This window comes from Halorussus marinus, assembly GCF_004521895.1.
GTDB classification, from domain to species: Archaea; Halobacteriota; Halobacteria; order Halobacteriales; family Haladaptataceae; genus Halorussus; species Halorussus marinus.
In genome coordinates this window covers 167,642-221,879 of sequence record NZ_SBIR01000004.1, presented here as the reverse complement: position 1 = coordinate 221,879, position 54,238 = coordinate 167,642, and the positions used below count along the sequence as shown (strand labels likewise).

Here is a 54,238-nt window from a genome sequence, read left to right as displayed (position 1 = left end):
TGGCGAACGAAGTCCATGCTGGAAGGGTCGTTGGGGTGTCGACGCTCATCAAGTCGCCGGAGATGCCGGAATCGAATACGCTAGAGATATATTCTGGCTCGATATCGAACCGCTCGAGCATATTCATCGAGAGACCGTCGAGCCCGATAACGAGTAGTTCCATGCTACGAACTGAGTCACTGACACAGGTATCAAGGTGTCGGTCTCGCACCTACTATCGATTCATTCCAGATACCCGAGCTCTCGGAGTCGGTCTTTGACCTCGCCTTCTTTCTCCTCGTCGCCGGCGACGCCGTCGCCCGTCACGGCCGCGTCGCCGACGAAGTCGTAGCTTTCGGGGTCGCGGGTCGCGGGGTCGCTCCCCGACGCGAACACGTCGAGTACGTCGCCGGCCATCGATTCGGGGAGACGGTAGCCGAGCGCGTGGAGCACTGTCGGCGCGATGTCGGTGATGCGCGCGCCCTCGATCGTCCCGTCGCGGAACGACGGCCCCCGGGCGAGGAAGATCCCCTCGCGGGCGTGTCCGGAGGTGTCGACCTCGAAGCGGAGGTCGTCGACGTCGAACCGCGAAGACGCGTGGACTTCGGGCGTCTCGATGACCATCGCGAGATCCGGGGTGTGGGGGCCGCCGCGGTCGAGGCGGTCGAACCGGACCGAGAGGCCCTCGCTTTCGGCCCCGTCCCGGAGCGCGGACTCGGCGCGCTCGCAGATTGCGTCGATCTCGTCCGGATCGTCCGCGAGCGCGTAGATTAGCGTCGTCTTCTGTCCGACGTCGGCTAACGCGGTCGTCTCCGCCCAGTCGATTCGACCCGTGCTCAGCGCGTTGTCGAGGCCGAGCGCGTCGCCGGTCGGGACGCCGGTCAGTGCGCTCTCGGGGACCAGCTTACGGGCGAGCGTGAGCAGGCCGGCCTTCCCGAGCAGGTCGCTGGCGGCGTCTCGGGCGGTCCCCATCGCCGCCTTGGTCGCGTCGCCGGACTCGGTCAGCGAGACGAGCCCCGCTCGTTCGAGCACCACGTTGGGCGCGAACTTCGAGCGGACCTTCTCGAAGCCGTGGTCGCTCATCACGATGAGGTCCTCGTCGGCGTGGGCGTCGAGAAACTCCCCGAGGCGCTCGTCGACCCGCCGATAGACCTCGAAGAGTTCGTTGTCCGAGGCGGCCGGCGGCGTGCTTTCGGCGCCCCAGTAGTGGTGGGCCACCCGATCGGTCGCTCGGATCAGCCCGACCGCGAGCTCCGGGTCCTCGCGGTCGATGAAGTGTTCGAACGCCTCGAACCGCTTGTCGACCAGGTCGAGGCTCTCGTCGACGTACTCGCGAGACCCCGGCGGCTGGTCGTTCCGGAGCTTGTAGCCGTCGACGAGGTCAACGAGTTCGTCCCACCGCGCTGGCGGGTGGGCGTACTCGTCTTTGTACTCGGGGGCGGCCGCAATGATGGTGCCGTCGATCGCCTGCCAGGGGTACGACCCCGGGATGTTGAACACGACGACCGACCCGTCCTGATCGTCGACGGCGTCCCACATCTTACCGGGGACGAACTCGTCGTGGCTCAGGTCGTTTTCGCGGGTCTCCCGGTTGAAGTGGGTGAACCCGTACATGTCGAGGTCGGTCGGCTCCCGACCGGTCGCGAACGCCGGCCACGCCGGGACGGTGATCTCGGGGACCGTGCTCTCTAACTCCCCGCTGACGCTCTCGTCGAGCAGACGCTCGAAGTTCGGGAGGCGGCCGGACTCCACCCACGGCTCGATGACCGAGAGGGTCGCGCCGTCGAGTCCGAGGACTATCATGTGGGGGCGAACGCGGGGCCCGGCCAAAAGGAGTTTGGTCCTACTCCAGATACCCCAGATCGGAGAGGCGCTCGGCGACGTCGGCGTCCTCGGTGGCCGCCTGCGCGGCCGCTTCGTAGTCGGGGTAGGATCGCTCGTCGGGGGCGTCGACGGCGGCGAGCGGGTCCCCGTCCATCACCGCGGCCGGCGCGACGTCGAGAGTCGCCAGCACCGTCGACGCGACGTCGAACAGGTGTGCGCCCGAGAGGTCCGCTCCGGAGTCGACGCCCTCGCCCGCCAGCGCGATCACGCCGTGTCGCTTGTGGTTCCACGGCTCGGGCTCGCCGAACTGCTCGCCGACGAGCGCCGAGAGGCCGTGCTGGAAGTCGGTCGGCACCGCCAGCACGTCGACCGCTTCTTGGGCGTACGGGCCGTCGATGTACTTCTCCCGGGGCACGACTTCCTCGAACACCGGCGTCCCCGTCGGCGTGGTCGCGCTCGACAGGAGCGAGATCACCTCCTCGCGGACCCGATCGTACTCGTCTCGCGCCACGACGCCGTCGGGGTCTCGCCCCTCGACGTTCAGCCTGACGCCCAGTTCCGACGGCGACCGGAGGTACGCTCGCGACGCCGAGAAGTCGACCGCGTCGCTCGCGGCGAACACCGCTCCGACCGGGACGTGGCGACCGACGAACTCCGCGAGCCCGAGCCGTTCGAGCACCGCTTTCCCGCGCTGGTAGGTCAGCCCGACGGTCGCCGCCGTCGCCGCGAGCCGTTCGAGCACGGGATGGCCCGACGCCCCCTGCTCGGCGCCCCCCGTCAAGCGCTCGTCTTTGATCTGGAACCACGAGGGGACGCCCTGACCGCCGGTGGTGGTCTCGACCACGCCCGCTTCCCGGAGGAACTCGTTGACGCGGAACTCGTAGCCGTCGTACTCGCCCATGCCGTGGTCGCTGGCGACCACGACGGTGTCGGGGTCGCACTCGTCGAGGATCGCGCCGATCTGCTCGTCGACGGCCCGGTAGATGCGCCGGACCTTCCCGTGGTCGCCGGGGTAATCGTGGAACACCGCGTCGGTCTTCTGGAACTGGACGAAGCCGAACTCGGGACCGAACCGGTCGGCGAGATACCGGAACGCGGCCCCGCGCATCCGAGCGAGTTCGAGGTAGTCCTCGAACCGGTCGTCGCCAGCCGTCTCGTCGGTCTCGCGGCGGGCGTACACGCGGTAGTCGCCGACCGCCTCGCGCACGTCGTCCAGAATCCCGTCGGGGTGACAGTCCGGATCCTCGGCGGCGAGGTAGCCCGGGACGACCGCGCCGTCGATGTCAGGCGGCGGGCTCGTGACGGGGGCGTTGACGACCACGCTCGTCAGGCCCGCCGCGTCGGCGTACTCCCAGAGCGTTCGCTGTCGAACGTCGGTCGCGTTCACGATGTCCCAGTCGTAGCCGTCGAACCGCAGGAAGTCGAACACGCCGTGCTTGCCGGGGTTCGTTCCGGTGTACAGCGACGGCCACGCGCTCGCGGTCCACGGCGGAATCTGAGACTCCAGTCGCCCGGTCGCCCCGTCGTCGAACAGCGATTCGAGGTGCGGGAGGGCACCGTCCTCGAACAGCGGTCGGAGTACGGGGAAGCAGGCGGCGTCGAGTCCGACCAGCAACGTCTGCATACTACGAACACGAATCGGCCGCGTTAAAATCCCTTCCTCATCGTGTTGGGGAGCGTTTAAGTCCGACGGAGACCCCGTCCCGAACATGGACCCCGACGCCGCCCGCGTGGCGATGCTCCACCAGGACCCCCATCCCGCCCACCGCGGCTTCGCGGAGGCGATCGGCGCGGACCTCGTCGACTACCACCGGCGGTCGGCCGGCCCCCTCGACGGTACCCTCGCCGAGGACGCGCTGAACGGACTCACGTACCCCGATTACGACGTCTACCTCGTGGAGGGATCGCGACCCCTGTACGCCGGACTCCTCTGCCGGTTCGCCCGCGGCGGCAAACTGGTCTATCTCTGTGCGGACCACGGGCTCTATCGGCTCGGTAGCGCCGACTTCGAGGGCGACTCGGCGCTCAAGTCGCTGATCGGGACGTTCGGTACGCCGGCGGTCCGGGCGGCCGGACGGCGCGGGATCGACGGCGTGATCGCGGTCTCGGCGTTCGCCGCGGAGTTCACCCGGCCCGTGGTCGGCCCGAAGACCCCGATCGAGGTCGCCCATCCGTTCGTCCAGCCGTCGACCTACGACGCGCTCGGTGACGTCGAACCGAGCCTCGGCTCGGAGGTCGCCGTGACCGTCGCGCGGCCCTGGGAGTACAAGGGCGTCGACCTGCTCGTCGACGCGTGGCCCCGGGTCCGCGAGTCGTTCCCCGACGCGGAACTCCACGTCGTCGGCGGGGGACACCCGGAGTCGTACGCCGAGACTCCGGGCGTCCGGGTTCGGGGGTACGTCGAGGACCTCGCCGACGCGTTCGCGCCCGGTTCGCTGTTCGTCCAGCCGTCGCGGATGGACACCTTCCCGGTGAGCACGCTCGAAGCGATGCGTGCCGGCCTCCCGCCGCTGGTGACACGGACGACCGGCACGCGATCGGAGGCCCGACGGATCGACGAGTCGCTCGTGGTCGAACCGAACGAGGACGCGCTCGCTCGCGGCGTCCGCAGGTACTTCGAACGCGACCTCGCCGACCGACGCTCGCTCTCGGAGACCGCCCGCGACCGGGGCGGCCGGTTCGATCGGGACTCGCGAACCGCCGCGTTCCGGGCGGCCTACCGCGACGTTCTCGAAGAACTTTAACGCCGGACCGGCGATTGTTCGCCCATGACCGTCTACGTCGTCGGACTCGACGGGGCCGACTGGTCGCTGCTCCGACCGTGGGCCGAGGCGGGCCACCTCCCGACGGTCGCCCGGATTCTCGACGAGGGCGTCGCGGGCGACCTCCAGAGCACGCTCCCGCCGGTCACGTTCCCGGCGTGGAAGTGTTACTCGACGGGCAAGACTCCCGGGAAGCTCGGCGTCTACGAGTGGTTCGCGTACGACAGAACGACCCACGACATCTCGGCGAACGACGCCAGCGACTTCCGGTCGCGCGAGTACTGGGACGTGTTGGCCGACCGCGACCGGCGCGCGGGCGTGATCAACATGCCGACGACCCACCCTGCCGGCGCGGACGAGGGCGTGAACGCGACGGACGACGGGCCCTTCGTCGTCGCGGGGAGCCCCGCAAGCGAGCGCAAGGCGTTCACCAGCCCCGCGTCGCTGAGGACGGAACTGCTCGAGGAGATCCCCGACTACCGGGTCAAGCCCGACCTCGTCCTCGACGAGGCGTCGCCCGACGAGTTGGTCGCCGAGGCCCGCGATCTGTTCGAACAGCGCTTCGACGCCGCGACGTGGCTCGCCGACGAGAAAGACTGCGAGCTGGTCCACACCACGCTCTTTGCGACCGACACGCTCCAACACCGGCTCTGGGATCGCCCCGAGAAGCTCCGGGCGGCCTACGAGCGCGTCGACGACCTGCTCGCGGACCTGCTCGCACGCGAGGACGCCGAGGCCGTCGTGCTCATGAGCGACCACGGCTTCGCCGAGATCGACGAGATCTTCCTCGTGAATCAGTGGTTGGCCGAGCGGGGCGACCTCGTCGTCGAGGACTCGGAGGCCCGCGACCTGCTGGCGTCGGTCGGGCTCACCGAAGAACGGCTCAAGCGGTTGGTCGATCGGCTCGGACTCGTCAATCTCGCCCAGTCGCTCGTGCCCGAGTCCCTCCAGCGGTTCTTCCCGAGCGAGAGCGGTCGCGTGGCGATTCAGGACGCCGGAATCGACTGGACCGAGACGAAGGCCGTCTCGCTCGGCCGCGGACCGATCTACGTCAACCGCGACGCGTTCCCGGACGAGGAGGCGGCCGACGCCTACGCCGAGGCGCTGGCGGCCGACCTCGAAGCGCTCGAAACGCCGTCGGGCGATCCGGTCGCGGCCGCGGTCCGCGATCCGGCGGACGTTTACACCGGCGAGCGACCGCGCGCTCCGGATCTGGTGGTGGAGTACGCGACCGGCGTCGACGCCCCCGAAGCGATCGGCGGCGGTGTCTTCGGCGAGACCACCGAGTGGCTGGCGACCCACCGCCGCACGGGGGTGTTTGCGGCGTGGGGCGAGGACGTCGCGACCGGGAGCGCCGACCTCGAACTGTACGACCTCGCGCCGACTCTGCTCCACTATCTCGGCGCGCCCGTCCCCGAAGACGTCGACGGCGACGTTCGATTCGACGTGTTAGCCGGCGAGCCAGCCGATCGATCGATCGAGACGGGGGCGCCGACAGCGGCCGACGCGGCCGGCGAGCGCGCGGGCGAGGAGGTCGAAGACACACTGCGAGAGCTTGGGTATCTGGAATGAGCCGACGAACACGTTCTCAGGTGGTAAGACGATGACGCTGGCGGACTGGCTTTCCGAGACGCGCGAACGGATCGCAGAGGACGGAACGCGAGGGATAAAAGAGAGCATTCACGAACTGTACATCGGCGGGCTCCGTCGGACGAACCCCCTGTACTCTCGCGGCGAGCACGTTTTCGAACGCGACTGGGACGTGCTCGTTGTTCTCGATGCCTGTCGGGTGGATCTCATGTCTGAAGTCGCCGGCGAGTATCCTTTTCTCGACGAACCGGATACGCTCGTTTCGGTCGGCAGTTCTTCGATCCAATGGATGGAGCGAACGTTTACCGAACACCACGATGCTGAGCTTCGCGATACGGTTTACGTCACTGGTAATCCGTTCAGCAAGCGCGTACTGTCCGATGAAGACCTACTGGCGCTCGACGAAGTTTGGCGCTACGGGTGGGACGACGAGACGGGGACGATCCCGGGTCGTCATGTCACCGATCGGGCTATCGCTGCCGGTCGAGAACAGGACTACGAACGGCTCATCGTTCATTACATGCAGCCTCATTTCCCGTCGATACCGGAGCCTCTGACTGATGGTATGAACGCGCAGACTCTCGGTGACGGGGAGGGCTGGGACTCGCCGTGGCACCGACTCCGACGCGGCGAACTAGACGAAGAGACGGTCTGGTCGTCGTATCGCTCGAATCTCGACTACGTTCTCGAAGAGGTAGGAATTCTTCTGGAGAACCTCGAAGCCGAACGCGTCGCCATCAGCGCCGATCACGCCAACGCGGCTGGAGAGGCGGGCGTCTACGGTCATCCGAAGGTACCGATTCGTGCGATACGCGAGGTGCCGTGGTACGAGACGAACGCGACCGACACCGAGACCTACGATCCGAAGCTAGAACCCGATGCGGAACGAGGCGATATCGAGGAGAAACTCGGCGCGCTCGGATACCTCTGATCACTCCATGTAGCCGAGGTCTTTGAGGTGCTGTTCGACCATCTCGTCGTCCTCGGCGACGGCGTCGGAGCCGCCCTCGCGCAACCGCTTCATCCGCGCCTGATGATCGTCGAGCGCGCGCGCGAGGTCGCCGTACTCGGGGGCGTCGTCTCCACGGTCGTCCTCCGGGCGCTCCTCGGGGGTCGCGCTCACGTCGAAGCAGAGTTCGCCGTCGTCGGCGTGGCGAAGGAGCTTCCAGCCGTCGGCTCGCCGGGCGCAACACCGCGCGTACTCGATCTGGCGACCGACGTCGGCGAACCCGTACTCGCGGGGGTCGGCCTCGCCGTCGGCGACCGCGAGCGCGGACTCGCCCTCCCAGCCGGCGTGGGGATCGAGACCGAGCGCGTCCGCGATCGTCGGCGCGACGTCGAGGAGTCTGACCTGCCCCTCGACCGGCTCGGCGCGCTCGGCGTCGTTTCGCGCCGGGTGAGAGACGATCAGCGGGACCCGGAGGACGCCTTCCCAGAACTCCGGCGGGTGGCCCGCGTGACCGTGCTCGCCGACGAGTTCGCCGTGGTCGGCGGTGAAGACGACGAGCGTCTCGTCGAGCTCGTTACGTTCGCGCAGGGCGTCCAGTAAGGCGTCGAACTGGTCGTCGACGTAGGCGCACTCGGCGTCGTAGAGTTTCCGGATCAGCTCCCACTCGCGGTCGGTGACTGCCTCGGGATGGTGGGTCCCCTTCCGCGAGAGCCCGCGACAGGTCGCGAGGTCGAGCGGTTCGTCCAGAAACTGACGCTGGTACTCCTCGGGCGCCTCGTAGGGGTGGTGGGCGTCCATGTAGTGGAGCCAGGTGAACCACTCGCCCGTCTGGTCGCCGATCCACTCGATGGCGCGGTCGTTGAGCGATTCGGCGCGCTCGTACTCGCTGTCGTTGCCCGTCGCGGTCGCGAACAGCGCGTCGGCGCGGTTGTACACCGTCTCTATCGTCTTGAACACCGCGCCGTCCTTGTCGAGGTTCGACTGGACGAACTGCTTGAGCCGCCCCGCCTCGGTCGTGCCGCTGGCGTCGTACATCGACTCGAACCCCCGGTCGTAGCGGTACGAACCGCTCGCGAAGTGATTGTCGGTGTAGCCCGCGGTGGCGTACCCGGCGTCCCGGAGCGACTCGGCCAGCGTCCTGATGCCGTCGTCCGAGCCCGGTTCCGGGAGGCCCAGTCCCTCGATGCTGGCGAAGTATCGGCTCGCGAGGATGGCCGGGAACGACGCCGGCGTCGAGGGGCCGTTCGCGACGCACTCGGCGAACTCCAGCGCCTCGTCCGCGAACGACCGCGTCGCGGGCATCACATCCGGACTCACCCGGTCGGCGCGCAGGGAGTCGACCGTGACGAGGAGGACGTTCATACCTGCCCGAAGTCGGGCGACCGTTAAAACGCTACTCGTACGGGCCGGCGGGCCGCGAGGGGCCGATCGCCGCCCGCCCTACGATTGGTAGACCGCGGCCACGCGCTCGCTCACGTCGTCCCACGACGGCAGTACGGCGGTGGGGGCGTCGCGCTCGGCGGCCTCACGAACGGCTTCGGAGACGGCCGTAGAGTCGACGTCCGCGACGCCGACGCAGTCATCGCGGTCGGTCCAGTCGACCAGCGCTCCGGCCTCCCGGACGACGCACGGCGTCCCGGCCGCCAGCGCTTCCGCGACGGTCATGCCGTACGACTCGAACGACGAGAGCGCGAGGTAGGTCTCGGCGCCGGCGTACAGGCTGGGCAGGCGCTCGTCGGCGACGTAACCCAGAAACGTCACGCGGTCGGCGACGCCGGCCTCTCGGGCGATCGCTTCGAGTTCCGGGCGGTAGTCGCCCGACCCGGCGACCAGCAGGTCGTACTCCGGGAGGTCGGCGAGCGCCCGAATCGCGTGCTGGACGCCCTTGTACGCCTCCAGCCGGCCGACACAGAGCAAGTATGGGCGGTCGCGGCGTTCGGGCGATGCGTCGGCGAACCGCGCGACGTCGAGGCCGTTCGGGATCACGGTCGCCTCGGCTCCGAAGTCCGCGCGGAGCCGGCCGCGTTCCCAGTCGCTGACGGCGATCACGGCGTCGGCTCGGCCGAGCGCCCACCCGCCGACCGGTCGGTACAGCGAGAGCAGTCGGTCCCGAAGGTCGTCGGCGCTCGCGCCGTGATAGTGGGTCGTCACGACGAACCGCGCGTCGCCGGCGCCGAGCGCCGCGAACAGCACCGGTAGCGAGTGATAGTTGTGCGCGTGGATCACGTCGGGATCGACCCGCCGGACCGCGCGGGCGATCCCCGGCGCGACGTGGAAGGCGCCGCCGGGCGCGAACCCCCGGAAGCGCCGGACCGACACGCCGTTTCGCGTCTCCCGATCCGGAACGTCGGCGCCGGCGTCGGCGGCGAACACGGTCACGTCGTGGCCCCGAGCCGCGAGCCGCTCGCTGATCTCGGCGACGTGAGTCTCGACGCCGCCGGTGTGGGGCGGGTATCGCGGCGCGACCTGCAGGATCTCCATCTCAGTCGAACGCCTCGCGCAGTTCCTCGTCGACCTCCCACGTCCCGTCGCCCTTGCCCCGAAGCAACTCGACCGCGGCGTGGAGTAACGACACCTGCGAGTCGAAGACGGCGTAGATCGCCTGCAGTGGCCCGAGCAGGTCCTTCTGTCCGAGCCAGACGAACCCCGCGAGAGCGACCGGGACTGCGAGCCCCGCGGGGCCGACGACCGACACCGCGGCCGCGGTCACCGCGAGCGCGCCGAGCGCGACCAGCCACGGCGAGACGACCATGAACCACCAGTTGAACGGGAGGACGAGTCGGCCGTAGTTGCCGTACTTGCCCAGCGCGTCCCGGTGCTGGACGAGCAGTCGGATCAGGCCCATCCCGCGGCGGTCCTTCTGGAGGCGGCGCTTGCCGAAGTCCGAGTGGGAGGCCTCCTCGTAGCGGACCGCGGGGTCGAAGACGACCCGGTCGCCGCCCCGTCGGATCTTCAGCGCGAGTTCGGTGTCGTCGGCCAGCGAGTTCGGGTCGATCGGGACGACCGCGTCGTTCTCGAACGCCGAGAAGGGGCCGTGGAAGATGAGCGTCGAGTCGAGGTGGGATTCGAGCGTCTGGACGTGGGCCTGTACGCCCCGGTAGCCCGCTTCGACCTCGCTCCCGCCGAGCACCTCGGCGTTGCGCCCGGTGACCGCCGCCACCTCGGGGTCGGCGAGGTTCGCCGCGGCCACCCTGAGCGCGTCGTCGGCGACGTAGGAGTCGCAGTCGGTCTTGACGACCATCTCGTTTTCCGCGGCGGCGTACGCGTCGTTGAGCGCGGGCGCGAGTCCGCGGCGCTCGTCCTCGCGGATGAGGGTGAGTTCCGGGTACTCGCGGTCGGCGAGATACGACTCGATGCGCTCTGGGGTGTCGTCGTCGCTGGAGTCGACGACCACCAGTTCGACCTTCTCCATCGGGTAGTCGAGTTCGAGCAGGTCGTCGAGTTTCGTCTCGACGATGCCCGACTCGTTGTACGTCGGCAGGACGACGCTGACGGCGGGTTCGGCCTCGCGCTTGTCGGCGGGCGAGCCCTCGGGGCGGACCCACGCGTACAGCGCGAGGAAGGCGAGATACGGGAGGGCCGTCACCGCGACCAGCGCGCCGGCGACGGCGACGAGAGCGTTCATGCGCCCGACTACGAAATCGGATTATAACAGGCTGACGGTCGTCGCTCGGGCGGGTCGGCGGGTTCCGCCGTCGGCTGGGGTTCGAGGGTCGACCGCCGCGAGCGCGCGAGAAGTAAGCCTTTTGCGGGAGTGGTGACCACTCCCTGTCAATGGCCGAACGCGAGGACGTGTGCGTGCTCATCCCCACGCTGAACGAGGCCGAGACGATCGGCGAGGTCGTCGACGGCTTCACCGACCGCGGGTTCGAGAACGTCCTCGTCGTGGACGGCGACTCGACCGACCGGACACAAGAGATCGCTCGCGAGCACGGTGCGCGCGTGCTCCAACAGTCCGGGTCGGGGAAGGGTCAGGCGATCCAGGAGGCGATCCGCCACATCGAGGCCGAGTACGTCCTGATGCTCGACGGCGACGGCACCTACCGGCCCGAGGACGCCGACGCGATGCTCGAACCCCTGCTGGAGGGCCGCTACGAGCACGTCATCGGCGACCGGTTCGCCGACATGGAGGAGGGTGCGATGACTCGGCTGAACAAGGCCGGCAACGGGATGTTCAACTGGGTGTTCCGGACGATCCACGGGGAGGACTTCGAGGACATCCTGAGCGGCTACCGGGCGTTCACCCGCGAGTCGGTCGAACGCTTCCACCTCGACGCCGACGGCTTCGGCGTCGAGACCGAGATGGCCGTCGAGTGCGTGAAACACGACGTGCCGACGACGGTCGTCCCCATCCGGTACGAGGCCCGCCCCGACGAGTCCGAGACCAACCTCCATCCCGTGCAGGACGGCGGGGTGATCTTGCTGACCCTCTACCAGCTCGCGAAGACCAACAACCCCCTGTTCTACTTCGGGAGCGTGGGCGTGCTGAGCGGGCTGTTCGGCGTCGCGGTCGCCGGCTACGTCGGCTACGAGTGGTTCGTCGGCCCGCGGGTCTCCCACGAGGTGCTGGCGGTGGTCGCGGCGTTCGCCATCCTGTTCGGGGTCCAACTGCTGATGTTCGGGGTGCTGTCGGACCTCATCGTGACGCTCCACCGCGAGCAGATGCGCCGGCTCAAGTGAGGTCGCGGGCCTGTCGCTCGCCGTCCCGGACTCGCCGGTACAGTTATTTCACTGACGTGAGTAGCTTCCGAGCGCATGGTGGACGGTCACAACCTACCCGATTACGACGACGCACGCGAGTCGTTCTCGTGGGACCAACTGTACGCCGAGGCCGACTGGGACGCTCCCGGCGAGCTCAACATCGGCCACGAGGTCTGCGACCAACACGCCGACGGCGGGGAGTCGGTCGCGCTCTATCAGGTGAGCGAGGACGGCGAGATGACCGAGACGACGTTCGCCGAACTCGCCGACCGGTCGGGGCGGTTCGCGACCGTCCTCGAAGAACTGGGCGTCGAGCGCGGCGATCGGGTGTTCTCCTACATGCCCCGTATCCCCGAGCATTACGTCGCGCTGGTGGGCACGCTCAAGCGCGGCGCGGTGTTCGGCGGCGTCAACGAGCGGTTCGGCCCCGACGGCATCGCCTACCGGCTCGACGACTGTGACGCCTCGGTCGTCGTGACGACCTCTGACAACCGCGACACGGTCGCGGACGCCCTCGACGACGCGCCGTCGGTCGAGCACGTCCTGACGGTCGACCGCGGTGGGGTCGTCCCCGACGGCGACGTCCGGTTCGGCGACGCGCTCGAGGAGGCGAGTCCCGAGTACGAACCCGCCCGGACGGGCGGCGAGGACGACGCGCTCCTGTACTACACCAGCGGGACGACCGGGCCGGCGAAGGGCGTCCTCCACAAACACCGGTGGGTCGCGGGCGTCGGGGCCACCCAGCGGTACGCGGTCGACCTCCAGCCCGACGACGTCTACTGGTCGACCGCCGACCTCGGGTGGCTCACCGGCCCGATCAACACCCTCGGGGCGTGGTTCTGGGGCACGTCGCTTTTCACCTACGAGGGCGAGTTCGACGCGGCGACGTGGGCCGACCTGCTCGACGAGTACGCCATCGACGTGCTGTTCAGCGTCCCGACCGCCTACCGGATGCTCCGGGAGAACGAGGAACTCCTCGACGGCGCGGACCTCGATCTGCGCCACGCCCTCTCGATCGGCGAGCCCCTCTCTGCGGGCGTGGTCGACTGGGCCGAGGAGACGCTGGGCGTGACGGTCCACGACACCTACGGCCAGACCGAGACTGGGAACATGATCATCAACAACTACCCGACGATGGCGCTCAAGCCCGGGAGCATGGGCAAGCCCTTGCCCGGCGTCGAGGCCGCGGTCGTCGACCCCGACACCGGCGAGGTGCTCCCGCCCGGCGAGACGGGCGAGATCGCCCAGCGGGGCGAGTACCCGTGTTTCTTCGCGGGCTACTGGGAGAAGCCCGAGAAGACCGCCGACTGCTTCGTCGACGGGCCGGACGGCGAATGGTACCTCTCGGGTGACCTCGCCAGACTGGACGAAGACGGCTACTTCTGGTTCGAGGGGCGGGCCGACGACGTCATCATCTCGTCGGGCTACCGGATCGGTCCATTCGAGGTCGAGAGCTCGCTGGGCGAGCATCCGGCGGTCGCGGAGGCCGCGGTCGTGCCCAAACCCGACCGCGAGCGCGGCAACATCGTGAAAGCCTACGTCGTGGCGAGCGACGACGCCGACCCCGACGACGAGCTGAAAGACGACGTACGGACCCACGTCCGCGAGGAGCTGTCGGCCCACGAGTACCCCCGCGAGATCGAGTTCGTCGACGAGCTTCCCAAGACCGTGACCGGGAAGATCAGACGGACCGAGCTCCAGGACGACGCCCAGCGGGAGGCCGACGTCCAGCGAGAGTGAGCCGCCCGCGGCGCCGGCTCAGAGCGGGAGCGCGGCCCGAAATCGCTCGAAGACGCCCGGCGTCCGGGAGTTTCGGTAGCGTTCGAACACCGGGTGGAGCGCGTTCAGAAACTCCTGTTTGTTCTCGAAGCGGTCGCGGTCGACGTCGCCGACAGCCTCCGAGAGGGGCACCTCGTGGCCCTTCGCGTTGTAGTCGATCTCCGGATCCGACAGCGCCCTGACGACCTCCTCGCCGGTGGCCGGAAACGTCACGTCTCCGTCGTCGAGCGCGGCCGCCACTTCGGCGATGCCGAACTCGATGACGTCCGGGCCGTCGTCGGAGTTCGACGGTGGTGGCCTCATTCCCATGGTCGAAGGTACTCACTCGCGGTACGAAAAGCTACCTCCTCGGTCTCGCGGTCGGCGCCGACCGGCCGTCCGGGCGAACCGACCCGACCGCGCGCCGAGACCAACGGTTTTCTTAACCGTCGGCGTCGTACGTGACGGTATGACAGGCGTACGAGTCGCTGGGGTCGGCCTCACCCACTTCGGGAAACACCCCGAGCGGACGGGTCGGGACCTCTTCGGGGAGGCGGCCGATCGCGCGTTCGCCGACGCGGGCGTCGACCGGTCGGCGGTCGAGGGACTGAACTACGGCAACTTCATGGGCGAACTTGCCGAACACCAGGGCCATCAGGGCCCGCTGATGGCCGAGGCCGCGGGCGTGACCGCGCCCGCGACCCGCTACGAGAGCGCCTGCGCCTCCAGCGGCACCGCGCTCCGGGAGGCGGTCAAGGACGTGCGCAACGGCGAGGCCGACGTGGTGCTCGTCGGCGGGGCCGAGCGGATGAACAACCTCGGAACCGCGGGCACGACCGAGGCGCTCGCGATCGCGGCCGACGACCTCTACGAGGTCCGAGCCGGGATGACGTTCCCCGCGGCGTACGCGCTGATGGCCCGCGCGTACTTCGAGGCGTACGGCGGCTCCCGGGAGGACCTCGCGGAGATCGCGGTCAAGAACCACGACAACGCCCTCGAAAACGAGTATGCGCAGTTCCAGCGCGCCATCTCGGTCGAGGAGGCCCTCGACGCCCCGATGGTCGCCGACCCCCTCGGGCTGTACGACGCCTGCCCGATCACCGACGGCGCGAGCGCGGTCGTGCTCGTCAGCGACGAGTACGCCGGCGACCACGGGCTAGAGGCGCCGGTCGCGGTCACCGGGACGGGACAGGGCGGCGACAAGATGGCGCTCCAGGACCGCCAGTACCTCGCTCGGACGCCCGCGGCCGAACGCGCGGCCGCGGAGGCCTACGACGACGCCGACGTCGGGCCGGCGGACGTGGCGGCCGCGGAGGTCCACGACTGTTTCACCATCGCGGAGGTGCTCGCGCTCGAAGCCCTCGACTTCTACGCGCCCGGCGAGGCGATCGGCGCGGCGGCCCGCGGCGAGACCACCCGGGACGGCGACCGACCGGTGAACCTCTCGGGCGGCCTGAAGGCCAAGGGCCACCCGGTCGGGGCCACCGGCACGAGTCAGGTGGTCGAGATGACCCGACTGCTACGGGGCGACCACCCCAACAGCGACGCCGTGGACGGCGACGTCGGGGTCACGCACAACGCCGGCGGGACGGTCGCGAGCACCACCGTCCACGTTCTGGAGGTGACAGAATGACCGACGATACGCGCGTCCGCGACGAGGGGTTCGACGACTTCCTCGACGCGGTCGAGGCCGGCGAGGGCTTCTACCTCGAGTGTCCGGAGGGCCACGGTTCGTTGCCGCCCCGGCGGGTCTGTCCCCACTGCGGGGCGGGCGACCTCGGAGAGACGCCGCTCGCCGAGACCGGCGAGATCGAGACCTACACGACGGTCCACGTCGCCGCCCCGGAGTTCGACGACGACACCCCGTACGTGACCGCGGTGGTCGACTTCGGCGGCGTCCGGCTGACCGGTCAGCTCCGGGACGCCGCGCCCGAGGACGTGGCGGTCGGCGCCGAGGTGACTCCGGACGTCGCCCGGACGGAGACGACCGGCGAGCGAATCCTCGTCTTCCGGTAGCTACGTCTCGACGCCCTCCTCGACGGGCTCGTCGCGTTCTTCGATCGACTCCTCGGTGAGCTCGTCCAACAGCACGTCGAGGAACGGACCCGGGTGCTCGGCGTGGGGGAGGAGTCGGGCGTCGTCGAAGACGACGAGCTTTGCGTCCGCGCGCTCGGCCAGCGCCTCGCCCTCTTCGAGGGGCGTCACGGTCGCGTTCCGGCCCCAGACGAGCGTGACCGGCACGTCGACCGCCGCCAGCTCGGCCCCGAGGTCGGCGTCGGGGTCGAGAAAGCCCGAGACGAACGAGGCGGGCGCGAAGCGGGCGCCGGGCTGGTGGGCGGTCTCCCACTGGTACTCGACGTCCTGTTCGGTGTAGCTCGCCTCGGTCGAGTAGGCGTCGCGGTTGTCGAACCAGTCGAGCGAGCCCTTGCTCACCAGCGCGTTGAAAAGCGCCTGTCCGACGAGCGGCGACCGGAACAGCGACCGGACCCACGTCCGGCGCGGGCCGGTCTCACCGGTCGGACACACCAGCAACAGCCGGTTGAACGGCGCGGCCTGTCGCTGTGCGAGCGTGGCGTAGGCCCCGGTCAGCGACGACGCCACGCAGGCGGCATCGTCGGTCACGTCCTCGGCGAAGTCGGCGACGAACGCGGTGTAGAGCGCCGCCGAGTAGGTCAGGGGCGGTCGGTCCGAGCGGCCGAACCCGGGGAGGTCGGGCGCGATGACGTGGTGGGTCTGTGCGAGCTGGCTCCAGATCTGGTCGAACTCCTTGTTCGACGCGGCGGCGTGGACACCGTGCAACAACAGCACGTCCGGGTCGTCGGGGTCGCCGGCCTCGGTGTACGCGACGTCGAACCCCCGCCAGCGGTAGGTCTCCTGACGGCCCTCCAGCGCGGGGTCGAGGTCGCCGGCCTTCCAGGCGAGCAGTCTGTTTGCGAGCGCGGCGGAGCCGAGTCCGCCCGCGAGGGCGGCGGCGGTTCTCGTGAGCTTCATATCGGATACGTCACTGCGAGGAAAGTTAGCCGTTGCGCCGCGACGGCGGTCGCGGCTCGCGTCCGGGCGACTACCGCTGGACGCCCAACTGGTCGTAGAGGAACGTCCAGCGGTCGAGGTTCTCGCGGACGACCATCGAGGTTGGCTTGCCGGCGCCGTGGCCGGTCTCGGTCTCGGTCCGGAGCAGGATCGGGTCGTCGCCGGTGGTCGCGTGTTGCATCCGGGCGGTCATCTTCCGGGCGTGGCCCGGGTGGACCCGGCTGTCGCCCTCGGCGGTCTTGAACAGCACCGACGGGTAGGCTCGCTCCTCGACGTTGTGGTACGGCGAGTACTCCCGGAGGTACGCGAACGCCTCCGGATCGTCGGGATCGCCGTACTCGGTGGTCCACGACGCGCCGAGCAGGAACTCGTGGAACCGGAGCATGTCGAGCAACGGGACCGCACACACCGCCGCGCCGAACAGGTCGGGACGCTGGGTGATCGCCGCGCCGACGAGGAGTCCGCCGTTCGAACCGCCCATCGCGGCGAGCCGGTCCGGGCTGGTGTAGTCGGCCTCGATCAGCCCCTCCGCGACGGCGTGGAAGTCGTCGAAGACGTTCTGCTTGTTCTCGTACATCCCCGCGCGGTGCCAGTCCTCGCCGTACTCGGCGCCGCCGCGGAGGTTCGCCTGAACGTAGACGCCGCCGTCCTCGAAGAACGGGGTCCGGAACCGGTCGTAGCTCGGCGTGAGCGAGACCCGGAAGCCGCCGTAGCCGTAGAGGACGGTCGGGTTGTCGCCGTCGCGGTCGAGCCCCTCGCGGTGGACTACGAACGCCGGGATCTCGGTCCCGTCGGCCGACTCGAAGAACCGCTGGTCGACCGCGAGGTCGATTTCCTCGTCGGTCGTCTCGCGCTCGCTGACCACCTCGGTCTCGCCGGTCTCGGCGTCGAGTCGCGAGACTCGCGGCGCGCGGTCGAACCACTGGGCGCGGAAGAACGCTTCGGGGGCGTCGGGATGGCCCCGGAGAGCCCCCCGGCCGATTGCGGCGTACCCCGGCAGGTCGACCTCCCGGCGACCGCCGCCGTCGAGGTCGTACACCGACAGCGACGAGTGGGCGTCGCGCTGGTCGTGGACGACGAGCGAGTCGCCGGCCAGCACCGCGTCGGTCAGGATGGCCTCCCGTTCGGGCACCACTTCCCGGAGGTCGTCGGGGTCGACCTCGACGGCGTCGACGTCACACGCGAGGATCCGGGCGTTCGGCGCCTCGTAGTCGGTCCGGAGATAGACCACGCCGTCCCGGACCAGCGGTCGGAACGAGGCGTCGGCGTCCGCGACGACGTCGACGAGTTCGCCGTCGGTCGGCGACCCCTCCCAGCGGTGGACGGTCGAGGTCGTCCACCCCTGGTGGAAGGCGACGACGAGCCGCCCGTCCTCGGTCTCCAGTTGGGGCCAGACGTGCTCGCCGACCTCGTCGGTCAACACCGGGTCGTCGGCGTCGGTGCCGAGTTCGTGGTATCGTAGCTCCTTGTCGAGTTGCTCGCCGTCGGCGGCCGACCCGGTCGCGACGTAGTAAAAGCCCTCGTCGGTCCACGCCAGCCCGTCGGGGCCGGTCCGACCCCGGTCGGGGAGCACGTCGCGGACCTCGCCCGACGAGACGTCGAGGACCGTCACGTCGTACTGCTCGTCGCCGCCCTCCGCGACGCCGTACGCGACCAGCGACCCGTCCGGCGAGGGGGCGAACCAGTCGAGCGACTCCTCGCCGGCCCACTCGTTGGGGTCGGCGAGCACGTCGGGCTCGGCGTCGAGACGCGGCCGAAAGAGGAGCCGGGCGCGGTCCTCGTCAGGGGCTTCGACCCGCTGGAAGTACCCCCGCTCGCGGGCGACCACCACGCCGTAGTCGGCGACCTCGGCGCGGGCCTCCATCCGGGGCGCGAGGTCCTCGCGGGCGTCGCCGTCGAGGTGGCGGTCGGTGTGGTCGTTCTGCCGATCGACCCACTCGTGTACCGCCTCGTCGTCGCCCTCCAGCCATCGGTACGGATCGCGGACCTCCTCGCCGTGGACGGTCTCGACGACGTCCCGGCGCTCGGTTTCGGGTGGGGTTGTCACACGCGGACCGTACCGCGTGGCGACCATAAATCGGTCGAATCGGCCGACGCGGTCCGCAAACGTGTTAATCCCCGGCCCGAAACCCACGCGCATGGTCGTTTCGAGTGCTCCGGGCAAAGTGTATCTGTTCGGAGAACACGCGGTCGTCTACGGCGAGCCCGCGGTGCCCTGCGCCATCGAGCGCCGCGCGCAGGTCACCGCCGAGGAGCGCGACGACGATCGCATCCGGGTCCGGGCGGAGGATCTGAGCCTCGACGGGTTCACCGTGGAGTACGGCTCGGCGAGCGACGCCGCCCCGGACGTAGACGTCGCGGAATCGCTGGTCGAGGCCGGGATGGGCTACGTCGACGCCGCGGTCGAGCAGGCACGCGACGCGGCCGACGCGCCGGAGGCCGGCTTCGACATCACCGTCGAGAGCGAGATCCCGCTCGGCGGGGGGCTGGGCTCGTCGGCCGCGGTCGCGGTCGCGGGCATCGACGCCGGCGCGCGCGAACTGGGCGTCGAGCTCTCGACCGAGGAGATCGCCGAGCGCGCCTATCGCGCCGAACTCGCCGTCCAGGACGGCGAGGCCTCGCGGGCCGACACCTTCTGCTCGGCGACCGGCGGCGCGGTCCGGGTGGAGGGCGACGACTGCCGGGCCATCGAGGCGCCGGCGCTCCCGCTGGTGATCGGGTTCGACGGCGGCGCGGGCGACACCGGCGAGCTCGTGGCGGGCGTACGGGCGCTCCGCGAGGAGTACGACTTCGCGGCCGACACCGTCTCGGGCATCGGCGATCTGGTCCGTCGGGGCGAGCGGGCGCTGGCCGACGGCGACCTCGAGGAGCTGGGCCGGCTCATGGACTTCAACCACGGCCTGCTCGAAGCGCTCGGAGTCTCCTCGCGGTCGCTCGACAACATGGTGTGGGCCGCCCGCGACGCCGACGCCCTCGGCGCGAAGCTCACCGGCGCGGGCGGGGGCGGCTGTATCGTGGCGCTCGACCCGAGCGACGGCACCGAGACCGCGCTCAAGTTCACGCCCGGGTGCGAGGACGCCTTTCGGGCCGAACTCGACACCGAGGGCGTGCGCGTGGAGGACCGATGACGACGGTCCTCAAGCTCGGCGGGAGCGTCATCACCGACAAGGACCGCCCGGAGGCCCTCGACGGCCCTGCGCTCGACGCGGCGGCCGACGCCGTCGCCGACGCGCTGGCCGCGGGCGACGTCGCCGACCTCGTGGTAGTCCACGGCGGCGGGAGCTTCGGCCACCACCACGCCAGCGAACACGGCGTCTCGAAGACCGACGGGTCGGCCGACGCGACCGCCGCGGTCGAGATCCACGCCGCCATGAAGACGCTCAACGAGTTCGTCCTCTCGCGACTCCACGACCGGGGCGTGCCCGCGGTGCCGGTCCACCCCTTCTCGGCGGCGAGCCGCGACGAGACGGCGGCGCTCGACCTCCCGACCCGACAGGTCGAGACCATGCTCGGCGAGGGGTTCGTGCCGGTGCTCCACGGCGACGTGGTCGCCCACGCGGGCGAGGGCGTGACGATCCTGAGCGGCGACGAGGCTGTCGGCGCCGTCGCCGAGGGCGTCGGCGCCGACCGGGTGGGATTTTGCTCGACGGTGCCGGGCGTGCTCGACGACGCCGGGGACGTCGTCCCGGAGATCCGGTCGTACGAGGCGGTGGCGTCGTCGCTGGGCGGGAGCGACGCCACGGACGTGACCGGCGGGATGGCCGGGAAGGTCCGGGCGTTGTTGGAACTGGACGCGCCGGCCGCGATCTTCGGCCCCGAGGCCCTCGAGGCGTTCCTCGCCGGCGAGGACCCCGGGACGCTCGTCCGGGGGTGACCCTGCTCTCGGAACCGCAGGCGGCGGCGTCCAGCGTGCCGGAACCGGGAGGAATAATTGTCCGGCGACACTTCGACACGGCGTGAACCACCGCTTTGCCACCGCCGGTCTCTTCGTCCTCCTCGCGACCCTGTGGGGGTTCTCGTTTCTGGCGATCTCGGTCGGGTTAGAGACGCTTGAGCCGATCCTGTTCGCGGCGTTCCGGTACGACATCGCCGCCGTGTTGTTGCTCGGGTACGCCGTCTTCGGCGGCGCGACGTGGCGGCCCACCGACCGGGCGAACCTCGGCGCCGTCCTCGCCGGCGGCGTGTTTCTGGTCGGCGCGAACGCGTTCCTGTTCGTCGGCCAGCAGACGGTCCCCAGCGGGGTCGCCGCCATCATGCAGAGTCTCGTCCCGATCGTGACGTCGCTGTGGGCACTGGGCCTCCTCCCCGAAGAGCGAGTTTCGGCGAGGGGCGCGGTCGGCATCCTGCTCGGGTTCGCCGGCGTCGCGCTCATCGTGCGCCCGGACCCCGCGAACCTGACCGGCGGGCTCGTCGGTCGGCTCTTCATCCTCCTCCAGGTCGCGGGCGTGGCGCTCGGCGGCGTGCTCGTTCAGCGCGCCAGCCCGACGCTCGACAACGCCGCCCTGTCGGGGTGGTCGATGTTCGTCGGGGGCGTCTTGCTCCACGCGGTCAGCGCCGGCGTGGGCGAACCGTTCGCGCTCCCGTCGACCCCGGCGGCGGGCGCCGCGGTCGGGTACCTCGGCGTGTTCGCGACCGCGATCGCGTTCCTCATTTACTTCACGCTGCTTGAGGTCCGGGGCGCGCTCGAAACCTCACTGGTCTCGTATCTCGTTCCGGTCGTGGCGACCATCGCGGGCGTCGTCGTGCTCGGCGAGTCGATCACGCCGCTGACCGTCGTCGGGTTCGGCGTCGTGTTCGCCGGGTTCGTGGTGCTCAAGCGCCGGGCCATCGCCGACCTCATCGACGGCGCGCGACGGGCCGGCGGGACCGCCGGCGACTGACCCGCGGGCCGTCAGAGATCGGCCCCGTATCTCGCCGGTATCAGCCGCCTTTTGGACGATCCGGCCGAGTGATCCGGTAATGGCCGCCGACTACATCCATCTGAACCTGTTCACGATGAACTCCGTCGAGCACGTCACGACGGGCAACTGGCGGACTCCGGGCGATCAGTCCCACCGTTACACCGACCTCGACTACTGGCTCGACGTGGCCCGAACCGCCGAACGGGGCGGCTTCGACGGCGTCTTCTTCGCGGACGTCCGCGGCATCTACGACGTGTACGGCGGCGATCGGGAGACCGCCATCGAGAACGCGATCCAGACGCCCTCGAACGACCCCGCGTATCTGGTGCCCGCGATGGCGTCTGTGACCGACCACCTCGGGTTCGCGGTCACGAAGTCGACCTCGTACAACCACCCCTACCAGCTCGCCCGCGAGCTGTCGACGCTCGACCACGTCACCGACGGTCGGGTGGCGTTCAACATCGTCACCTCGTATCTGGAGAGCGCCGCGGCCAACCTCGGGGTCGACGACCGGATGGACCACGACGAACGCTACGACCGGGCCGACGAGTTCATGGACGTCTGTTACGCCCTCTGGGAGGACAGCTGGGACGACGACGCCGTGGTCCGGGATCGCGAGACCGGGGTGTACACGGCCCCCGACGGGGTCGAGGCCATCGACTTCGAGGGCGAGTACTTCGACGTTCCCGGCCCCCACGGCTGTGAGCCATCCTCTCAGCGCACGCCCGTGCTCTATCAGGCCGGCTCCTCGGAGCGGGGCCGGGCGTTCGCCGCCGACAACGCCGAGGCGGTCTTCGTGAGCCAGCCCACCGAACGAGGCGTCCGCGACTACATCGAGGACATGCGCGAGCGGGCGGCCGAGCGCGGCCGGGACCCCGACGACCTCCGGTTTTTCCCGGGCATCGTCCCCGTGGTCGGCGAGACCGAGGAGATCGCACGCAAGAAGTACGAGACCTACGCCGAGAACGTCGACACCGAAGCGACGCTCGCGCTGTTGGCGGGGTTCATCGACCTCGACTTCTCGGAGCTCGACCCCGACCAGAAGGTCGAGCACATCGAGACAGAGGCGATCCAGGGCGCGATCAACGCCTTCACCAAGAACGATCCCGACCGCGACTGGACGGTCGGCGAGGTCGCGGAGTTCGCGGGGCTCGGGACCACCTCGCCGGTCGTTGTCGGCGACCCCGAACAGGTCGCCGACCGGCTCGAGTACTGGCACGAGGAGGTGGGGGTCGACGGCTTCAACCTCAAGGAGATCGTCCGACCGGGGACCTTAGAGGACTTCGTCGACATGGTGGTGCCCGAGCTTCGGGACCGCGGACTCGTCCGCGAGGCCTACGAGGGCCAGACCCTGCGCGAGAACCTCTTCGAGGAGGCGGGCCGGACGGCGCTGGCCGAGGACCACCCCGCGCGGCGGTGAGACCGGGGACCCGTCGGGCGATCCGCCACCTCGCTTAAGTCTCTGAGGCGGGTAGATCCGAGCGTGAGGACGCGTTCGGTCGCGGTCGTGCTCGCGGTGGCGCTGATCTCGGTCGTCGGGGCCGCGTCGGGCGTCGGCGCCGACGGGACCGACCCCCCGAGTGTACGTACGACGAGTCGGCGCTGAAGGCCTACCAGCCGACGACCGCGATCGGACACCTCGACGTCGAGCCGACCGCGAGCTACGGCGGCGTCTACTCCTCGCCCGACCGCGAGACGACGGCGTACGTCTACTTCCTGCGGTACCCCAGACAGAAGGGGACGCTGACCGTCGACAGCCACGCCGAGGACCGCGAACCCGTCTACGTGCTGGTCGACGACGACACCGGGGAGGTACGGCGGATCATCTACTCGGCGTACCACTACGTCAAGGGCACCGAGACGCCGTCGGACCTGCCGATGAACGGCTCGCACGTCCGGCTTCGGGTCGTCGAACCCTGGCACCAGTACGCGCCCGCCGACGAGCCCGGGACCCGGGTCCGGTTGCGGAACTACTGCGAGGCGGTCGAGGACTGGCACGCCGACGGCTGGCGGGCGTCGAGGGCGGCCACCGAGAACCCGTGGACGATGACCGACCGGGACAGCTGGTGGCGACGCGGCTCGCTCGACTACTCGCTGTCCGAGCGCTACTGGGAATCGCGGCGGGCGTTCGAGGACGCGGTCCCGCCGATCAACGTCAGCGTCCCGTCGCTGACGGGGCGACCCGAGCCCACACCCCCGTGAGACGGCGTCCGACGCCGCGGTCGGAACGTCCCGGTCGACTCAGTACCGATAGAGGGTCGTCACGTACGGCAGGCGGTTGTACAGCCAGACGGCGACCGGGAGCCCGACCACGGTCAGCGAGACCACGTACGCCAGCCCCATCCAGGCGAGGCTGGCCCACCATCCGACCAGCAGAAAGTAGACGGCCCGAACCGCCAGATTCGGTTGTTCGCGCGCCCCCGAGCCCGCGACCAGCGACCCCGACCGCTCTTTGAGCGTCAGCACTTTCGGGACGGCGTTTATCATCTTGATGCCGACCGGGAGCCCGACGATCGTCACCGTGAGCACCCACGCGGCCGTGAGCCACAGCCCGGTGGCCCACCAGCCGACGAATAGGTACCAGAGCGCCCGGACCACCAGCGAGTGCTGTTTCCGTCGAGTCGACATGCGTCCTCGGGGAACTATCGCTTCGGGACATATGCCTTCCGGTGGCACGACCGCCGGGTTCGGGAACCGAGCGCTTTTGACCCGGCGCTCCGACACCACGCACATGACCGACTCCCTCGAGATCCTGCTGACCAACGACGACGGGATCGACAGCCCCGGCATCCGCGCCCTCTACGACGAACTCGCGGCGGTCGGGAACGTCACCACCGTCGCGCCCGCCGACGACCAGAGCGCGGTCGGCCGGGCGATGTCCTACGAGGTGGCCGTCGAGGACCACGAACTCGGCCACGCGGTCCACGGCACGCCCTCGGACTGCGTCGTGGCCGGCCTCGCCGAGATCGGGCCGTACCCGGACGTGGTGGTCTCGGGCTGTAACAAGGGCGCGAACCTCGGAGCCCACATCCTCGGCCGGTCGGGCACCGTCAGCGCCGCGGTCGAAGCCGCGTTCTTCGGCGTGCCCGCGATCGCCGCCTCGCTCCACGTCCCCAACGACGAGTGGCCCCGCGAGACCGCGGTCGACGAGTACGCCGAGGTGGCCGAGTCGGTGCGGTATCTCGTCGAGGAAGCTCCCGACGCGGGCGTGTTCGAGCACGCCGAGTACCTCAACGTCAACGCGCCTCTCCCGACCGAGGAGCACACGCCGATGGTGGTGACCCGGCCCTCCCACGTCTACGACATGGACGCGACCCGAGACGGCGACGGCGTGGTCTCGCTCCACGACAACACCTGGTCGCAGATGGAGTCGGACACGCTCCCGGACCCCGAGGGGACCGACCGGCGAGCGGTCTACGAGGGCAAGATCAGCGTCTCGCCGCTGACCGCGCCCCACACCACCGAGCGCCACGAGGCGCTCGACGACCTCGCCGAACGCTACTGATCACGCGAGGAGCGGTCGACCGAGAGAACAAACATATAGGTGCCCGAGCGCGTCTGCAGAACCATGTCGCGAACGCTCCGCGAACTGCTCGACGGGAACGCGGCCCACGCCGCCGACTTCGAGACCAGATTCGACGCGGTTCAGGACGCCCAGCACCCCGAGGCGGTCACGGTCTGTTGTTCCGATTCGCGAGTCCTCCAGGACCACGTCTGGGGCAACGACGAGCCCGGCCGGCTGTTCACCTGCGGTAACATCGGCAACCGGGTCGTCCAGCAGACCGCCGACGGCGAGGTCGTCTCGGGCGACGTCCTCTATCCGATCGAGCACACGGGCACCGACACCGTCGTCGTGATGGGTCACACCGGATGCGGCGCGGTGACGGCGACGTACGACGCGCTGACCGACGGCGTCTCCGAACCCCCGGGGATCGACCACTGCCTCGATCTGCTCGCGCCCCACCTCGAACCCGGCGTCGAGGCGCTCCCGGCGGACCTCGACAGGGCGGCGGCGATCAACCGGCTCGTCGAGTACAACGTCGACCGGCAGGTGGCGTTCCTCCGCGAGAGCGACGAGGTCCCCGACGGGACCGACGTGTTCGGCGTCGTCTACGACTTTCAGGACGTCTACTCCGGGCGGCGCGGGGAGGTCCACGTCGTCAACGTCGACGGCGAGCGAGACGTCGAGACGCTCCGGGACGCACACCCCGAGGTGGCAGACCGGATCGAACGCCGCTGGGAGTACTGACTCGGACGACGCGAGAGAAGTCGGGGACGACCGCGACGCGCCTCATCCGAACGTTTTTGAAACACCCTCCCCGAGGACGGTGTAATGCACCGACCCTCGTCCGATCCTTCGAACGGGGAGTCGTCGCTGTTTCATCTCGTTTTCGTCTGGTTGCTCGTCGGGCCCTCGTTTTTCGATCTCGGATGGGACGTAGCCGATGCAGTCCCGGTCTCGGGTCCGCTCTCTTCGATGGGAGCCGGCTTGGTCTTCGGAACTGTCGTCGTCGCCGTACTCTGGATCGCGGGGTTCCGCCCCTCGCTTTCGGCCGGTGGCGGCTACTTCATCGCCGAACTGGCTTCGCACGCTCTACTGACTCTTGGCGGGAGCCTGTTCGTCGTCTCCGAAGGGACGCTCTCACCGTGGAGCGAAGTTTCGGTTCGGAGCCTCTCGATAACACTCGCGGCCGCGCTCGTCTTCACCAGTTCGGGAAGACGGATTCGTGCCGACATCTGGAAGCGGGGACGGAACCTCGTCAAGACGCCGCCCGACGTCGACTCGTAGACGGCCGCTCTGACTATCCTGGGTCCCGTTAGCGACGCTTCCGGTGTTCCGGCTTGAGGCCCGATTATGCAATCTGGCTTATGGAAGGCGGTATGCGTCTCGTCGACCTCGCGCAACTGGTCGGTGCAGTTCTGCTCGCACTGCTCGTCGTCCCACCGGTCGTGTACGTCGCATTTCACCCGAGCGTGAACTTCTGACCGGCGCCGCTGGCGTGTGGATGCGAGTGCCGCTGTCCGTCGCCGGCGTGATTTTCGCCACCGCCCTCTGGGGAGCCCTCCGGGTGGTCGAGTGAGACTACGCACGAACAGCACGAGTCGACGGCGCCGCGCTCGGTGTTACCTGCTCTCGCGTTGCTCGACCTTGTTCAGCTCGATCAACAGCCGAAAGATCGCCTTCACGAGGTTGTCGTCGACGTCGAACTTCTGGGCGTTCGCGCCCGCCCGGTCCATCACGCGCTGTTCTTGGTCCTCGTCGGTCGTCGGCATGTCCCGCTGGTCTTTGACCTCCGCGACCGTCTCGGCCACGTAGGTCCGGCGCGCGATCAGTTCCACGATTTCCCGATCGATCGTCTCTATCTCTTCGCGGAGCTCCGCGAGGCTCATCTCGTCCGGCCGCCGTCGTTGCGTGTTGTCGTCAACCATGTCGTACCCTCCAGTTCGTTCCATCGGTCGCGGACCCCGGCGAGCGCCTCGCGTTCGCCGACCGCGACGAAGCTCGGTCCGGTCCCCGACAGCGAGACGCCGGCCGCGTCGGGGAGCGCCGACAGCATCGGGTCGGCGGGGAACTCCAGCGCCGCGCAGAACGCGAAGCCGTTGACCGTCATCGCCTCGGCGTACCGGCCCTCGAGCGCGAGGTCCGCGACTAACTCCGCGACCGGCGCGATGCGTTCGCACCGCGAGACGTCGGCGTCGGCGCTGTAGGCGGTCTCGGGCGGCGTCCACACGAGCACGTCCCACGAAACGTCCTCGTGGGCGAGCAGTTCGTCGGTCCGGTTGTCGGTGACCGTGACGCCACCGAGCATGCTCGCGCTCGCGTCGTCGAACGCGCCGGTCACCGTCACGCCGGCGTCGCGGGCCGCCTCGACCCCGAGCCGACAGGCCGCCTCCCGTGGCACCTCCTCGGCGATCCCGAGCGCGTCGAGAGTCGCCAGCACCGTCGCGTTCGCCGCCGCGCTCGAACTCTTGAGCCCGGCGGCCATCGGCACCTCGCTGTCGGTCCGAACCGACCCGCCCGAGAGATCGCCGTCGCCGTATTCCGCGAGCGCGCGCTCGACGCACCGTTCGATCAGCTCCGTGTCGGCGTCGGGCGCGTCCGCGATCTCGCCGGCGACCGTCCCCGAGTCGTCGAGTTCGACCGTCGCGGTCGTCTCGGCGTCGATGGCGAACGCCGACCCCTTGCCGCAGGCGAGGGCGTTCAGCACTGTTCCCGCCGCGGGCGCCGAGGCTCGACCGTCCATGTGTGTCCGTCTCTCGCGGGGGGTATTGACGCTGGTGGTTGGCGCAAGACCGACTCCGGAGCCGACGAGCGCCGCCGTCCGAAGCGCGTCCCTTTTCCCGATACCTCGCCAATTCCCGGCCATGAGCGCGCGCAACGACGTGGCGCCCGACACGCTCGGCGTCGAGCTGACCGAGGACGGTATCGTCGTCGAGTACACCGACGGCCGGGAGACGTTCTACCACGGGGTGCCGACGAAGGTCGACGGCACGCTCCGGACCCAACCGGGCAAGCTCGTGCAGGTGCTGGTCACCGATCCGACCGAGACCGAGGGCGTGCTGATGTACGTCAACGACCGCAACACCCACGACGAGATCCTCGAAGAGACCGGCGTCGGGCGCGTGATGCTCGACCCCGGCGAGGCGGAGTCGCTGTTCCCCGGCGTCGACGTGCGGATGGACGGCTACGCCATCGAGATCGAGGCCGACCCGGAAGTCGCCCGGGGTCGGGTGTTCGTCTTCGAGGAGGACCAGCTCGGCGAGTCCTCCTACGAGTTCGTCGACGAATGAGCCTCCCGAAACGCTGGCGCGAACTCTCGCGTACGACGGTCGGGTCGGTCCCCGAACGGTACGGCGTGTACGAACTCGGCGACGCCGACGGCGAGGTTCTGTCCGTCGAGTGGGGCGTCCTGCGGGACGAACTCAAGGACGCGCTGGCGTACGCCGACGCCGAACGGGTCCGGTGGGAGGCGTGTGAATCCGAGCGCCACGCGCAGGAACTGGCGGCCGAACACCGCGAACGCGCCGGCCTCTGAGCCGTTCGGAGAGTTGAGCCGTTCGGAGAGTCGAGCCGACCCGGATCGAGTGTGGCGGGTCGGCGCGGCCGTCACTGGATGTACGAGGGGTCCTCGTGGTCGCAGTTTTCTTCGTGCTGCTCGGCGTCGCCCTCGTCGTCGAACATCATGCCGCAACCCTCGCACTTGTACCACGTCATGTCGTCGCGCTCGGTTTCGACCACCATGTTCGATGGTACAGCACACGAAAGTAAATCGTTTGCCCCGAGACGCGGGCCGGTCGCGGTGTCGGTCCGGAGATTCACGTCCCGCCCGACAGGGGAATCCTCAAGGCGGTAGAGCTATCAGAGGTTGACATGAACGCGAAGGGATCGGCCGCGGTCGAACTCACCGTGCAGGGCGCCGAAAAGCGGGACGCCGGCCGGGGGATCGCCCGCATCCCCGAGTCGGCCCGCGCGACGCTGGGGGTCCTGAGCGGCGACACCGTGGTCATCGAAGGCGAGCGCGACACCGTCGTCAAGGTGTGGCCCGCGGGCACCGGCGTCAGGTCCGGCGTCGTCCAGATCGACGGCGAGACCCGGACGAACGCGGGGGTCAGCATCGGCGACGGCGTCACCGTCCGGAAGATCTCGGTCGAGGACGCCGACGCCGTCAGGCTGTCGCCGACCGCGCAGTTCTCGGCCGACGATCGGGAGACCTTAGAGACCGCACTCAAGCGCGCGCTTCGGGACCGCCCCGTCAAGGAGGGCGAGCGCGTCCGACTCGAACGCCTCGGCGACGCCGGCACCTTCCACGTCGCCGCGACCGATCCGGACGGCGTCGTCCGGGTCTCGGCCGAGACGGACGTGTCGGTGTCGCTTGGCGACGATTCGACGCCGACCTCGATCCCGGTTCTGAGCGGCGACGACGACGCGCCCAACGAGCCGACGGGCGCGACCTACGAGGACATCGGGGGCCTCGAAGAGGAGCTCCGGCGGGTCCGCGAGATGGTCGAGCTCCCGCTGTCGAACCCCGCGCTGTTCCGGCGGCTCGGCATCGACGCCCCGAAGGGCGTCTTGCTGTACGGCCCGCCGGGGACCGGCAAGACCATGATCGCGAAGGCGGTCGCCAACGAGGTCAACGCCCACTTCATCACCGTCTCGGGGCCGGAGGTCATGCGCAAGTACAAAGGCGAGAGCGAAGAGCGGATCCGCGACATCTTCCAGGAGGCCCGCGAGGAGGCGCCCACGATCGTCTTCTTCGACGAACTCGACGCCATCGCGAGCGAGCGCGACGAGGAGAGCGACGTCGAGAACCGCGTGGTCGCCCAGCTCCTGTCGCTGATGGACGGGCTCGAATCCCGCGGGCAGGTCATCGTGATCGGCGCGACCAACCGCGTCGACGCAATCGACCCCGCGCTCCGGCGGGGCGGACGGTTCGATCGGGAGATCGAGATCGGGGTCCCCGGCGAGGCGGGGCGTCGCGAGATTCTCGACGTTCACACCCGCGGGATGCCCCTCGCCGACGACGTCGACGTCGACCGGCTCGCGGCCGGCACCCACGGCTTCGTCGGCGCGGACCTCCACGCGCTGGCGACCGAGGCCGCGATGGCCGCGCTCCGGCGGGCCCGGGACGCCGGGGCCGACGACGAGGAGCTGATGGACGTCGAGGTGACCCGACGGGACTTCGAGACCGCGATGGCGTCGGTCGACCCCTCGGCGATGCGGGAGTTCGTCGCCGAGTCGCCCGACACCACCTACGACGACGTCGGCAACCTCGAAACGGCCAAACAGACGCTCACCGAGGCCGTCGAGTGGCCCCTGGCGTACCGCAATCTCTTCGAGGCGACCCGGACCGAGCCGCCGACCGGGATCCTCCTCCACGGCCCGCCGGGGACCGGCAAGACGCTTCTGGCCCGGGCGCTGGCGGGCGAGACCGACGTGAACTTCATCCACGTCGACGGCCCGGAACTGCTCGACCGCTACGTCGGCGAGAGCGAGAAGACGGTCCGGGAGATATTCGACCGCGCCCGGCAGGCCTCCCCCGCCATCGTCTTCTTCGACGAGATCGACTCGATCGCTGGCCAGCGCGGCGCCGGGATGGGCGGCGGCGCGGAGGTCAGCGAGCGGGTGGTCTCCCAGTTGCTCACCGAGATGGACGGCCTCGCGGAGAACCCCAACCTGATCGTGCTCGCGGCGACGAACCGCCGGGACGCGCTCGACTCGGCGCTGTTGCGGCCCGGTCGCCTCGAAGAACACGTCGAGGTCCCGGCGCCCGACGAGACCGGCCGGCGCCAGATCCTCGACGTTCACGCCGGCGACAAGCCGATCGGCGACGACGTGGATCTGGACGAACTCGCGGCCGACCTCGCGGGGTACACCGGCGCGGACCTCGAAGCGGTGGTCAGAGACGCCTCGATGCGGGCGATTCGGGAGGCCGCCGACGCGTGGGGCGTCGAGCAGGCCGACGCGAACGCCCACGAGATCGAGATTCAACACAAGCACTTCGAGGCCGCGATCGAGAAAGTCCGGCCGACGCTGACCGACGAGTGACGCGGTCGCGACCGTTTATGTCGATCGGCGCCCATCTCCGGTCGTGAGCCTCCCCGAAGCGGTCCGACCGCGCCGACCGCACGCGCTCGCGCTCGTGACGGCGCTGTTCCCGGCGCTGTACGTCGTCTACAGGGATGCGAACGGGGCGTGTCCGGCGGACGCCGACTGTCTCGGCGCGACCCACGTCGGCTACGCGCTCGCCGGACTGGCCGGGAGCTACCTCTTTGCCGTGCTCGCCGTCGCCGTCGTCGACGCCGAGTCGCTCGCGGCTGACTCGCCGCTCGCGCGCCTTGCGCTGTTCCCGTCGGACCTGACGCTCGGAGTCCTCGGGGCGATCGTCGCGGGGCTCGGGGCCTACGCGGTCGCGTCGCTCGCCGGGGCGGTTCCGACGGCGGTCGACGCCGCGCTTGCCCCGGTCGGCCTCCTCGTCGGACTCCCGTTCGCCGCGACGGCGGCCGCGCTCGTGCTCGTCGGGAGCGCGGTCTCGGCGACGCCGCCGTTGGCGTTCCGGTACGCCGTCGTCGCGGGATCGCTCGCGCTCACCGGCGGGTGGGTGTTCGCGCTGGCGACCGGGGCCGCGGCGCTCGTCCGGCGAGCCTCCGCGGTCGAGCCGGATCGGGAGTGAGAGCGACGGCTCCGCCCCGCGAAGTCGCGTCCCGGGAGCGAGGGTCTCGGTCATCGCCGCCCATCGGACCGCGCTCGACCGACCGGACGCGCCGGATCGGCTCCGAATGCTCGACTGATCGCGCCGGGGCGCTGAATTCGTGTCTACTCCGTAACGTATATCGGCGCGGTGATCGTCCCGTCAGTATGATTGGTGGGAGGCGGCTCTACGACCGCGTCGACGGGTGGCTAACGGGGCTCTCTCGGGTGCCGTACGCGGTCGTCTTGGGGTCGGCGGCGGGCGTCGGCGTTCTCGGAGTCGGTCTCGTATCGGGCGGTGGGCTTCCGGTGCTTCGGGCCCTCACTATGGCGCTGGTCATGTTCGGGTTAGAGTGCGCGTTCGGAGTTCACCAGACCGACGGCTGATTGTGCCGGCGATCTCTCGCGGCTTTCGGAGCCACGTCGGGGGCGAGGCTCGTAACTCCCGACGACTGACCGGGCGCAGTCCCCTACGGATCTGCGGTCGCTGTTTCCGGTGGTTCGGCGACCGCGACCGTCATCTTCGAGACGCTGTCGCACTTGGTCACCGAGTCGACGCGGTACCACTCGCCGAGGCGTATCTCGGGCAGTGGCGTCGGTTCGGTGTCGGTGGCCGACTCGGTATCACCTGCGGTCGTGGTCTCGCTCGTCTTCTCGGTCGTCGTCGCGTCCTGTAACGCGGCTTCAGTTGCAGTCTCCGGCCCGGCGGTCGTCTCTCCGACGGCGGTCTCCGGCGTAGTCGTCGTCTCAGCGGTGTCGTTCACCGCGGTCGTCTCCGGTGTAGTCGTCGTCTCGCCAGTGGCGGCGATCGCTTCCGGGGGGACCAACAGCCCCTCGTACCCGAGGTCGATGTCGCCTCTGTACGCTCTGACGATGAGCACCCGCAACTCCGAGGGATCGCCGGCGTCGCGACAGCTCGCGGGGACGGACTCGGTCGCGGGGTCGCCCTCCGGGGTACGTAGGGGCGACTGGACCTGAAACCGGTCGCCGGTCTGGAGCCCGTAGCTGAAAGCGTAGCTCGACTCCCCGCCGTCGTTCTGCGTGACCGTCCCGTCCAGCGCGGAGACGCCGCTCGCCGCCAACCCGAGTCCCGCCAGTCCCGCGGCCGCCCCCGCCCGGAGGATATCGCGCCGTCGCGGTGGTTCGCCGTCTGGCATGCGGTCTTCTCCCGCGGGTAGGGAGTTATACCGGCGGGGCTGTTCACACTGTTCACACCAACTGCGACCGCGCAACCGACGTTACACCCGCGAAAGGGGCCGTTTCGGCCTCAGTCCCAGAACGACTGGGTCCGGGCGTACTGACGCTCCTGTGCGAGGATGTCCCGGTAGAAGTCGTCTTCGTCCTCGCGGAGCTTGGCGATGATGCGGGCGGCGTTGCGCGGGCCGACGCCCCGGGCCGCCAGCGCGATGACGGCTCGTTTACCGTGGCTCTGGACCAAATTCGCGGCCTTGTACGCACGCTCGGTCATCTTCTCCTGTTCGTCGTCTTTCTCTCTGGCCCGGACGGCTTTCACGACCTCGTCGGCCCACGGGTTCAGCGCCGCGATGCGGGTCGACCCGCACTTGGGACACTCGGGCTGGTCGCGGACCCGCCGGACCGGCTTCTTGCGCTTCCAGTCGGTGCAGTGGAGACACACCAGGATGACCTCGTCGTCCCGGATGCGCTCTTTGACGGTCTGGATGACGCTCGCATCGGCGTTCTCTGGCGCGAGCAGTTCCCGGCCCGACGACCGGCCGCCGGTCCCGATCGGGGTGTGGCCGCCGGTCGTCACGACCTCGATCTCGCCCGTCCGAATCCGGGCGAGCACCTCGCTCGCGCGCTCGACCGCCAGATCGTCGTGAAACACCTCTCGGACCGCCTCGTCGTACATCGGCGTGTCTTCGAGCGCCCCGAGCAGTCGGGAGACGTTCGGGGTCGACCCCTGCCAGCTCCGGAGCGCGCCGAACTTCGCGGCGACCTGCGAGAGCTTGAACTTCAGCGAGTCGGAGTGTTTGAGGCTGAGCTCGATGATCGCCTCGACGTGGTCGGGATCGGTGTCCTCGAGCACCGCCGCGACCTCCCGGCCCGACACCTTCGACGGCACGTCCAGCTCGATCCGGTAGGGGTCGACCTCCAGGCCGACCGACGAGCCGGTCCGCTGTCCGACCAGCGACGACAGCACCCGCCCGAGCGTCTCGTTGGTCTTGTGGCCCAAGCAGGCGTTCACCACGACGCTTCCGGCGGCGTGTTCGACCACGATGCGGTCGGCAGTCGGCAACGGTGCGTCGGCCTCGGCCTGTCTGTCGAGCTGGTCGAGCGCCTCGCGTGCGGTGTGCTCGTCGGTCGGGTAGCGGTTCGTGAACTCCCGGGCGACCCCCTCGCGGGGTGCCCCGCGCTCGAACTGCGGGCCGGCGACCGCCCGCATCTCGCCCACCTCCCGGGCGACTTCGTAGGGGACGGGGATCTCCTCGCCGACCCACGAGGGGATCTCGCCGCCGGGGTCCTCGATCGGCGAGACCTGCACCGTCTCCTCCTCGTCGTCGATCTCGGAGATGCGCCACATCTCCCCGCGCTGGATGAACACCTCGCCGGGCGCCGCGAAGTTGACGACGAACCGCTCGTCGAGGGTCCCGACCTGCGAGCCGCTGGCGATGTCCTCGACCGCGTAGGTCTGCTCGTCGGGGATCATCGAGAGGTTGGCGTAGAAGTACTGCCACGTCTGGGAGGACTTCTCGATCGTGTCCTCGTCCTCGTCGACCCAGACGAGTCGGTTGCCCTTGAGCTCCCGCAACACCTCCTTGAATCGAGACTCCGGGAGGTCCCGGAACGGGTAGGCCCGCGTCACGATGTCGTAGGCTTTCATCGCCGACAGGTCCCCGAAGTCCATCACGAGCCCGACGACCTGATTGGCGACGGTGTCGAGGCTCCCGTCGTGGATCCGGGCCGGCTCCACGTCGCCGTCTTTCGCCCGGCGGGCGATGGCGAGCGCTTCGAGGGTGTCGTCGGGGCGCTTCGTGACGATGGTGCCCCGCGAGACCTCGTCGCTCCGGTGGCCCGCGCGCCCGACGCGCTGGAGCAGTCGGGCGACCTCCCGCGGGCTGGTATACTGGACGACGTGGTCGATCCGACCCACGTCGATGCCGAGTTCCATCGAGGACGTACAGAGCAGGCCGTCGAGCTCGCCCGCCTTGAACCGGTCTTCGACGTCGATCCGGACTTCTTTCGACAGCGAGCCGTGATGGACGCCCACGTTGGCGTCGAGGGCCTTGAACCGCGAACCGAGCGCCTCGGCGGTCTGGCGGGTGTTGACGAAGATCAGCGTCGAGTCGTGGTCGTCGACGATGTCGAGGATCGCCCGGACGTGGCTGGCGTACTCGACCTCGGTCGCCAGTTCGCCCGCGAGCGTCTCGTCGGCGTCGGTGACCTCGGGCTCGCGGACCTCGAACTCGACTTTGCTCCCCACGTCGACCTCGACGATCTCACACCCCCGGTCGCCGGTCAGAAACCGACCGACCTCCTCGGGGTCGCCGACGGTCGCCGACAGGCCGATCCGCTGGAACTCCCCGGCGAGCTCGACCAGCCGCTCCAGCCCGACGGTGAGCTGGGCGCCTCGCTTCGCGCTCGCGAGCTCGTGGACCTCGTCGACGACGACGTGGTGGACGTCTTCGAGGGCGGCTCGGAGCTTCGAGCCGGTGAGCATCGCCTGCAGGGTCTCGGGGGTCGTCACTAGCACGTCCGGCGGGTCGTTCGCCTGCTTTTGGCGCTGGTAGTCGGTGGTGTCGCCGTGGCGCACGTCGACGTCGAGGTCCAACTCCTCGCCCCACCACTCCAGGCGCTCGCGCATGTCGCGGTTGAGCGCGCGGAGCGGCGTGACGTAGAGCGCCGAGATGCCGAACCGGGGGCCCTTCTCGGCCTGATTCTCCGCGATGGCGTCCAGCACCGGCAACATCGCGGTCTCGGTCTTGCCGGTGCCGGTCGGCGCGACGACGAGGCCGTTCTCGCCCCGGGCCAGCGGCGGGATCGCCCGGCGCTGTGGCTCGGTCGGCGTCGAGAACCCCCGCTCGGAGAGCGCCGCCCGGACCTGATCGCCGAGGTGCGCGAAGGCCCCAAAACCCGCGGCCGACGTCTCAGTCATCGCTTCGGAGTTGGGACGCGAGGGGATTAAGCCCAACGCTAGTCACGGGTGGACGTACCACGATCGGCGGCGACAACTGTCTTTGGGACGCCGGACGAACCCCCCGCATGGGCACCGAAGTCCGATTCCGAGAGGTCCAGCGATTCCGCCGACCGTGGGCCCGGGCGACCCTACTCGCACAGGCGATCCTCGCGCTCGCGGGAGTCGTCCGGGGTCGGCGGTCGGGGCGGGCCGCCCTGAAACGGCTGGTCGGCCTCGGGGCGGTCGCGCTGGTACTCCGATCGGTTCGGCTCTACACCGAGGTACGGCCCGACGGCGTGTACGTCAAGTTCGCGCCGCTCCACCGGACGTTCCGCCGAATCCCGCTCGCGGATATCGAAGACGTGCAGGCGACGGGGTACAGTCCGCTCCGGTACGGCGGCTGGGGTATTCGGTGGCGTCCGCGCGCGTTGGCTTACACCGCCAGCAACGCCAGCGGCGTCCGACTGGAGCGGTCGTCCGGCGGGTCGGTGTTCGTCGGCTCGGATCGCCCCGACGAACTCCTCGCGGCGATCCAGACCGCCACCGACCGGGAGGTCTGATCACACCGTCCGGTACGGGCCGAGTCGCGTCCCGTCGAGCAGGTACGCCTCCGCGCCGGGCGCGGCCGCCGGGAGAAACGGCGAGAGGAACTCCTGGCCCTCGACGTTGACCCACGTCCCGCCCGCGAGGTCGTTGAACGCCGGGAACACGATCAGTTCGGCGTCTCCCGTGGCCCCGCCCTCGCGGTCGGCGAACGCCGCCGGATCGAGTCCGCCCCGGAGCCACGCCCGTTCGACCCGGCTCCCGCCCACCGCGTCCGCTAATCTGACCGCGGGGTGTTCGTGGCCGACGCAGACGGCGCCGCCGCCGAGCACCGCAGGCGCGGGCCATGTGTGGCCGTGCGCGAACCCGACGTCGCCGCGTCTGAGCCCGCCGCCGTCGGTCACCTCGCAGTCGATCCACGACTCGATGTCGCCGTCGTGGTTTCCCTTCACGAGCGTGGCCGCGACCCCGCGGTCGTCGAGTCGTTCGAGTAAGATTTCGACCTCGCCGCGCTCGGCGCCGCCCGGAGCGCCGATGGCGTGCATCAGATCGCCCAGAAAGACCACGCTGTCGGGGTCGGTGCGCTCGACCAGCGAGAGGAGTCGGTCGCGGCGCTCGCCGGCCCGGCTGTCGAGCGAGACGCCCTCCGCGCGGAGCGCCTGCTCGATGCCGGCGTGGAAGTCGGCCACGACCAGCGCGCGCTCGGTCCCGAGGTCGGCGACCGCCGCCGGGCTGTCGGGGACCGGCTCCACGAGCGCCATCAGATCGGCTTGAGCGTGTCCTCGCCCGACTCGTAGCACCGTCCGCCCATCAGCGCGGATTCGAGGGCGTCCTCCACGTCGGCGGGGGTCACGTCGTACTCCTGGACGACCGCCGCCAGCAGGGTCTCGCGGGCGACGCCGTCGCCCTCGTTGCGCTCGCGCATCGTCTCCATCACGACCTCTTCGAGGTTCTCGGGCTCGGCGTCGTCCTCGTCTTCGGCGTCGCTCGCGCCGGCCGCGTCTTCGGCGTCGCCCTCGTCGCTCTCCGCCGCCGGGCTCAGTTCGTCGGGCTCCGCGGCGCCCTCGGCGTCGTCCGGTGCGGGCTCACCGTCTCGGGGCGTTTCGGCGGCGACGTCCTCGCCGGTCGGCTGGGCGGGCTCGCTTTCGTCGGCGTCCGGTGGGGCCTCCTGCTCGGCGTCGGGGGTCTCGATGTCGGCCTCGCCGGGGTCGTCGACCTCCGTCCCCGAGGAGAACTCGAGACCGTACTCCGCTTCGACCTCCTCGCGCTCCTCGTCGTCGAACTCGTACATCTCGTCGCCCGCGCCCGCGGTGCCGATGTCCGGCCCCTCGTCGTCCGGGTCGGGTTCGTCGACCTCGTCGGTCGGGGCGTCGACCTCGTCTTCGACTGTCGGCGGCTCGTCGGTCCCGATTTCGTCCTGAAGGGCCGCGGCGTCGTCGGCGTCCTCGACGCTCGGTTGCTCTCCGTCCGAGCCGGCGTCCCCGACGGTGCTGGTCGGCGCTTCCCCGAGGTCGGGCGTCTCTGTTTCGCTCGTCTCGGTCTCGGCCATTTCGGCCTCACTCGTCTCGGCCTGAGCGGGCTCGGACGCCGGAGTCGTCTCGGTCGCCTCCGGCGCCGTCGCCCCGTCGCCGGCGGGTTCGCCTTCGGCGGCTTCGCTCGGTTCGCCGTCCGCCGACGGCGCCTCTGCCGCCGTGCTCGGCTCGTCGATCGAGTCCGCGTCGGACGGGTCCAGTTCGGCGACCGAGTAGTCGAGATCGAGGTCGGCGTCGCCGCCCTCGTCGGGCGCGAGGTCGAGCGGCCCCACGTCGTCGGCGTCGATGTCGCCGGCGACCACGCGGGCGGCGTCGAGCGAGAGATCGCGGACCGCCGCGAGGTACGTCTCGGCCGTCCCGTAGTGGTCGAGCGCGAGCGGGATCCCCGCCGCGAGGCCGGCGTCGACGCCGGCCGATTCGAGCGACTCGCCGAGCGCGTCGCCGGTCGCGCCCGATTCGAGCGCGTCGGCGACCGTCGAGACCCGTCCGAGCGTCTGCTCGGCGGTCTGGACCACCCATCGGTCGCGGGTGTCGGCGTCGACCGCGTTGATGGATTCGGGTCTGACCGAGGTGAACACCCGATCGCTGTCCTCGGGCTGGAAGGTCCGAGCCTTGCCCGTCACCGCGACGAACATCGGCGGCTCGGCGCCCTCGAGGAACGCCATCTCGTCGGGCTGGTACTGGCCGGCGTAGACGACGAACGCGCCGGTCGGGTCGACGATGCGGGCCCGGAGCACGTCGTCGCTGACCTGCTCGACCTGCGTGAGCACGCCGACCGCGAACAGTCGGTTCACGCGCGCGCCAGTGGGCGTGACGACGTAGTTGGGCGCGCGCTCCTCGTCGCTCTCGGAGTGTTCGAAGTCGGCGTCGTCGAACTCCGCGGCGAAGAGTCGCCACGCGACCTCACGGCGGCCCGCGCCGCCCTGCCCGTTCTCTGGGTCGCTCATTCTGCCACCTCCGCGAGCAGGCGCTCGGCCCGCTCGACCGGCGAGTCCTCGCAGGCCTCGAACTCGGTCACTTCGAGGTTCGCGCCGTAATCGTCGACCGAGAGGTTCCCCCGAACGCGGAACTCCCGACCCACGATCTCCTCGCGGATGTCGTCGGCCACGACCTCCTTGTCCATCGCCTCGCGGGCCTGGGCCTTGGCGTCCTCGACGTCGCCGCCGTACACCTCCTCGGTGCGCTCGGCGTCGAGCACCGCGGTGACCGTGCCCGTGCCGTCGTCGAGGATGGCCTTCACCCGGAGGTCGTCTTGCCCGTCGACGTCGCCGTGGCTCCGGCACTGACCGTTCTGGGTCACCCGGCCACACTCGGGACACCGCTCGATGAGGCCCGAGCCGTCACGGACCGCAACGATGCTACCGAGGATCTCGACGTCGTACGCGCCGCCGGTGTCGACGGCCTCCCGGACCGTCATCCGGGTGCCGGTGTCGCTCACGTCGAGTTCGCGGTCGAGCCCCGCGACCGTCGTGAACTCCGAGAGGTTCACCGACGGGACGCCGCGAAACTCCCTGACGTAGACGTCTTCGAGCCGGAGCTGTGCGCCCTCCGCGACCTCGGGGCGGGCCTCCCAGTCGGTGAACGGGAGCCGCGCGCTCTCGTCGGCGAGCACGCCGCTTTTGATCTCGGTCTCGCCGTCGCGGCCGTCGATGGTCTTGGTCTCCGAGTCGACCGCCGACACGTCGAGGTTGATCCCGCGGTCGCCGGGTTCGAGGTCGGCGAGGTCGGCGTCCCCGCCCACCTCGTAGGGCACCTCGATGTCGTCTTCCATCGCGACGCTCGTGCTCTCGCCGAGGTTGAGTTCGGGGCGGCCCTCCCACTCGCGGACGCCGGCGTTGCCCGCGGTGATGGTGTCGCCCGCAGAAAGCCCGAAGTCCTCCCACGCGGTGTAGGAGATCGTCCCGGTCTCGTCGGCGAGTTCGCCCTCGAAGATGACCTGGGTGTCGCCCTGATACCGAATCGAGCGCTTCCCGACGGTCAACACTTTCGCGGTGACGGTGACGTTGGCGTCGTCGGTCGTCACGTCGGCGACGTCGGCCCGGGCGGGTTCGCTCGATCCCCCGCCGCCGTCGCCGTACTTCCGGCGGAGGCTCTGTTTGGCCTCATCGACCGGGACGCTGTACTCTACGAGGTTCTGCAAGTCGGCTTTGACCTCCTCCTTGTCGACGCCGAGGTCGGAGGCGAGGTCCTCGGCATGGTCGTCGAGACTCATCGTCCACACCTTGCTCGGGGCGGACTAAAAGTGTTCGTCACCGGAACCGAACCGGCCACCGGAGCGACACCGACACCGACGACGCCCGGAGTTCGGCGACCAGCCACGCCAGCGCGGTGACCGCGCCGACGAGCGCCGCCGCGGCGTGGCCGAACCCCATCCACACCGGGAGGACGAACGAGACGCTGTTTATCGCCTTTCGGGGGGTGATCCCGGCGACTTCGAGCGGGTCGTCGCCGATCTCCTCGCGCTCGCGGCTGGTGAGTTCGGCCGCCGAGGCCGCGGGGCCTCCCGCGCTCTCGTCGCCGGTGGCGAGCCGCTCGACGTCGTACGGCGAGTACGTCTCGATCTCCCAGACGATCTCCCCGTCCGGGTCGACTTCGACCACGCGGTGGTTGTTGGTGTCGGCGATCAGGGTGTTGCCGTTTGGGAGCCGGTCGGCGTCGCGGGGCCACAGCATCTCCTCGTCCGACCAGACCCACGACTGCTCCCACGCGCCGTCGGACTCGTCCGACGAGGCTCGCGAACCGTTCGTTCGCTCACCCCCGTCCTCGCGCTGGTACTCGATCACCCGGTCGTTGAGCGAGTCGGCCACGACGACGGCGGGACCGCCCCGCGCCTCCGGGATGTAGTCGGGGTTGTGCTGTTCGTAGAGGACGCCGTACTCGCCGTCGGCGCCGAGCGTCCAGTTGGACTGGAGCCCGGTTTCGGGGTCGACGAACGCCACCAGATCCTGGTTCCGGAGGCTCGTCATGTACCGGCCGTCGGGCAGGCGTTCGACGTCGTTCAGGTGCGACCAGTCGGCGGGGTACTCGCCGCCGCCCGACAGCGGGAAGTCGGTCTGGGCCGACCACTCCCACGTCTTCAGGCCGGTCTCGGTGTCGACGACGTACAGCCCGTCGCGGTGGATGTCCCCGACCAGCAGTTCGTGGTCGCTCAGTCGGTCGACGTCGTGCCAGTTTGCGCCCCGGTCCTGCGGGACGACCCGCGAGTAGCGCCGGGTGACCTCGCCGGTCGTGAGGTTGACCCGCTCGACCAGCGACTGGGTGCACTTGGCGTTGCAGTGCGGGCTGTCGTACGATCGCTCGGCGACGTACTCGACGGTCGCCCGGCCGGCGTCGACCGGGTCCACGTCGAAGTAGCCGTCGTGGGTGTCGTTGCGGTAGACCACCGTCCCGTCGGGGCCGAACGCGGTCAGAGCTGCCGACCCGCCGTCTTGACCGTGGCCGGCGACCACGGTGACGTCCTCGCGGGGCTCGACGACCGGCGTGCGCTCGGCCGGGGCGAGCGAGGCTTGGGTCTCGTACGTCTCGATGGCGGCGTGGGCTGGCCCGGTGGCGTACCCGTGGCCGAGCACGGCGAGACAGACGAGGAGGACCGCGATCGCGGTTGCTCGGAGGCGTCGCATCTATCCCAACGTCCGCGACTGGAAGCATAAAACGACCGAAAGCTGTTTTCGCGGCGGGCGAGTAGCCCCGCGCATGCACGTCGTCGTCAACGCCGCGACGAGCGCCGACGGCAAGCTCTCCTCGCGCCGGCGCGAACAGATCGCCATCTCCGGCCCCGAGGACTTCGACCGGGTCGACGCGCTCCGATCGGACAGCGACGCGGTCGGGGTCGGGGTCGGCACGGTGCTCGCCGACGACCCGAACCTCACCGTCGACGACCCCGACAGCGACCGGGGGGAGTCCGACCAGCCCGCGCGAGTCGTCGCCGACTCGCGGGCCCGGACGCCGACCGACGCGCGGGTGCTCGACGAGCGGGCGAGTACCTACCTCCTCGTCTCGACTGCGGCCCCCGACGAGCGGGTCGCCGCGCTTCGGGAGGCGGGCGCGCACATCGTCACGGCGGGCGACGATCGAGTCGACCTGACCGCGGCGTTCACCCAACTGGAGCGGGCGGGCGTCGAGCGCGTGATGGTCGAGGGCGGCGGCGAACTCATCTTCTCGCTGTTCGAGGCCGAACTGGTCGACGAACTCCGGCTGTTCGTCGGGTCGACGATCATCGGCGGCCGCGAAGCCCCGACGCTGGCCGACGGCGAGGGGTTCGTCGAGTCGTTCCCGGCGCTGTCGCTGACCGGCGTCGAGCGCCTCGACGACGGCGTCCTGTTGGAGTACGTCGTCGACTAACGGGTTCGAAAAACTGTCGGCGTCCGGTTCAGTGGTCGTGGCCGGTCATCTCGCCGAACGTGGTCCCGAACCGCTCCTCGAAGAGGTCCATCGTCGCTTCCTCGTAGGCCTCTACTTCCTCGTCGACCTCGCCCTGCGCGTGGTGGACGACCGCGTGGCCCTGCTGGGCCAGCGAGAGCATCGCGAGGTCCCCAAGCACTTCGGTGCGGGTGTCCTCGCCCTCGCGGAGCATGTCGACGAGGCCGTTCGGGACGGTGAGTTCGTCGGTTTCGCCGTCGGGCGCTTCGATAGTGTACGTCGCGGTCTCGACGTCGTCTGGGTCGGTCATACGCTCACTTTCGCCGGCGGACGTAAAGAAGTGCGGGTACGCGCCCGGCGGCGCGGTCGCGGCCGCGTTCGAACACGACGCCGGCGGGTCGACTCACCCGGAGTCGCCGGTCTCGGTGGCGTTCACGATGACGTCCTGGACCGTCGTGGTCTCTTCGGTCGTGGCGTTCCCGTCGACCGTCGTCGTGGTCCCGTCGGCGGCCGTCGTCTCTGTAGTCGTTTGTTCGGTCGTCGTTTCCGTCGTCGTTTCCTCTGTAGTCGTTTCCGTCGTCGTTTCTTCGGTCGTCGTCTCTGTGGTCGTTTCCGTCGTCGTTTCCTCTGTGGTCGTCTCCGTTTCGGTCTCTGTTTGCTCTGTCTCCTCGGCCTGCTGGGTTTGGTCTTCGGCCTGTGCTCGGTCCCCGCCGCCCGTCTCCAACTGGGCTTCGAGGAGCTGGAGCGTGTCGCTGAAATAAATGGCGCTGGTGGTGAACGAGTAAGTCTGGCCCTGTTCGAGCACGCCCTCGCGCAGGAAGACGAGGTTGTACTCGCCGGGGCTACACCCGGTGTAGTTGACGATGTAGCCGTTCCAGTCGGTCGGGTCGACGACGGCGCCGTCTCCCGCGTCGGGATCGGACGGATCCACGTACCCGAGGATCTGATTGACCGTCGGCTGTTGAACTCTGCTCACCGTCTGGAAGTCGACGTTCGGGACGTAGTCGTCCACGAACACCAGCGCCGTGGTCTGTTGTTGTTGCATGGGTTCACTGACGCGTCGTCTCTCAGGAGGGAACGGTCCGGGGTCGGCTGTCTCACCCCGGCGGTCCCGTTGGCGCGACGAGCGCGGATCGTCCGGTTCGTCGCTCGTGACCGGAGTGGTCACTGTGCGAGTTAGAGGGGGTTTGTCTATCCGCCTCCACCCTCCTCGTTGTCGCCGTCGCCACCGTTCTCACCGCCACCGCCGTCCCCGCCGCCGTCACCGCCGCCGTCACCGCCACCGCCGCCACCCGATTGGATCTGGGATTCGAGCAACTGGACCTCGTTGTCGAAGAAGACGGCGTTCGTAGTGAACGAATAGGTTTCACCTTCGGCGAGCGCGCCCTCGCGCAGGAAGACGAGATTGTAGTTTCCGGGGCCACATCCGGTGTAATTGAAGATGTAGCCGTTCCAGTCGGTCGGGTCGACGACCGCTTGGCTTTGCTGTTGGTTTCCGTCCTCGCCCTGCTGAGACGGGTCGACGTAGCCGAGAATCTGATTGACAGTCGGCTGCTGAACACGGCTCACGGCCTCGAACTCGACGCCGGGTTTGTAGTCGTCGACGAACACCAGTCCGGTGCTCGCCTGCTGGACTCCGTCCTGCTGTTTCAGCGTGTCGCCCGCCACGCTCCCGCTACTAGCGAGTCCGAGTGCGGCCGCGCTCGATGCGAGCGCACCCTTTTTCATAAACGAGCGCCGCGAATCGTCGACGTCCTCTGTCGTATCCTCTCGTGCCATAGTTCTCTCCCCTCACCCCGTCTGGGGCGATTCGTACGTGCCACGGTGAGGTTCATAAAAAACGACGACTGTTCTGACTCGTAACGCCTGTTGGCGCGTTCGGCCGAAGATATTACATCGGCTTTCCAGACTGTATTATTCGTTACCTATCGACACGTCGCCGTTTATAGTCCGAGCCTTCGACCGGCGGAATCACCTTACCGACCCCGCTCTGGCGGAGCTCTGAGTCGACCGAGATCCCGTCGGTCCATGACTGCCTACAAGCGACTCCACCGTCGATTAGGAGCGACCTAACGGAGAGTCGGGATTCCGAAATCAGTCGTCCGAACTCAGTTCTGCGACGGTTTCGACGCCACGACTGGCGACGAAGCTCCCGGTTCCCTCGGCGGTGTCGATGCCCGTCGCTAGTATGACAATTATCCGTTGAACGGTCGGCGGCCTATATTCGCTGGAATCGAGTTGATACACACTCCCATGGATCAGAGGGAACCAAAACACACTGGGGTGGGACAGCGATGGCCGTGAGGAGCCAGATCGGAGCGGTCGCCGTCGCCGTGCTCGTCGTCACTGCGATGGGTGCCGTCGTATCGGCACGGACGGGCGCCGGAGACGCGACTGACGCTCCGGACGTCGCGGACGCTCAGGAGACGACGACTGCGCAGAACGAGACGGCGGTGATGCTCCGGAATCTGAGCGCGCCCGCCGAGGTAGAAGTCGGCTCGGCGTTCACCGTCCGGGCCGATCTGGTGAATCGCGGCGACGCCGAGGACGTCAGGCGGGTCAGATACCGGATCGCGGGCAACGTCATCCAGTCGACGGTCGTCCAGCTCTCGCCGGGCGACGCCGAAACGGTGACGTTCAACGTCACGGACGCCAACACGTCCGGCTTCCCGACGGGGACGTTCACGCAGGGCGTGTTCACCGACGGTGCGAACGTCACGACCAATCTGACGCTCACCGCCCCCGGCGAGACCGCCACGCCGGGCGACGAGGCGACCAACGAGACGACCGCCGAATCGGCCAACGAGACGACCGAGGCGCCACCCGATCAGACGACCACGCAAGCGACGGCCGACGAGACGGCGAGTCTCGACTTCGAGGACCAGACCTCGAACGGGAGCGCGGTCACCGTCCGTTCGGTCGCCGTTCCGGAGGGCGGCTTCGTCGTGATCCACGACAACGGCGTCGTGGAAGGCGACGTGGTAGACAGCATCCTCGGCACGTCGGAGTATCTGGACGCCGGCACGACCGAGAACCTCACCGTCCCGCTCGATCGACCCCTGAACCAGTCTCAGGAGGTCGTCGCGGTGGTGTACCGTGACACGAACGACAACCGCACGTTCGACTTCGTCACGTCGAACCGGACGGCCGACGGCCCGTACACGAAAGTCGACTCGAACGAGGCGGTAAACGGGATCGCCGTGGTCGACGTGACCGACGGCGCGACGAACGAGACGGCCTGACCGCTCAGTCGTCGCCCGCCGCGGCTTCGGCCGCGGGCTCCTCGGCTTCGAGCTCCGCGGTTTCGAGGTAGTCGTCGACGTCGAGCGCGGCTTTCGAGCCCATTCCCGCGGCGGTCACCGCCTGCTGGTAGTGGAAGTCGACCACGTCGCCGGCGCCGAAGAGGCCGGGCACGCCGGTCGCGGTCTGGCCGCCGCCGGTCCCGCCTTCGGTCTGCAGGTAGCCGGCGTCGTCCATCTCGACGCCGGTCCCTTCGAGGTACTCCGTGTTGGGGGTGTGGCCGATGGCGAGGAACACCGCGCCGACGTCGAACTCGATCTCCTCGGTCTCGGGGTCCTCGAGCTTCTGGGAGGGGTAGCCCTCGGGGTTGCGGACGAGCGTCGCGTAGTCGACGCCATCCTCGACCGAGCCGTGGATCTCGGTGACCTCGGTGTTTTTCATGATCTCGATCTCGCCCTCCTCGACTTTCTCCTGGATGCGGTCGATCCAGTAGTCCTCGGCGCGGAACTCCTCGCGCCGGTGGGCGATGTACACCTTCTCGGCGAACTTCGTGAGGAAGTTGGCCTCCTCCATCGCGGCGTCGCCGCCGCCGACCACGAGCATCTCCTCGTCGCGGAAGAACGCGCCGTCGCAGGTCGCGCAGGTCGAGACGCCGTAGCCCATCAGCTCGTCTTCGCCCGGGATGCCCAGCGTCCGGGCGCTGGCGCCCGAGGCCGCGATGAACGCGTCGGCGGTGTAGACGTCGCCGTTGGTCAGTTCGACGCGGAACGGCCGTCGGGAGTCGTCGACCGACTCGATGACGCCGTTGCGGATCTCGGTGCCGAACCGCTCGGCCTGCTCTTTCATCCGGTTGATGAGGTCGGGACCGCTGAGTCCCTCGGGGAATCCGGGGTAGTTCTCGACTTCGGTCGTCAGGGTGAGCTGGCCGCCCGGCTCGTCGCCTTCGAGCACCAGCGGGTCGTTGTTCGACCGCGCGGCGTAGATGGCGGCGCTCAGCCCGGCGATCCCGCTCCCGGCGATGATCAGCCGGCGGTGTTCGACCGCGCCGTCGGCGACGCCGGTCTCGACGCCGAGCTTCTCGTCGAGTTCGCCCGTCTCGTCGAGCGCACTGGTGTCGTCCCAGCCGCCGATCAGTTCGTCGTCGATGAACACTTCCGGCGCGGTCTTGCGGCCGTCGGCGCGCTCGACCATCTCCTCGAACAGTTCGTCGTCGCCGGTCACGTTGTACGTCTCGTACTCGACTCCCTTCTGATCGAAGAGGTCCATCGCTTTCTCGCAGTACGAGCAGTCGTCCTTCGTGTAGATTTCGACCCGCGGGTGTTCGGTCATGGTGCAATATTGACGTGCGGTGGGTATTTAGCTTGTGTTGTGTCGTCGTCTTTCCGGTAGTTCAGACGGGGGTCGCGACCGCCTCGGCCCCCAACGCGGCCGCCACCGCTCTCGAAGGGCTTACGGTTCGGCCGGTCGTGGGTTCGGCCATGGCCGCCGATCTGGGTGAGAAGACCGACCGCTACGAGGGCCTGCTCGCCGAGGCGCTCGACGCCGCCGAGATCGCTCCGCCGCCGGACTCGCCGATGGGCGAGGCCGCGGCGGAGTGTCTGGAGATGGCGAGTTCGTACCTCGAAGACGGTCGTCACTTCCGGACGAACGACGACCTCGTAAACGCCCTCGCGTCTTTTTCGTACGGCCACGCGTGGCTGGACGCGGGCGCTCGGGTCGGACTGTTCGACGTCCCCCGGGACGGCCACCTATTCACGGTGTGACATAGCGCCGAGGTCGCCGTTCCCGGCGACTACAAGAAACCTCGTCAAGCGCGACGGGGCCGGGGCTCGCGCGTCAGCGGCGACTGCCGTAACGTCGGTCGCTGTCCCCGTCGGTTTGGTTCCGTCGGTCGCCGTCGTCGTGCTGGCCGCCCTCCGGGCCGCCCGCGCCCCGCTGGCGTCGACGGCGGCCGTACCGGCGGTCGGACTGCCGGTCGTCGTTCTCCCGGCCGTAGTCGATGGTCCCGCCGGTCTCCCGACTCGTTGGGATGATGTCGTCGCGTGCGCGCTCGCGTTGGCTCGGTCCGTGGCCGCCCTCCTCGACGTACGATCCCCGACCCTGTTTTGGCTCGCCGCCGCGCGAGCGGGCGTCTCCCTGCGGGCGGTGGTCCTCGCGGTCGGCGTTCGACTCTCGGCCTCCAGAAGCGGGGTCGCCGTGTCGGCCCTCGTCGCCGCTGTGGCGCCGGCTTGACTCGCCCGAATGCGGGCTTTGGGACGCGTCGGCGTCGGTTTCACGCCCACCGGCGTACCGGCTCGTGCGGTCCTCGTCGTCGCGCTGGCGTGCCCGTCTGGCCCGGTCGCGGTCGGCGGCGTCGCCGTACCGGTTGGTGTGGCGCGCATCGGATGGGTCTCGGTCGGACCGGTCGTCGGTCTCGTCGCGCCGCTGGTCGTGGTGCGGATTCGCCATGGTGTACTCCTCCAGACAGACTTCCCCGAGCGTTTCCTTAGGCGTGCCGGCCCGGTCGGTCCCGCGGGGTCGTAACCGCGGCAAGTTTTTTCTATCAGCCTCGCACACGTATCCACGTATGAACGAAACGTACGTCCGGCTGCTCTGCCCAGAGTGTGCCAAAGATTGGCAAGAAGGCCCCGGCGAGCTCCCGGCGCCCGAGGAGATGTTTCACTGCCCGAACTGCCACGCGACCCGCCGGACGTCGGAGTTCACTCGCACCGAACGCGACCTCGAAACGCTGAAACAGTTCCAGTAGTCACTCCCCGGTCGCCGACCGGGCGCCACACGCCTCACACCGGAGTAACACCGCTCCCTGTTCGCGTTCGAGCCGCGTGTCCGGTAGTCCACACTCCGAACAGAGGACGAACTCCTCGCTGTACTCGGCGATCGCGTCCTCGATGCGATCCTGTCGAAACTCGCCGGTCAGGCGCGCGCGCCCGCTCTCGTCGATGTGGGCGCTCGTTCCGAGTTCGTCCTGCAGGAACTTCAGGACGTGTTCGCCGTCGCGGTCGAGTCGGTCGAGCGTCTCCTGAAAGTTCTCGTAGACGGTAACGTTGCCCTCTTGGCGGACCTCGGCGTCGGGCACGTCGAAGCGGTCGGAACTCCCCTCGATGTCGGGCGTCGCTTCGAGCGCCCGGTCGAGTTGATCGTCGTAACCCTCCATAGGTGAGTAGACGGTCCGGTCCGGATAAAAGTCTTTCAGATCGTGTGATTTCACCGCCGTTTCTCGGTCAGTAAGGTAGTCTTTCCGCGGAAAACGGACCGAAACGATGTGAACTATTCTCGAAGACGAACGGAACGTTTGGCGGGACGAAACCGGTCGTTTCCCGCGAATTTCACACGTCGTGTTAACGGGACTCAAGATAATACTATAACCCTGCAACTGTTAGCCACGGTTGCTCATGAAGAAGCAGGAGCTCATCCACCTTCACGGCCTGCTTGCGGAGGTCGGGAACTACTACGAAGAAGAGCACAGCACGGAAGTCGATCTCGAAGACTACGAATCTCTTGGCGTACGACCGACGTCTATTCACAAGTCGAAAACCGACCACAAGGCGGCGGTGTTTGCTATGGCAAAGTCCATCACATCGGAGATGAGCGAGGTCGAGAGCGGCGAGAAAGTCGCCGCCAAAGCCGACTGAACGCGCGGACGTACCCTAACCCTCACGATACACCTACCCGCCCAGCCGCGGCTCCCGACAGCCCGGTTAGCTCCGACACCGACGGCCGGAAACTCGCCGACTCAGCAGACGGACCGACGGCTGTCGAAATCGAAATCGAACAGAACGAGTGCAGAGCGCCGTACGCGCCGGTCTCGGCGCGCGAGGCGGTCGTCGCTCGCGACCCCGATTACTCGATGAGGTCCTCGAACTCGGGGAGCACTTCGTCGTCGTCGCTCTCGTCGGCCTCGCTCACGTCGTCTCCGGAGTCGGTCTCGGTCTCGGAGTCGGCGTCGCCCTCGTCGTCGTCTTCGATGACTTCGACTTCGAGGACCGTCAGCGGGATGTTCTCGAGGCGCTGGCCGATCTCCTTCCGGGCGATCCGAGAGGCGTGTTCCTCGCGCTCGACGTTGTACACCGTCATTTCGAGTTCGAGCGCCACGAGGCTCTCGTCGGCCGCGATGAACGCGGGGTCAAGGCCCTCGCCGCAGTGGGGACACGACCGCTCGCCCATGTTTATCTCGACGTAGTTGAGGTCCGGGTTGAGCAACTCGCCGGTCTTCGAGATGGCGATCCGAACCGCCTCGTCGGGCGTTTCGACGTCGTAGACCGGAACCGCCGCTTCGACGACAACTCTGCAGTTCATGCTCGGGTCGAAAGTTGTAGCGCCAACAGTATCAACTTTAGCCACGGAACGAAAGGTTTCCGACGGCCCAGCCCCACGGTTCTCCCGATGGAAACGGGCTCGATACCGCTTTCGGACGTGCCGGGCGGCCTCGACGTACGAACGACCCTCGAGAGCGGCCAGACGTTCCTCTGGCGGCGCGAGGACGGCCGCGCGTACGAGTCGACGACCGCCGAGACAGCGTCGCCGTGGTACTACACGGTGACCGACGGCGAGGTGATCCGGACGCGCCAGCACGCGGGCGAACTCCGGTGGGAAGCGACCACCGACGCCGACGGTCTGCTCGCCGAACGCCTGCGTCTGGACGACGACCTCCCGGCCATCTTCGAGTCGATGCCCGACGACCCCTTGCTGGTCGAGGCCCGCGAGGCCCACGCCGGACTCAGGATCGTCGACGACCCGTTTTTCCCGTGTCTGATCTCGTTCATCTGCTCGGCCCAGATGCGAGTCGAGCGCATCCACTCGATGCAGACCGCGCTGGCCCGGACGTTCGGCGAGTCGATCCGGTTCGACGGCGAGACCTACCACGCGTTCCCGACCCCCGAGCGCCTCGCGGCCGCCACCGAAACTGAGCTCCGAGAGCTGGGGCTTGGCTACCGCGCGCCGTACGTCCAGCGGTCGGCCGAACTGGCCGCGGCGGACGAGCTCTCGGCGGCCGAGGTCCGGGACTTGGACTACGAGGACGCCCGCGAGGCGCTCCAGACGTTCGTCGGCGTCGGCGACAAGGTGGCCGACTGCGTCCTGTTGTTCTCGCTGGGCTTCCTCGAAGCGGTCCCGCTCGACACCTGGATCCAGACCGCCATCGAGGACCACTACCCGGACTGTGACCGCGGGTCGTACGCCGAGACCTCGCGGGCGATCCGGGAGGCGTTCGGCGGCGAGCACGCCGGGTACGCCCAGACGTACGTGTTCCACCACCTGCGGACCCGGTGAGAAGGCCCCGAGTTCGGCGCCGAGACCGCGCCGAATGGTCGGCTCCCGATGGTTTTAAACGGCTGAACGCCCGGGTATACCATAATGGCTTTTGAGGACCTGCTGGAGGACCCGGTAATCCAGAAATATCTTCACGAACTGGTCGGGCCGAAGGGGATGCCGGTCGCCGCCGCGCCGCCGGACGGCGAAGTGACCGACGAGGAGCTCGCCGAGGAGCTCGATCTGGAGCTCAACGACGTTCGGCGCGCGCTGTTCATCCTCTACGAGAACGACCTCGCGACGTACCGCCGACTCCGCGACGAGGACTCCGGGTGGCTGACGTACCTCTGGACGTTCGAGTACGACAACATCCCGGGCAACCTCGAAGAGGAGATGCACCGACTCCTCGATGCGCTCGAACACCGCCAGGAGTACGAGCGCCAACACGAGTTCTACCTGTGTGAGGTCTGTTCGATCCGGTTCGAGTTCGGCGAGGCGATGGACTTTGGCTTCGAGTGTCCCGAGTGTGGCTCGCCGCTGGAGTCGATGGAGAACTCCCGGCTGATCGACTCGATGAACGAGCGGATCGACCGGCTCCGCGAGGAGCTCAACGTCGAACACCTCGAAGAGGCCGAGGCATAATGGTCGTCCTCGCGACCAAGTTGTACGTCCGGGGCGACGCCCGCGAACGCGCGCTCGACGGACTGCGGTCGCTCGTCGACAACGCCGTCGGCGACCTCGACGCCGACTACACCGTCGGGGTCCGCCACGACGACTTCGCGGTCGTGACCGTCGAGGGCGAAGACGCGGTGGTCGCGCGCAACCTCCTCCGCGAGGAGTGGGGCGAGATCACGCCCGACCTCGAACCGGGCGAGACGTACGTCGGGACGCTCGAATCGTGGGACGAAGACGGGTTCGTCCTCGACGCGGGCCAGGACGTGCGGATCCCCGCGAGCGAGCTCGAACTCGGACAGGGGACGCCGATCCAGATCGTCGAGCGGTTCGGGCTGGTCCAGCACATGGCCCTGAAGTTCGTGTACGGCGGTGCGAACACGTCGTCGGACGGCTCCGCTGGCGGAGACGAGGCGGCGGGCGAGCCCAGCCGGCTCGCCGACGCCGAGCGCGACCGCCTCTACGAGTGGACCCGGGGATCGGGCCGGGTCAACGTCAACAGCGCGACCCGCGGCGAGGTTCGGGCGACGGTCAACCGCGCGGGCCACGCCAGAGACATCGTGACCGTCGAACGCCTCGGGCTCCTCGAACAGAGCATCGTCTGCAAGGACGAGACCGACCCGCCGGGCCTGCTCGCGGCCATCGGCGACTACCTGCCGGCGGAGATCCGCTGTCTGATCCCATGAATCGGCGCCTCCTGCTCGGCTTCGTCACCGTGGCGGCCCTCGCGCTCACGGCCGGCTGTACCGGCCTGTTCGGGTCCGGGGAGTTCAGCGACGATCAGCTCTCGCAGGAGGCCGACTACGACTGGGACACGTCGACCGACGTGACCGTCAACGTCACCGGCGACGAGTATCAGGCGATCTACGACCTCTCGAACGGCTCGGAGGTGACCGCCTACCAGTACGAGGCGCTCGGCGGCGAGGCGCCGGTGGAGGTCGCCGCGGTCCAGTTTCGGTACCCCAACGGGACGGTCGTGACCGCCGAGCGCCTCGACGTCGAGCGTCGCGACTCCGCGACGGTTATCCGGACGCCGAGCGACACCGGGAAGCTGGCGTACACCGTCTCTCGGCGCGGCAAGACGTTCACGATGCCGGTCACCGCCGAGGGGTCCTACGAGGTCGTCCTGCCGAAGGGGATGCGGGTCGGCCACTTCTTGCTGAGCAACGTCAGACCGGGCGATTACACCACCGAGAGCCACACCGAGACGTCCGATGGCCGGGTCCACCTCGTCTGGAACGACGTGACCGCCGACACCGTGTCGGTCCGGTACTACCTCGCGCGCGACCTCACCATCTTCACCGCGGTCGTCGGCGGGGCCGTGCTGGTCGCGCTCGTCGGGCTCGCGTACTTCCGGCTCCAGATCCGGGAGCTCGAACGCCAGCGAGAGGATATGGGGCTGAACGTCGACACCGACGACGACGAGTTCGATCAGGGGCCGCCGCCGGGGATGGGGTAACCGCCTCTTTTTGGTCGTCGGGTCACTACGTCTCGCTATGGAGGTAGCTCTCGTCACCGTCGGCGACGAACTGCTGGCGGGCGACACCGTGAACACGAACGCCGCGTGGCTCGGTCGGCGACTGGCCGACCGGGGCGCGAGCGTCGAGCGCGTGGTCGTGGTTCCCGACAGCGTCGGCGAAATCGCACGCGAAGTCAACGAACTCCGGGCGGCGTACGACGCCGTGATCGTCACGGGCGGTCTCGGGCCGACCCACGACGACATGACGATGGAGGCGGTCGCGGCCGCCGTCGGCGTCTCGGTCGAGGAACATCCCGACGCGGTCGAGTGGATCGCCGACAACACCGACTACTCGCGTGCGGACCTCGTGGAGGGGACGACCCACCTCCCGGCCGGATCGCGACTGCTTCCCAACGAGGCAGGGGTCGCGCCGGGGTGTGCGGTCGAGAACGTCTACGTCCTGCCGGGCGTCCCCGACGAGATGGAGGCGATGTTCGAGCGGATCGAAGACGAATTCGCCGGGGCCTATCGCCACGTCGCGGTCGTGGAGGCCGACGAACCCGAGAGCGCGCTGGTCGAACGCCTTGCGACGCTACGGGACCGCTTCGACGTGACCGTGGGGAGCTACCCCGGCGACCACGTTCGGGTCAAACTCCAGAGCACCGACGAGGCCGAACTCGACGCCGCGGCGGCGTGGCTCCGCGAGCGAGTCGAGACGCCTCAGCGATAGAGGTACGCGAGCCACGCGACCGTGATGGCGATTCCGACGACCGAGGCGACGATCCCCGACGCGTTGGCGGGAACCGATCCTGCGAGTGTGAACATGTCCGACGCTACCGGTCCCGCGCTCTTAACCCTTGCCAACCGCGGCGTCCGGCGACGGGGAGACTACGGGCCGTTCGGTCGGTCCGAAACGGACGCTTGAATCGACACTTACCGCCGTAACGGGGACGTACCGTCGTTCACACGTCGACGCCCGAAGCCGATTTTCGGAATCGGACGCGGCCGAAATGCCCCCTTTCCGGGCTGAACTGACGCCAACGGTCTGAGCCGTTTATTTATAAGTCGGGTGAAGCTCGGGTCGCCCGACGAAGCGGCCGTAAGAGCCGCCTAAGGGCGGGAGTAGACCAATGACACAAGAGTATCAGCAATCACCGACCAGCGGCCAGCAGACGTACGGCGCCCAACCGACCCAGCAGTCCGGCCACCAGCAGTCGACAGGACAGATGGGCCACCAATCGATGGGCCAGACGAGCCAACAGCCGACGGGCCAGTCCCAGAGGATGCAGGGCCAGACCGGCGGACAGATGGGCGGCGCACACCGGACGACACACCAGCAGGTCGGCCAGCAGTTCGAGGCCGAGATCA

Annotated in this window: 59 protein-coding genes (2 of these 59 cut by a window edge); 33 read left to right on the top strand and 26 right to left on the bottom strand. The window is 69.0% G+C overall.

The genetic code is table 11. The annotated features are described in order from the left end of the window. The 3 genes in view from EPL04_RS06915 to EPL04_RS06905 are tightly spaced (at most 59 nt apart) and all read right to left on the bottom strand, a layout consistent with a single transcriptional unit that may run on beyond the window. Positions 1-163, bottom strand: the 5' end (the start) of a protein-coding gene (locus tag EPL04_RS06915) for an alkaline phosphatase family protein (protein WP_134670604.1). Its footprint begins 1,376 nt before the window's first position; only the first 163 of its 1,539 coding nucleotides appear in the window; its start codon is at positions 161-163; its stop codon lies beyond the left edge, outside the window. A gap of 59 nt (positions 164-222) precedes the next feature. Beyond that, entirely contained in the window at positions 223-1,782 is a 1,560-nt protein-coding gene (locus EPL04_RS06910) for an alkaline phosphatase family protein (protein ID WP_134670603.1), read from the bottom strand. A 40-nt stretch (positions 1,783-1,822) separates the two neighbouring features. Then, positions 1,823-3,427 carry an alkaline phosphatase family protein gene (locus EPL04_RS06905; protein WP_134670602.1) on the bottom strand — a complete coding sequence of 535 codons (1,605 nt, stop codon included), beginning with the start codon at positions 3,425-3,427 and terminating at the stop codon, positions 1,823-1,825. A gap of 85 nt (positions 3,428-3,512) precedes the next feature. Here EPL04_RS06905 and EPL04_RS06900 point away from each other — a divergent pair, with 85 nt between their 5' ends. The 3 genes from EPL04_RS06900 to EPL04_RS06890 are packed head-to-tail and all read left to right on the top strand — an operon-like array spanning position 3,513 to position 7,086. Further along, on the top strand, positions 3,513-4,547 hold the full coding sequence (locus EPL04_RS06900) for a glycosyltransferase family 4 protein (protein ID WP_134670601.1): 1,035 nt from the start codon (positions 3,513-3,515) through the stop codon (positions 4,545-4,547). 24 nt (positions 4,548-4,571) lie between these two features. Next, on the top strand, positions 4,572-6,137 hold the full coding sequence (locus EPL04_RS06895) for an alkaline phosphatase family protein (protein WP_134670600.1): 1,566 nt from the start codon (positions 4,572-4,574) through the stop codon (positions 6,135-6,137). A gap of 31 nt (positions 6,138-6,168) precedes the next feature. Beyond that, positions 6,169-7,086, top strand: coding sequence for a hypothetical protein (locus tag EPL04_RS06890; RefSeq protein ID WP_134670599.1), 918 nt, complete (start codon positions 6,169-6,171; stop codon positions 7,084-7,086). On the opposite strand, the gene EPL04_RS06885 is transcribed toward EPL04_RS06890, so the two are convergent. The 3 genes from EPL04_RS06885 to EPL04_RS06875 all read right to left on the bottom strand — a co-directional run bounded on the left by EPL04_RS06885 (position 7,087) and on the right by EPL04_RS06875 (position 10,729). Then, complete coding sequence (locus EPL04_RS06885; RefSeq protein WP_134670598.1) at positions 7,087-8,466, bottom strand: sulfatase; 1,380 nt, start codon at positions 8,464-8,466, stop codon at positions 7,087-7,089. A 78-nt stretch (positions 8,467-8,544) separates the two neighbouring features. Then, complete coding sequence (locus EPL04_RS06880) at positions 8,545-9,585, bottom strand: glycosyltransferase family 4 protein (protein WP_134670597.1); 1,041 nt, start codon at positions 9,583-9,585, stop codon at positions 8,545-8,547. A 1-nt stretch (position 9,586) separates the two neighbouring features. Continuing rightward, positions 9,587-10,729 (bottom strand): glycosyltransferase, encoded by a 1,143-nt coding sequence (locus EPL04_RS06875; RefSeq protein ID WP_134670596.1) that lies wholly within the window; start codon positions 10,727-10,729, stop codon positions 9,587-9,589. 149 nt (positions 10,730-10,878) lie between these two features. Here EPL04_RS06875 and aglJ point away from each other — a divergent pair, with 149 nt between their 5' ends. Both aglJ and EPL04_RS06865 read left to right on the top strand, forming a co-directional pair. Next, positions 10,879-11,784: an S-layer glycoprotein N-glycosyltransferase AglJ gene (gene aglJ / locus EPL04_RS06870; RefSeq protein WP_134670595.1), complete on the top strand. Its 906-nt coding sequence runs from the start codon at positions 10,879-10,881 to the stop codon at positions 11,782-11,784. Positions 11,785-11,859: 75 nt separating this feature from the next. Further along, on the top strand, positions 11,860-13,545 hold the full coding sequence (locus EPL04_RS06865; protein WP_134670594.1) for an acyl-CoA synthetase: 1,686 nt from the start codon (positions 11,860-11,862) through the stop codon (positions 13,543-13,545). A gap of 18 nt (positions 13,546-13,563) precedes the next feature. Here EPL04_RS06865 and EPL04_RS06860 read toward each other — a convergent pair whose 3' ends face one another. After that, positions 13,564-13,887 (bottom strand): DUF5789 family protein, encoded by a 324-nt coding sequence (locus tag EPL04_RS06860; protein WP_209019583.1) that lies wholly within the window; start codon positions 13,885-13,887, stop codon positions 13,564-13,566. 145 nt (positions 13,888-14,032) lie between these two features. Here EPL04_RS06860 and EPL04_RS06855 point away from each other — a divergent pair, with 145 nt between their 5' ends. Further along, positions 14,033-15,196 (top strand): thiolase C-terminal domain-containing protein, encoded by a 1,164-nt coding sequence (locus EPL04_RS06855; protein WP_134670592.1) that lies wholly within the window; start codon positions 14,033-14,035, stop codon positions 15,194-15,196. Then, positions 15,193-15,579 carry a Zn-ribbon domain-containing OB-fold protein gene (locus tag EPL04_RS06850; protein ID WP_134670591.1) on the top strand — a complete coding sequence of 129 codons (387 nt, stop codon included), beginning with the start codon at positions 15,193-15,195 and terminating at the stop codon, positions 15,577-15,579. The genes EPL04_RS06855 and EPL04_RS06850 overlap by 4 nt, the downstream gene beginning before the upstream one ends. Here EPL04_RS06850 and EPL04_RS06845 read toward each other — a convergent pair whose 3' ends face one another. Together EPL04_RS06845 and EPL04_RS06840 are read right to left on the bottom strand one after the other, a co-directional pair. Then, a complete protein-coding gene (locus EPL04_RS06845; protein WP_134670590.1) occupies positions 15,580-16,554 on the bottom strand; it encodes an alpha/beta fold hydrolase in 975 nt (324 codons plus the stop codon). Between the two features lie 70 nt (positions 16,555-16,624). Beyond that, positions 16,625-18,640, bottom strand: coding sequence for a prolyl oligopeptidase family serine peptidase (locus EPL04_RS06840; RefSeq protein WP_245154538.1), 2,016 nt, complete (start codon positions 18,638-18,640; stop codon positions 16,625-16,627). A 91-nt stretch (positions 18,641-18,731) separates the two neighbouring features. Here EPL04_RS06840 and mvk point away from each other — a divergent pair, with 91 nt between their 5' ends. The 6 genes from mvk to EPL04_RS06815 all read left to right on the top strand — a co-directional run bounded on the left by mvk (position 18,732) and on the right by EPL04_RS06815 (position 23,696). Beyond that, a complete protein-coding gene (gene mvk, locus EPL04_RS06835) occupies positions 18,732-19,721 on the top strand; it encodes a mevalonate kinase (protein WP_134670588.1) in 990 nt (329 codons plus the stop codon). Continuing rightward, the gene (locus EPL04_RS06830; protein ID WP_134670587.1) at positions 19,718-20,467 is read left to right on the top strand and encodes an isopentenyl phosphate kinase; all 750 of its coding nucleotides are present in this window, start codon (positions 19,718-19,720) and stop codon (positions 20,465-20,467) included. Before mvk ends, EPL04_RS06830 begins: the two co-directional genes overlap by 4 nt. 82 nt (positions 20,468-20,549) lie before the next feature. After that, positions 20,550-21,473, top strand: a complete 924-nt coding sequence (locus EPL04_RS06825; protein WP_134670586.1) for a DMT family transporter — start codon at positions 20,550-20,552, stop codon at positions 21,471-21,473. 79 nt (positions 21,474-21,552) lie between these two features. After that, positions 21,553-22,914: an LLM class flavin-dependent oxidoreductase gene (locus EPL04_RS06820; protein WP_134670585.1), complete on the top strand. Its 1,362-nt coding sequence runs from the start codon at positions 21,553-21,555 to the stop codon at positions 22,912-22,914. A 63-nt stretch (positions 22,915-22,977) separates the two neighbouring features. Beyond that, positions 22,978-23,100: a hypothetical protein gene (locus tag EPL04_RS19315; protein ID WP_280633721.1), complete on the top strand. Its 123-nt coding sequence runs from the start codon at positions 22,978-22,980 to the stop codon at positions 23,098-23,100. Positions 23,101-23,279: 179 nt separating this feature from the next. Next, entirely contained in the window at positions 23,280-23,696 is a 417-nt protein-coding gene (locus EPL04_RS06815; protein ID WP_134670584.1) for a hypothetical protein, read from the top strand. A 39-nt stretch (positions 23,697-23,735) separates the two neighbouring features. On the opposite strand, the gene EPL04_RS06810 is transcribed toward EPL04_RS06815, so the two are convergent. After that, positions 23,736-24,122: a YccF domain-containing protein gene (locus EPL04_RS06810; RefSeq protein ID WP_134670583.1), complete on the bottom strand. Its 387-nt coding sequence runs from the start codon at positions 24,120-24,122 to the stop codon at positions 23,736-23,738. 103 nt (positions 24,123-24,225) lie between these two features. Between EPL04_RS06810 and surE the strand changes: the two genes are divergently transcribed. The 3 genes from surE to EPL04_RS06795 all read left to right on the top strand — a co-directional run bounded on the left by surE (position 24,226) and on the right by EPL04_RS06795 (position 26,283). After that, positions 24,226-24,999, top strand: coding sequence for a 5'/3'-nucleotidase SurE (surE, locus tag EPL04_RS06805; RefSeq protein ID WP_134670582.1), 774 nt, complete (start codon positions 24,226-24,228; stop codon positions 24,997-24,999). 63 nt (positions 25,000-25,062) lie between these two features. Continuing rightward, positions 25,063-25,743, top strand: coding sequence for a carbonic anhydrase (locus tag EPL04_RS06800; RefSeq protein ID WP_134670581.1), 681 nt, complete (start codon positions 25,063-25,065; stop codon positions 25,741-25,743). Positions 25,744-25,827: 84 nt separating this feature from the next. Further along, positions 25,828-26,283, top strand: a complete 456-nt coding sequence (locus EPL04_RS06795) for a hypothetical protein (protein ID WP_134670580.1) — start codon at positions 25,828-25,830, stop codon at positions 26,281-26,283. Between the two features lie 335 nt (positions 26,284-26,618). Here the strand turns inward: EPL04_RS06795 and EPL04_RS06790 are convergent, their stop codons facing one another. Together EPL04_RS06790 and EPL04_RS06785 are read right to left on the bottom strand one after the other, a co-directional pair. Continuing rightward, the gene (locus EPL04_RS06790) at positions 26,619-26,924 is read right to left on the bottom strand and encodes a chorismate mutase (RefSeq protein WP_134670579.1); all 306 of its coding nucleotides are present in this window, start codon (positions 26,922-26,924) and stop codon (positions 26,619-26,621) included. Next, on the bottom strand, positions 26,882-27,739 hold the full coding sequence (locus EPL04_RS06785; protein WP_134670578.1) for a shikimate kinase: 858 nt from the start codon (positions 27,737-27,739) through the stop codon (positions 26,882-26,884). Before EPL04_RS06785 ends, EPL04_RS06790 begins: the two co-directional genes overlap by 43 nt. 121 nt (positions 27,740-27,860) lie before the next feature. Between EPL04_RS06785 and EPL04_RS06780 the strand changes: the two genes are divergently transcribed. Both EPL04_RS06780 and EPL04_RS06775 read left to right on the top strand, forming a co-directional pair. Then, positions 27,861-28,286 carry a DUF5796 family protein gene (locus tag EPL04_RS06780; RefSeq protein WP_134670577.1) on the top strand — a complete coding sequence of 142 codons (426 nt, stop codon included), beginning with the start codon at positions 27,861-27,863 and terminating at the stop codon, positions 28,284-28,286. Beyond that, positions 28,283-28,531, top strand: coding sequence for a DUF7508 domain-containing protein (locus EPL04_RS06775; protein WP_134670576.1), 249 nt, complete (start codon positions 28,283-28,285; stop codon positions 28,529-28,531). The genes EPL04_RS06780 and EPL04_RS06775 overlap by 4 nt, the downstream gene beginning before the upstream one ends. A 71-nt stretch (positions 28,532-28,602) precedes the next feature. Here the strand turns inward: EPL04_RS06775 and EPL04_RS19310 are convergent, their stop codons facing one another. After that, positions 28,603-28,737 carry a DUF7128 family protein gene (locus EPL04_RS19310; protein ID WP_280177949.1) on the bottom strand — a complete coding sequence of 45 codons (135 nt, stop codon included), beginning with the start codon at positions 28,735-28,737 and terminating at the stop codon, positions 28,603-28,605. 129 nt (positions 28,738-28,866) lie between these two features. On the opposite strand from EPL04_RS19310, the gene EPL04_RS06770 reads away from it, so the two are divergent. From EPL04_RS06770 to EPL04_RS06760, 3 genes are all read left to right on the top strand, one after another. Further along, positions 28,867-31,041 carry a CDC48 family AAA ATPase gene (locus tag EPL04_RS06770; protein ID WP_134670575.1) on the top strand — a complete coding sequence of 725 codons (2,175 nt, stop codon included), beginning with the start codon at positions 28,867-28,869 and terminating at the stop codon, positions 31,039-31,041. 43 nt (positions 31,042-31,084) lie between these two features. After that, complete coding sequence (locus EPL04_RS06765) at positions 31,085-31,666, top strand: hypothetical protein (RefSeq protein ID WP_134670574.1); 582 nt, start codon at positions 31,085-31,087, stop codon at positions 31,664-31,666. A gap of 185 nt (positions 31,667-31,851) precedes the next feature. After that, positions 31,852-32,070, top strand: a complete 219-nt coding sequence (locus tag EPL04_RS06760; protein WP_134670573.1) for a hypothetical protein — start codon at positions 31,852-31,854, stop codon at positions 32,068-32,070. Positions 32,071-32,153: 83 nt separating this feature from the next. Here the strand turns inward: EPL04_RS06760 and EPL04_RS06755 are convergent, their stop codons facing one another. Both EPL04_RS06755 and EPL04_RS06750 read right to left on the bottom strand, forming a co-directional pair. Then, positions 32,154-32,840, bottom strand: a complete 687-nt coding sequence (locus EPL04_RS06755; RefSeq protein ID WP_134670572.1) for a hypothetical protein — start codon at positions 32,838-32,840, stop codon at positions 32,154-32,156. Between the two features lie 110 nt (positions 32,841-32,950). Then, positions 32,951-35,797, bottom strand: coding sequence for a DEAD/DEAH box helicase (locus EPL04_RS06750; RefSeq protein ID WP_134670571.1), 2,847 nt, complete (start codon positions 35,795-35,797; stop codon positions 32,951-32,953). A 107-nt stretch (positions 35,798-35,904) separates the two neighbouring features. Here EPL04_RS06750 and EPL04_RS06745 point away from each other — a divergent pair, with 107 nt between their 5' ends. Continuing rightward, positions 35,905-36,378 carry a DUF6141 family protein gene (locus EPL04_RS06745; RefSeq protein ID WP_134670570.1) on the top strand — a complete coding sequence of 158 codons (474 nt, stop codon included), beginning with the start codon at positions 35,905-35,907 and terminating at the stop codon, positions 36,376-36,378. Here the strand turns inward: EPL04_RS06745 and EPL04_RS06740 are convergent, their stop codons facing one another. From EPL04_RS06740 to EPL04_RS06725, 4 genes are read right to left on the bottom strand one after another with little or no spacing between them, the layout of a single operon-like run. Beyond that, positions 36,379-37,122: a metallophosphoesterase gene (locus EPL04_RS06740; RefSeq protein WP_134670569.1), complete on the bottom strand. Its 744-nt coding sequence runs from the start codon at positions 37,120-37,122 to the stop codon at positions 36,379-36,381. It abuts the gene before it with no gap. Continuing rightward, entirely contained in the window at positions 37,122-38,840 is a 1,719-nt protein-coding gene (locus tag EPL04_RS06735; protein ID WP_134670568.1) for a hypothetical protein, read from the bottom strand. Before EPL04_RS06735 ends, EPL04_RS06740 begins: the two co-directional genes overlap by 1 nt. Further along, on the bottom strand, positions 38,837-40,105 hold the full coding sequence (locus EPL04_RS06730; protein WP_134670567.1) for a Single-stranded DNA binding protein: 1,269 nt from the start codon (positions 40,103-40,105) through the stop codon (positions 38,837-38,839). Before EPL04_RS06730 ends, EPL04_RS06735 begins: the two co-directional genes overlap by 4 nt. Before the next feature lie 37 nt (positions 40,106-40,142). Beyond that, positions 40,143-41,513, bottom strand: coding sequence for an arylsulfotransferase family protein (locus EPL04_RS06725; protein WP_134670566.1), 1,371 nt, complete (start codon positions 41,511-41,513; stop codon positions 40,143-40,145). Positions 41,514-41,586: 73 nt separating this feature from the next. Between EPL04_RS06725 and EPL04_RS06720 the strand changes: the two genes are divergently transcribed. Beyond that, on the top strand, positions 41,587-42,234 hold the full coding sequence (locus tag EPL04_RS06720; RefSeq protein ID WP_134670565.1) for a 2,5-diamino-6-(ribosylamino)-4(3H)-pyrimidinone 5'-phosphate reductase: 648 nt from the start codon (positions 41,587-41,589) through the stop codon (positions 42,232-42,234). 28 nt (positions 42,235-42,262) lie between these two features. On the opposite strand, the gene EPL04_RS06715 is transcribed toward EPL04_RS06720, so the two are convergent. The 3 genes from EPL04_RS06715 to EPL04_RS06705 all read right to left on the bottom strand — a co-directional run bounded on the left by EPL04_RS06715 (position 42,263) and on the right by EPL04_RS06705 (position 44,031). Then, positions 42,263-42,562: a DUF7545 family protein gene (locus EPL04_RS06715; protein WP_134670564.1), complete on the bottom strand. Its 300-nt coding sequence runs from the start codon at positions 42,560-42,562 to the stop codon at positions 42,263-42,265. A 93-nt stretch (positions 42,563-42,655) separates the two neighbouring features. Then, positions 42,656-43,297 (bottom strand): hypothetical protein, encoded by a 642-nt coding sequence (locus EPL04_RS06710; RefSeq protein WP_134670563.1) that lies wholly within the window; start codon positions 43,295-43,297, stop codon positions 42,656-42,658. A 146-nt stretch (positions 43,298-43,443) separates the two neighbouring features. Further along, complete coding sequence (locus EPL04_RS06705; RefSeq protein WP_134670562.1) at positions 43,444-44,031, bottom strand: twin-arginine translocation signal domain-containing protein; 588 nt, start codon at positions 44,029-44,031, stop codon at positions 43,444-43,446. A 515-nt stretch (positions 44,032-44,546) separates the two neighbouring features. Between EPL04_RS06705 and EPL04_RS06700 the strand changes: the two genes are divergently transcribed. Further along, entirely contained in the window at positions 44,547-45,494 is a 948-nt protein-coding gene (locus tag EPL04_RS06700) for a DUF7282 domain-containing protein (protein ID WP_134670561.1), read from the top strand. Positions 45,495-45,498: 4 nt separating this feature from the next. Here the strand turns inward: EPL04_RS06700 and EPL04_RS06695 are convergent, their stop codons facing one another. Next, a complete protein-coding gene (locus EPL04_RS06695; RefSeq protein ID WP_134670560.1) occupies positions 45,499-46,821 on the bottom strand; it encodes an FAD-dependent oxidoreductase in 1,323 nt (440 codons plus the stop codon). Between the two features lie 149 nt (positions 46,822-46,970). Between EPL04_RS06695 and EPL04_RS06690 the strand changes: the two genes are divergently transcribed. Further along, a complete protein-coding gene (locus EPL04_RS06690) occupies positions 46,971-47,255 on the top strand; it encodes a DUF357 domain-containing protein (RefSeq protein ID WP_134670559.1) in 285 nt (94 codons plus the stop codon). A 73-nt stretch (positions 47,256-47,328) separates the two neighbouring features. Here the strand turns inward: EPL04_RS06690 and EPL04_RS06685 are convergent, their stop codons facing one another. Then, positions 47,329-47,940 (bottom strand): hypothetical protein, encoded by a 612-nt coding sequence (locus EPL04_RS06685; protein WP_134670558.1) that lies wholly within the window; start codon positions 47,938-47,940, stop codon positions 47,329-47,331. A gap of 118 nt (positions 47,941-48,058) precedes the next feature. Between EPL04_RS06685 and EPL04_RS06680 the strand changes: the two genes are divergently transcribed. Further along, positions 48,059-48,238, top strand: coding sequence for a DUF7836 family putative zinc-binding protein (locus EPL04_RS06680; RefSeq protein ID WP_134670557.1), 180 nt, complete (start codon positions 48,059-48,061; stop codon positions 48,236-48,238). On the opposite strand, the gene EPL04_RS06675 is transcribed toward EPL04_RS06680, so the two are convergent. Beyond that, positions 48,239-48,646 carry a translation initiation factor IF-2 subunit beta gene (locus EPL04_RS06675; protein ID WP_134670556.1) on the bottom strand — a complete coding sequence of 136 codons (408 nt, stop codon included), beginning with the start codon at positions 48,644-48,646 and terminating at the stop codon, positions 48,239-48,241. 238 nt (positions 48,647-48,884) lie between these two features. Here EPL04_RS06675 and EPL04_RS06670 point away from each other — a divergent pair, with 238 nt between their 5' ends. Next, entirely contained in the window at positions 48,885-49,124 is a 240-nt protein-coding gene (locus EPL04_RS06670; protein ID WP_134670555.1) for a UPF0058 family protein, read from the top strand. A 208-nt stretch (positions 49,125-49,332) separates the two neighbouring features. Here the strand turns inward: EPL04_RS06670 and EPL04_RS06665 are convergent, their stop codons facing one another. Then, complete coding sequence (locus tag EPL04_RS06665; RefSeq protein WP_134670554.1) at positions 49,333-49,788, bottom strand: DUF555 domain-containing protein; 456 nt, start codon at positions 49,786-49,788, stop codon at positions 49,333-49,335. A gap of 87 nt (positions 49,789-49,875) precedes the next feature. On the opposite strand from EPL04_RS06665, the gene EPL04_RS06660 reads away from it, so the two are divergent. The 6 genes from EPL04_RS06660 to EPL04_RS06635 form a co-directional block, all read left to right on the top strand. Continuing rightward, on the top strand, positions 49,876-50,760 hold the full coding sequence (locus EPL04_RS06660) for a DNA-3-methyladenine glycosylase family protein (protein ID WP_134670553.1): 885 nt from the start codon (positions 49,876-49,878) through the stop codon (positions 50,758-50,760). Positions 50,761-50,844: 84 nt separating this feature from the next. Continuing rightward, entirely contained in the window at positions 50,845-51,381 is a 537-nt protein-coding gene (tfe, locus tag EPL04_RS06655; RefSeq protein WP_134670552.1) for a transcription factor E, read from the top strand. Continuing rightward, positions 51,381-52,097: a DUF2110 family protein gene (locus EPL04_RS06650; RefSeq protein ID WP_134670551.1), complete on the top strand. Its 717-nt coding sequence runs from the start codon at positions 51,381-51,383 to the stop codon at positions 52,095-52,097. Before tfe ends, EPL04_RS06650 begins: the two co-directional genes overlap by 1 nt. After that, positions 52,094-52,870: a DUF5803 family protein gene (locus tag EPL04_RS06645; RefSeq protein WP_134670550.1), complete on the top strand. Its 777-nt coding sequence runs from the start codon at positions 52,094-52,096 to the stop codon at positions 52,868-52,870. The genes EPL04_RS06650 and EPL04_RS06645 overlap by 4 nt, the downstream gene beginning before the upstream one ends. Positions 52,871-52,907: 37 nt before the next feature. Further along, positions 52,908-53,600: a competence/damage-inducible protein A gene (locus EPL04_RS06640; protein ID WP_134670549.1), complete on the top strand. Its 693-nt coding sequence runs from the start codon at positions 52,908-52,910 to the stop codon at positions 53,598-53,600. 400 nt (positions 53,601-54,000) lie between these two features. Further along, positions 54,001-54,238, top strand: the start of a protein-coding gene (locus tag EPL04_RS06635; protein ID WP_134670548.1) for a hypothetical protein. 446 nt of this gene lie beyond the right edge of the window; only the first 238 of its 684 coding nucleotides appear in the window; the start codon lies at positions 54,001-54,003; the stop codon falls past the right edge of the window.

Bases quoted from the DNA above. Each gene is read 5' to 3' on its own strand.
- EPL04_RS06910 (WP_134670603.1), bottom strand. From the start codon at position 1,782: ATGATAGTCCTCGGACTCGACGGCGCGACCCTCTCGGTCATCGAGCCG.
- EPL04_RS06905 (WP_134670602.1), bottom strand. From the start codon at position 3,427: ATGCAGACGTTGCTGGTCGGACTCGACGCCGCCTGCTTCCCCGTACTC.
- EPL04_RS06900 (WP_134670601.1), top strand. From the start codon at position 3,513: ATGGACCCCGACGCCGCCCGCGTGGCGATGCTCCACCAGGACCCCCAT.
- EPL04_RS06895 (WP_134670600.1), top strand. From the start codon at position 4,572: ATGACCGTCTACGTCGTCGGACTCGACGGGGCCGACTGGTCGCTGCTC.
- EPL04_RS06890 (WP_134670599.1), top strand. From the start codon at position 6,169: ATGACGCTGGCGGACTGGCTTTCCGAGACGCGCGAACGGATCGCAGAG.
- EPL04_RS06885 (WP_134670598.1), bottom strand. From the start codon at position 8,466: ATGAACGTCCTCCTCGTCACGGTCGACTCCCTGCGCGCCGACCGGGTG.
- EPL04_RS06880 (WP_134670597.1), bottom strand. From the start codon at position 9,585: ATGGAGATCCTGCAGGTCGCGCCGCGATACCCGCCCCACACCGGCGGC.
- EPL04_RS06875 (WP_134670596.1), bottom strand. From the start codon at position 10,729: ATGAACGCTCTCGTCGCCGTCGCCGGCGCGCTGGTCGCGGTGACGGCC.
- aglJ (WP_134670595.1), top strand. From the start codon at position 10,879: ATGGCCGAACGCGAGGACGTGTGCGTGCTCATCCCCACGCTGAACGAG.
- EPL04_RS06865 (WP_134670594.1), top strand. From the start codon at position 11,860: ATGGTGGACGGTCACAACCTACCCGATTACGACGACGCACGCGAGTCG.
- EPL04_RS06860 (WP_209019583.1), bottom strand. From the start codon at position 13,887: ATGAGGCCACCACCGTCGAACTCCGACGACGGCCCGGACGTCATCGAG.
- EPL04_RS06855 (WP_134670592.1), top strand. From the start codon at position 14,033: ATGACAGGCGTACGAGTCGCTGGGGTCGGCCTCACCCACTTCGGGAAA.
- EPL04_RS06850 (WP_134670591.1), top strand. From the start codon at position 15,193: ATGACCGACGATACGCGCGTCCGCGACGAGGGGTTCGACGACTTCCTC.
- EPL04_RS06845 (WP_134670590.1), bottom strand. From the start codon at position 16,554: ATGAAGCTCACGAGAACCGCCGCCGCCCTCGCGGGCGGACTCGGCTCC.
- mvk (WP_134670588.1), top strand. From the start codon at position 18,732: ATGGTCGTTTCGAGTGCTCCGGGCAAAGTGTATCTGTTCGGAGAACAC.
- EPL04_RS06830 (WP_134670587.1), top strand. From the start codon at position 19,718: ATGACGACGGTCCTCAAGCTCGGCGGGAGCGTCATCACCGACAAGGAC.
- EPL04_RS06820 (WP_134670585.1), top strand. From the start codon at position 21,553: ATGGCCGCCGACTACATCCATCTGAACCTGTTCACGATGAACTCCGTC.
- EPL04_RS06810 (WP_134670583.1), bottom strand. From the start codon at position 24,122: ATGTCGACTCGACGGAAACAGCACTCGCTGGTGGTCCGGGCGCTCTGG.
- surE (WP_134670582.1), top strand. From the start codon at position 24,226: ATGACCGACTCCCTCGAGATCCTGCTGACCAACGACGACGGGATCGAC.
- EPL04_RS06800 (WP_134670581.1), top strand. From the start codon at position 25,063: ATGTCGCGAACGCTCCGCGAACTGCTCGACGGGAACGCGGCCCACGCC.
- EPL04_RS06795 (WP_134670580.1), top strand. From the start codon at position 25,828: ATGCACCGACCCTCGTCCGATCCTTCGAACGGGGAGTCGTCGCTGTTT.
- EPL04_RS06790 (WP_134670579.1), bottom strand. From the start codon at position 26,924: ATGGTTGACGACAACACGCAACGACGGCGGCCGGACGAGATGAGCCTC.
- EPL04_RS06785 (WP_134670578.1), bottom strand. From the start codon at position 27,739: ATGGACGGTCGAGCCTCGGCGCCCGCGGCGGGAACAGTGCTGAACGCC.
- EPL04_RS06780 (WP_134670577.1), top strand. From the start codon at position 27,861: ATGAGCGCGCGCAACGACGTGGCGCCCGACACGCTCGGCGTCGAGCTG.
- EPL04_RS06775 (WP_134670576.1), top strand. From the start codon at position 28,283: ATGAGCCTCCCGAAACGCTGGCGCGAACTCTCGCGTACGACGGTCGGG.
- EPL04_RS19310 (WP_280177949.1), bottom strand. From the start codon at position 28,737: ATGGTGGTCGAAACCGAGCGCGACGACATGACGTGGTACAAGTGCGAG.
- EPL04_RS06770 (WP_134670575.1), top strand. From the start codon at position 28,867: ATGAACGCGAAGGGATCGGCCGCGGTCGAACTCACCGTGCAGGGCGCC.
- EPL04_RS06760 (WP_134670573.1), top strand. From the start codon at position 31,852: ATGATTGGTGGGAGGCGGCTCTACGACCGCGTCGACGGGTGGCTAACG.
- EPL04_RS06755 (WP_134670572.1), bottom strand. From the start codon at position 32,840: ATGCCAGACGGCGAACCACCGCGACGGCGCGATATCCTCCGGGCGGGG.
- EPL04_RS06750 (WP_134670571.1), bottom strand. From the start codon at position 35,797: ATGACTGAGACGTCGGCCGCGGGTTTTGGGGCCTTCGCGCACCTCGGC.
- EPL04_RS06745 (WP_134670570.1), top strand. From the start codon at position 35,905: ATGGGCACCGAAGTCCGATTCCGAGAGGTCCAGCGATTCCGCCGACCG.
- EPL04_RS06740 (WP_134670569.1), bottom strand. From the start codon at position 37,122: ATGGCGCTCGTGGAGCCGGTCCCCGACAGCCCGGCGGCGGTCGCCGAC.
- EPL04_RS06735 (WP_134670568.1), bottom strand. From the start codon at position 38,840: ATGAGCGACCCAGAGAACGGGCAGGGCGGCGCGGGCCGCCGTGAGGTC.
- EPL04_RS06730 (WP_134670567.1), bottom strand. From the start codon at position 40,105: ATGAGTCTCGACGACCATGCCGAGGACCTCGCCTCCGACCTCGGCGTC.
- EPL04_RS06725 (WP_134670566.1), bottom strand. From the start codon at position 41,513: ATGCGACGCCTCCGAGCAACCGCGATCGCGGTCCTCCTCGTCTGTCTC.
- EPL04_RS06720 (WP_134670565.1), top strand. From the start codon at position 41,587: ATGCACGTCGTCGTCAACGCCGCGACGAGCGCCGACGGCAAGCTCTCC.
- EPL04_RS06715 (WP_134670564.1), bottom strand. From the start codon at position 42,562: ATGACCGACCCAGACGACGTCGAGACCGCGACGTACACTATCGAAGCG.
- EPL04_RS06710 (WP_134670563.1), bottom strand. From the start codon at position 43,297: ATGCAACAACAACAGACCACGGCGCTGGTGTTCGTGGACGACTACGTC.
- EPL04_RS06705 (WP_134670562.1), bottom strand. From the start codon at position 44,031: ATGGCACGAGAGGATACGACAGAGGACGTCGACGATTCGCGGCGCTCG.
- EPL04_RS06700 (WP_134670561.1), top strand. From the start codon at position 44,547: ATGGCCGTGAGGAGCCAGATCGGAGCGGTCGCCGTCGCCGTGCTCGTC.
- EPL04_RS06695 (WP_134670560.1), bottom strand. From the start codon at position 46,821: ATGACCGAACACCCGCGGGTCGAAATCTACACGAAGGACGACTGCTCG.
- EPL04_RS06690 (WP_134670559.1), top strand. From the start codon at position 46,971: ATGGCCGCCGATCTGGGTGAGAAGACCGACCGCTACGAGGGCCTGCTC.
- EPL04_RS06685 (WP_134670558.1), bottom strand. From the start codon at position 47,940: ATGGCGAATCCGCACCACGACCAGCGGCGCGACGAGACCGACGACCGG.
- EPL04_RS06680 (WP_134670557.1), top strand. From the start codon at position 48,059: ATGAACGAAACGTACGTCCGGCTGCTCTGCCCAGAGTGTGCCAAAGAT.
- EPL04_RS06675 (WP_134670556.1), bottom strand. From the start codon at position 48,646: ATGGAGGGTTACGACGATCAACTCGACCGGGCGCTCGAAGCGACGCCC.
- EPL04_RS06670 (WP_134670555.1), top strand. From the start codon at position 48,885: ATGAAGAAGCAGGAGCTCATCCACCTTCACGGCCTGCTTGCGGAGGTC.
- EPL04_RS06665 (WP_134670554.1), bottom strand. From the start codon at position 49,788: ATGAACTGCAGAGTTGTCGTCGAAGCGGCGGTTCCGGTCTACGACGTC.
- EPL04_RS06660 (WP_134670553.1), top strand. From the start codon at position 49,876: ATGGAAACGGGCTCGATACCGCTTTCGGACGTGCCGGGCGGCCTCGAC.
- tfe (WP_134670552.1), top strand. From the start codon at position 50,845: ATGGCTTTTGAGGACCTGCTGGAGGACCCGGTAATCCAGAAATATCTT.
- EPL04_RS06650 (WP_134670551.1), top strand. From the start codon at position 51,381: ATGGTCGTCCTCGCGACCAAGTTGTACGTCCGGGGCGACGCCCGCGAA.
- EPL04_RS06645 (WP_134670550.1), top strand. From the start codon at position 52,094: ATGAATCGGCGCCTCCTGCTCGGCTTCGTCACCGTGGCGGCCCTCGCG.
- EPL04_RS06640 (WP_134670549.1), top strand. From the start codon at position 52,908: ATGGAGGTAGCTCTCGTCACCGTCGGCGACGAACTGCTGGCGGGCGAC.